The organism is Agreia sp. Leaf244 (assembly GCF_001422695.1).
Classification (GTDB): domain Bacteria; phylum Actinomycetota; class Actinomycetes; order Actinomycetales; family Microbacteriaceae; genus Agreia.
Genome location: NZ_LMLX01000005.1, coordinates 402,260 through 459,930 on the forward strand (window position 1 = coordinate 402,260; position 57,671 = coordinate 459,930).

The following is a 57,671-nucleotide window of genomic DNA, read 5'->3' on the forward strand; positions in this document are numbered from 1 at the left end:
TCTTCACCGTCGCGGGCATGGTGCCGTTCATCCCCTACCTCACGGGCCTCGTACCCGCGCCGTATCCTCGGGCCACCAGCGTGCAGAAGTGCATCCGCACGCTCGACATCGAGGAGGTGGGCAAGACGACCCGCCACGGCACGTTCTTCCAGATGAACGGCAACTTCTCGTTCGGCGACTACTTCAAGGAGCAGGCGATCCGCTACGCCTGGGAGCTCCTCGTGACCCCGGAGGCCGACGGCGGCCTCGGATTCGACGAGAAAGACCTGTGGGTCACCGTCTACGAAGACGACGACGAGGCCATCGAGTACTGGAAGAAGACCGCGGGCCTGCCCGACGAGCGCATCCAGCGCCTGGGCATGGACTCGAACTACTGGTCAACCGGCCAGCCCGGCCCCGCAGGCCCCTGCTCGGAGATCTTCTTCGACCGCGGCCCCGCCTACGGTCGCGAGGGCGGACCTGCGGCCGACGACGACCGCTACATCGAGATCTGGAACCTCGTCTTCATGCAGTACCTGCGTGGCGAGGGCACAGGCAAGAACGACTTCGAGATCCTCGGAGACCTGCCGAGTCGCAACATCGACACCGGCATGGGCCTCGAGCGCGTCGCCTTCCTCAAGCAGGGCGTCGAGAACCTCTACGAGATCGACCAGGTGCGACCCGTCCTCGACACGGCCTCGGTCATCTCCGGCCGCCGCTACGGCGCCGACCACGAAGACGATGTGCGCATGCGCGTGGTCGCCGACCACGTGCGCAGTGCCTTGATGCTCATGTCCGACGGGGTCATGCCGTCGAACGAGGGCCGCGGCTACATCCTGCGCCGGCTCCTCCGCCGCTCCGTTCGATCCATGCGCCTGCTGGGCGTCGACACCGCGGTCTTCCCCGAGCTCTTCACCGCCTCCCGCGACGCCATGAAGGCGGCATACCCCGAGGTCGAGGCCGACTTCGACCGCATCTCCCGTACGGCGTATGCGGAGGAGGAGTCGTTCCTGCGCACCCTCAGCGGCGGAATCAACATCCTCGACCTGGCCGTGACCTCGGCCAAGCAGAAGGGCGCCAAGAACCTCGCGGGCGACACGGCGTTCCAGCTGCACGACACCTACGGCTTCCCGATCGACCTCACCATGGAGATGGCCGAGGAGGCCGGACTCGCCGTCGACCGCGTGGCGTTCGAATCCCTGATGAGCGAGCAGAAGCAGCGCGCCAAGGCCGATTCGAAGGCCAAGAAGCTCGGCATCACCGACCTGGGCGTCTACAGCCAGTTCCGCGCTGCCGGCGAGACCACCTTCCTCGGTTACGACGAGCTGGTCACCGAGTCGACGATCCTGGGCCTCATCATCGACGGGCAGTCGGTGACGAGCGCCGTCGCGGGCGAGACCCTCGAGGTCATCCTCGCCGAGACCACCCTCTACGCCGAGTCCGGCGGACAGGAGGCCGATTCGGGAGTGATCCGCGGAGACGGCTTCGAGCTCGAGGTGCTCGACGTGCAGAAGCCGATCAAGGGGCTCATCAGCCACCGCGTGAACGTCACGAGCGGCCAGGTCGCCGTCGACGATGCCGCCACCACCGTGGTCGATCCAGACTGGCGCCGAGGTGCTACCCAGGCGCACTCGGGAACCCACCTGGTGCACGCCGCACTGCGACAGACGCTCGGCCCGCAGGCGCACCAGTCGGGTTCGTACAACAAGGCCGGCTACCTGCGGCTCGACTTCTCGTGGAACCAGCCCCTCTCGACCGAGACGCGATCGGAGATCGAGGAGGTCTCCAACCTCGCGATCCGCAGCGACCTCGAAGTCGTCACTCGCGAGCTTCCCCTCGACGAGGCCAAGGCCCTGGGCGCCATGGCCCTGTTCGGCGAGAAGTACGGCGACGTCGTGCGCGTGGTCGACATCGGGGGACCGTGGTCGCGCGAACTCTGCGCCGGCACGCACGTGCAGCACAGCTCGGAGATCGGCATGATCAACATCCTCGGCGAATCGTCGATCGGATCGACCAACCGTCGAGTCGAGTCCCTCGTGGGTATCGAGGCATTCCGTCAGTTCGCCGCCGAGCGCAGCGTCGTCACCCAGTTGGCCGCCACGCTGAAGGCTCCTCGAGAAGACGTGCCCGCGCGCATCCAGGACCTGGTCTCGAACCTCAAGGCCGCCGAGAAGAAGCTCGCGGCCTACGAGGCCAGCGCGCTCACCGCCCGGGTTCCCGGCTTCGTCGAGTCGGCACGCACCGCGGGAGAGTTGCGCCTCGTCGCAGCCGATGCGGGCGAACTCTCGTCGTCAGACGATCTGCGTGCGCTGGTGACCGGCGTCCGCGAGCGACTCGGCTCGGCTCCCGCCGTCGTCGCCCTCGCGGCAGTGGTGGGCGAGAAGCCCGTCGTGATCGTCGCGACCAACGACGCGGCACGCGCGCTCGGTCATCGGGCCGGGGCACTCGCCAAGCAGGCCGCATCCATTCTCGGCGGCGGCGGCGGCGGAAAAGACGATCTCGCCCAGGGTGGCGGCACTCTTGTGGCCGCGATCGACAGCGCTCTCGCGGCGGTGTCGCAGACGGTTCTGGGCTGATCGGGTGAGGTCGGGCGTGCGCCTCGGCGTCGACGTGGGCCGAGCCCGCATCGGCGTCGCCCGCAGCGACTTCCACGGCATGCTGGCAACGCCGGTCGAGACGGTGGCCCGAGCCTCCGACGGCTCGGCCGACGTCGACAGGATCGCCGCACTCTGCGCCGAACTCGACTGCACGGAGATCGTCGTCGGCCTCCCTCTGTCGCTCTCGGGAGCCAACACCCCGTCGACAGACGACGCGATCGCCTTCGCCTCGCGGATCGCGGCCGCCACGAAGACGCCGGTGCGCATGATCGACGAAAGACTCACGACCGTATCGGCCCAGGCCGCGCTCCATACCTCCGGCCGCGCTGTGAAAGGCTCGCGTCCAGTGATCGACCAGATCGCCGCGGTTATACTTTTGCAGCATGCCCTCGATTCGGAGGCGTCCACGGGAAACCCGCCCGGGATCGCCGCATCCGAGTTGGGACCCGATCCACAGGGGGATTACCGTGACTGATCGCCAGCCACCAGAAGACCACCCGTTCTCCGAGTTCCTGCGTGAACCCGCTTCGACGTCGAAGCCCGCGGTTCAGGCGCAGTCTCGCAGGGAACGACGCGAGACGCATTCCACCGCACGGCCGTCCGGCAAGCCGCCTCGACGTCGCCGCGCGCTCACCGCGGTCATCGTCACCGTCGTGATCCTCGGCCTCGTCGCCGGGGCGGGGGCGTTCGTCTACTCGACATTCGAACCGCAGATCACCGCGATGCTGACCCCGGAGTCGACGGACGACTACAGCGGAGACGGCTCGGGCGAGGTGATGGTCAAGATCGCCGACGGCGAGTTCGGCGATGCGATCGGAGTGAAGCTGCAAGAGGCCGGAGTCGTCAAGAGCTCCGACACCTTCTACTCCCTGCTGCTGAAAGAGAACCCGCAACCGGTGTTCCAGACGGGCACATTCAAGCTCGCCGAGAAGATGAGCTCGAAGGCCGCGCTGTCGGCCCTCCTCGACCCGGCCAACAAGGTCGACTTCACGGTCACGATCCCGGAGGGATCCAGCGCCAAGGGCATCTACCAGGAGCTGGCCGATGTCACCGGCATGCCCATCGAGGAGTTCCAGGCAGTGGGGGCGAACTACGCCGCGCTCGGCGTACCCGCCGAAGCCCCCTCCATCGAAGGATTCCTCTTCCCCGCGACCTACCAGTTCGAACCCGACCAGACTCCGACAGACATGCTGCAGACCATGGTGAACCGGTCGTTCGAGTCGCTCGATGCAGCCGGAGTCGCGCCGGCCGACCGCTTCCGGGTCGTCACCCTCGCCGCCCTCATCCAGAAGGAGGCCGGAAGCTCGGAAGACATGTTCAAGGTCTCGCGGGTCTTCACGAACAGGCTCAACATCGGCATGAACCTCGAATCGGATGCGACGGTCGCGTACGGCGCCGGCCACAGTCGCGTCGAGACGACACCCGAGGAGCGCGAGGACGCATCCAACCTCTACAACACCTACGCCAACCCGGGCCTCCCGGTGGGGCCCATCTCGAACCCGGGCGACGACGCGATCAACGCGGCGCTGCATCCGGTCGACGGACCCTGGCTCTTCTTTGTGACCGTCGACCTCGATACTGGCGAGACGGTGTTCTCCGAGACCGCCGACGAGCACGCCGCGGCGGTCGAGCGCCTTCAGGAGTGGTGGGCGGCGCATCCCGATGTCGAGTAGCCGTCTGGCCGTTCTCGGATCGCCGATAGCGCACTCGCTGTCACCGCGTCTGCACAGGGCCGCCTACTCCGTGCTCGGTCTCGACTGGCACTACGAGGCGATCGACGTCTCCGAGAACGAGCTGGCCGCATTCGTGGCCGAGCGCGGAGCCGAGTGGGTGGGTCTCTCGCTCACCATGCCGCTGAAGCACGGAATCCGGCCGCTGCTCGACCACCGCGACGAGTTGAGCATCCTGACCGGGTCGACCAATACCGTGCGCTTCTCCCACGAGGGCGGCTCGCGGCGTCTCGACGGTTTCAACACCGATGTCGGGGGCATCGTGCGCGCCCTCGCCGAGAAGTCCATCGAGTCCGCGCGCCACGTGGCGGTGCTGGGCGGCGGCGCGACCGCGGCCTCGGCCGTCGTCGCAGCGGCCCAGCTCGGCGCGGAGCATGTGAGCGTGCTCGCGAGAACACCGGAGAAGGCCGAGCCGCTGAGGCAGATCGCCGCCGCCTCCGGCACGGCGATCACCCTGCTTCCGCTGACGGCCGCATCGCTCGAGGTCATCGACGCGTCACTCGTGATCTCCACGCTGCCGGGAGACGCCGGCCCCGTCGAGCTCGTGCGGCAGAGCTCGCTGCCCTCCCGGTCGCACCTGCTCGATGTGGCCTACCATCCGTGGCCGAGTGCGCTCGGTGCGGTGTGGTCGCTCGCAGACCAGCAGGTCGTCTCGGGCCTTCGTATGCTGCTGCACCAGGCGCTGCTCCAGGTGCGCGTGTTCGTGCACGGCGATCCGGCCCTCCCGCTGACCGACGAGGCCGCCGTGCTATCGGCGATGGAATCGTCGCTCGATGCGCCGGGGGCCTTGCCCACCCCATAGCCTCGTCGCCCGAGGCCGCAGACGATCTATGGGAAGATCGGATGTCGGCTGTCTGCACGCCGACCCGTCCGCACGCCGGTCACCGGCCGCCGGTGACCGCTCTGCCGCCTGAAGGAACAGCTTTCTTATGCTTCGTTGGATCACCGCCGGTGAGTCGCACGGCCCCGAGCTCATCGCCACCCTCGAGGGGCTGCCCGCGGGCGTCCCCGTGCTCATGGACGACATCCGTGCCGACCTGGCCCGTCGCAAGCTCGGCTACGGCCGCGGGGCACGCATGAAGTTCGAACAAGACCAGCTGACGCTCTCCGCCGGTGTTCGGCACGGCTACTCGCTCGGCAGCCCCATCGCCATCCGCATCGGCAACACCGAGTGGCCGAAGTGGGTCGAGGTGATGAGCCCGGAGCCTGTCGACGCCGACCAGGCGAGCAGGGGCCGTGGCGCGCCTCTCACCCGGCCGCGCCCGGGCCACGCCGATCTCGTGGGTATGCAGAAGTACGGCTTCGACGAGGCCAGGCCCGTTCTCGAGCGCGCGAGCGCCAGGGAGACGGCAGCGCGGGTGGCCCTGGGTGCCGTAGCGAGAAGCTTCCTCTCGGAGCTCGGCATCACGCTCGTCAGCCACACGCTCTCGATCGGCCCCGTGCGGGTGCCCGAGGGCAGTCCACTTCCCCTGCCACGCGACGTCGACGCGCTCGACGCCGACCCGCTGCGGTGCTTCGACGAGGCGACGAGCGCCCTGATGGTGGCCGAGGTCGACGCCGCCCACAAAGACGGCGACACTCTCGGCGGCGTCGTCGAGGTGCTCGCCTACGGGGTTCCCCCGGGCCTCGGCTCCTACGTGCACTGGGACCGGCGACTCGATTCCGCTCTGGCCGCGGCCCTGATGGGCATCCAGGCCATCAAGGGCGTCGAGGTCGGCGACGGGTTCCTCACGACCACACGTCGCGGGTCGGATGCCCATGACGAGCTCGTGCAGGAAGACGGCCGTATCGCGCGTCTCAGCGACAAGGCAGGAGGCACCGAAGGCGGCATGAGCACCGGAACGGTGCTGCGCGTGCGAGCGGGCATGAAGCCGATCGCGACGATCCCGCACGCCCTTCGCACCGTCGACGTGGCCACGGGTGAGGCGGCAGCAGCCCATCACCAGCGCTCCGACGTCTGCGCGGTTCCCGCGGCCGGAGTCGTGGCGGAGGCCATGGTCGCGCTCGTCCTGGCGAACTCCGTGCTCGAGAAGTTCGGCGGCGACTCCGTTCCGGAGACCAGGCGCAATCTCGAGTCGTACCTCGCGCACATCCCCGAGCGACTCGCATCCGCCGGCACCGACGGCACCGACTAGCGGCCCGCCCCGATGCTCGTCGTGCTGATCGGTGCGCCCGCAGCCGGAAAGTCGCGGATCGGCAAGAAGCTCTCCCGCATCCTCGGTGTTCCCTTCACCGACACCGACACCGAGATCGTGCGGGAGCACGGCCCCATCTCGGAGCTATTCGCGACCCACGGAGAACCCCATTTCAGAACGCTGGAACGCATCGCGGTCGAGCATGCGCTCGTCGGCAGCGGCGTCGTCGCCTTCGGGGGAGGCGCGGTGCTCGATCCGCGAACCCGTGACGACATCGCCGACCTTCCCGTGGTGCTCCTGACGGTGGAGGCCTCGGCTGTGGCCGCACGCCTGTCGAACGGCAAGCGGCCGCTCGTGTCGTCGATCGAGTCGTGGCAGGCACTCGTCGATTCCCGACGCGAGCTCTACGAATCGCTCGCCGACTTCCGGGTCGACACCTCGCACAGACCGACCGAGCTCATCGCCACCGAGATCGCCCAGTGGGCGCGCAGCCGAAGCCACCAGAGAGACACACCATGACCGACACGACGCCCGCCACTCGAATCCCCGTCACCGGAGAAGACCCCTACGAGGTCGTGATCGGCCGCGGTCTGGTGGGCGACCTCTCGGAGTTCCTGGGCCAGGGCGTGCGCAAGGTGCTCATCGTGCACGCCCCGACGCTGGCGGCGAAGGCCGCTGCCATGCGCGAGAGTCTCCTCGACCGCTACGAGGTGCTCCTGGCCGAGGTGCCGGATGCCGAGCAGGCGAAACGCGTGGAGGTCGCGGCGTTCTGCTGGCAGGTCATGGGCCAGAGCGACTTCACCAGGACCGACGCGGTGATCGGCTTCGGCGGGGGAGCCATCACCGACCTCGCCGGCTTCGTCGCGGCGACCTGGCTGCGCGGTGTGCGGCTCGTGCAGGTGCCGACCTCGGTCCTCGGCCTCGTCGACGCAGCCGTGGGCGGCAAGAACGGCATCAACACGGCCGAGGGCAAGAACCTCGTGGGCACCTTCTACGCGCCTTCCGCCGTCGTCGGCGATCTCGACACCTTCGACACACTCCCGAGGAACGAGATCCTCGCTGGCTTCGCCGAGATCGTGAAGGCCGGATTCATCTCGGAGCCGGAGATCCTCGACATCGTCGAGGCCGACGTCGATCGCGCCACAGACCCGTCGACTCCCGAGTTCAGGCGGGTCGTCGAGCTCTCGATCGCGATGAAGGCCCGCGTCGTGGGCGAGGACTTCACCGAGCAGGGCCTCCGCGAGATCCTCAACTACGGCCACACGCTGGGGCATGCGATCGAACACGCCGAGCGCTACCAGTGGAGGCACGGCGCCGCGATCTCGGTCGGCATGGTGTTCGCGGCCGAACTGGGCCGACTGACCGGCGCCCTGTCGGACGAGGTCGTCGACCGGCACCGGCGCATCCTGACCTCTCTCACGCTCCCCGTCAGCTATCCGGTGGGGCGGTGGCAGACGCTGCTGGCCACGATGCAGCGCGACAAGAAGGCCCGTGCGGGAATGCTGCGTTTCATCGTGCTCGACGACCTGGCGAAGCCGTCGGTTCTCGCGGGCCCCGAGACGTCGCTGCTCTTCGCCGCCTATCAGGAGATCGGTTCCTGACCCGAGCTGTGCAGGAGGCGTTGCCCGAGCTGTGGATGACTGTCCCGGCGCTCGAGGGAACCCGCCAGAGTGGGCGCATGACGGCATTCACTCCCTCGACCCCCGGTCCAGACACCATCATCACGAACGACGCCGATGCCAGAGAGCTGCTGTCGAGGCTGCTCGGTCCGGCGCTGCGCCGCCAGCTGTGGGCGTTCTTCGTCGCCCCCGACGGCGAGCAGCTGCCCATCGTCATCCCGATCGATTCAATCCCTGCGAGCCCGTCAGGCGACGAGCTGCGGTCGATCGTGTCGAGCCTCGGGCAGGTCCTCGACGAATACTCTCCGGGCGGCAGCATCCTGTTCGCCCTCGAACGCCCGGGAGAGGAGACGCCGCACGGCTTCGACGAGCTGTGGGCAGACGGGCTGCACGAGGCCGCCCGCGACGAAGCCGTCGACGTCTTCGCGATCTATCTCGTGCACGACGACGGCCTCCGCATGATGAAGGCGAGGTCGTCGGCGCGTCGCTAGAGTTAGGCGTCATGACCACTGTGCTCGTGCTGAACGGACCAAACCTCTCGCGGCTCGGCAGCCGCGAGCCCGACGTCTACGGATCGCAGGACCTCGAGGCGCTCCGAGCGGTGCTGACCTCCGATGCGGGCGACGAGGCAACCATAGAGTTGCGTCAGACCGATGACGAGGGCGAGATGATCGGGTGGATGCACGAGGCCGTCGATTCACGCACACCGGTCATCCTGAATCCGGCCGCGTTCACCCACTACAGCTACGGTCTCCGCGACGCCGCCGCCCTGGTCACTAAGGCCGGCGTCCCGCTGGTCGAGGTGCACATCAGCAACCCGCACGCCCGGGAGACCTTCCGCCACACCAGCGTGATCTCCGGCATCGCCACCGGGGTCATCGCCGGCTTCGGCTTCGACTCCTACCGCCTGGCGTTGAGGGCGATCATCGGCCTCAACTAGGCCCCGATGCGGGGGACGGTACACTCACTGAGGGTCAATTTTCGCGCCCGCACAATTCTTCACTCGAACGGAACAGTTTTTCCATGGCTTCAACCAGCGACATCAGAAACGGCGCCGTCCTCAAGATCGACGGCCAGCTCTGGGCGGTCATCGACTTCCAGCACGTCAAGCCGGGCAAGGGCGGCGCATTCGTGCGCACGAAGATGAAGAACGTTCTCACCGGCAAGGTCGTCGACAAGACGTTCAACGCGGGCGCCAAGATCGAGACCGCGAACGTCGACCGTCGCGACTTCCAGTACCTCTACAAAGACGGCAACGACTTCGTCTTCATGGACACCGCGGACTACGACCAGCTCACCGTGACCGAGGCCGTCGTCGGCGACGCCGCCAACTTCATGCTCGAGAACCAGGCCGTCACCGTCGCGCTGAACGAGGGCCTGCCGCTCTACGTCGAGCTCCCCGCATCGGTGACGCTCGAGATCACCTACACCGAGCCGGGCCTCCAGGGCGACCGTTCGACCGGCGGCACCAAGCCCGCCACCGTCGAGACCGGCTACCAGATCCAGGTTCCCCTCTTCCTCGAGCAGGGCACCCGCGTCAAGGTCGACACGCGCACGGGGGACTACCTCGGCCGCGTGAACGACTGACCCCGGCCGGTACCGGTAATGAGCGCACGCACCAAAGCTCGAAAGCGCGCCCTCGACGTGCTGTACGCCGCCGATGTGCGGCAGATCTCGATCAACGAGGCCCTCGCCGCCGAGGCGACCAGGGCGCTGAGCGAACCCGCCCGTGAAGCCTCGTGGCTCTACGCGCGCGAGATCATCGACGGCATCGTCGACCATGGCGACGAGATCGACGAGCTCATCGAGACGTACGCCCAGGGCTGGACCCTGGCCCGCATGCCCATCATCGACCGCGCGCTTCTGCGCATCGGCATCTGGGAGGTCCTCTTCAACGACGACGTTCCCGACGGTGTCGCGATCAACGAGGCCGTCGACGCAGCCAAACTGCTCAGCACCGACGATTCCGGTAGCTTCCTCAACGGCATCCTCGGCCGCGTGCACCAGTCGAAGGGCTGAAGCGCGACGGCCTGATGCGGGCGGCAGCCAGCTGAGCAGCTGAGTGTCGGCGCCGCCTGCTAGGCTCGATGACGCAACAGACATCCTTTAACCATCCGTCCTGTGAGACGGGGAAGGAGGTCAGGATCGTGGCTCGAATCGTGCTGCAGAACTCTGACATAGCCCGGGCGTTGACTCGGATCTCGCACGAGATCCTCGAGTCCAACCGTGGACCGCACGACCTCGTCATTCTCGGCATCCCCACCCGCGGTGTGGTGCTCGCCGAGAGGATCGGCGCGCAGATCCGGCAGATCGAACCGGGAGCGCCCGCCGATCTCGTGGGCTCGCTCGACGTGACGATGTACCGCGACGACCTCGCCCATCATCCCACCAGAGCACCGCAGCGCACCCGTGTTCCCTCGGGGGGCGTCGACGGCAAGACGGTCGTGCTCATCGACGACGTGCTCTACTCGGGTCGCACCATCCGCGCCGCGCTCGACGCGATCGGAGACCTCGGACGACCGCGGGCCGTGCGGCTCGCCGTGCTGGTCGATCGCGGCCACCGCGAACTGCCGATCCGGGCCGACTTCGTGGGCAAGAACCTGCCCAGCTCCACCGACGAGCGCATCAACGTGCGTCTCGCGGAGATCGACGGCAGCGAAGAGGTCAGCATCGACCTCGCGACGGGGGCCGGCGCATGAGGCACCTGCTCTCGACCCGAGACCTGCTCCGTGATGACGCGATCGCTCTGCTCGACATCGCAGAAGACATGAGCGAGGTGCAGAACCGCGAGGTCAAGAAGCTTCCCACCCTGCGCGGCAAGACGGTCGTAAACCTCTTCTTCGAGGACTCGACCCGCACGCGCACGTCGTTCGAGGTGGCTGCGAAGCGCCTCTCGGCCGACGTCATCAACTTCTCGGCGAAGGGCTCCAGCGTGTCGAAGGGCGAAAGCCTCAAGGACACGGCGCAGACCCTGGCCGCCATGGGCGCCGACGGCGTCGTCATCCGGCACTCGGCATCGGGCGCGCCGCAGGTGCTGGCCCAGAGCGGCTGGATCGACGCCGGGGTGGTCAACGCCGGCGACGGCACCCACGAGCACCCGACGCAGGCCCTCCTCGACGCGTTCACGATGAGGCGACGCATCCACGGCGACGCGGCGCGCGGCCGCGACCTCGACGGAGTGAGCGTGATGATCGTCGGAGACGTCCTGCACTCCCGAGTGGCGCGGTCGAACCTGTGGCTGCTCGAGACGCTCGGCGCCCACGTCACCTTCGTCGCGCCGGCGACGCTCGTTCCCGTCGGGGCATCGACGTGGCCGGTGGACATCCGTTACGACCTCGACGCCGCACTCGCCGAGGTGCGGCCCGACGTCGTGATGATGCTGCGCATCCAACAGGAGCGCATGAACGCCGCCTTCTTTCCCACCACCCGCGAGTATGCGCGCCAGTGGGGGCTCGACGACGACCGACTCCTCGCGCTCCGCCCCGATAGCATTGTCATGCACCCCGGCCCCATGAACCGCGGCCTCGAGATCTCGTCTCGTGCCGCCGATTCGGCGCAGTCCACCGTGATCGAACAGGTGGCGAACGGGGTGTCGATCCGCATGGCCGTGTTGTACTCACTGCTGTCCGGCGACCGGGAGGCCAGATCATGACAACGACCCTCATCCGCGGGGCGACCCTGCCCGACGGCACGACCACCGATCTGCTCGTGGCAGACGGCCGCATCGCCGAGCGCGGCACCGCAATCGCGACGCCGTCCGGCGCGCGAGTTCTGGATGCCGCGGGCCTGGTCGCGCTGCCTGGTCTCGTCGACCTGCACACGCACCTCCGGGAGCCCGGCTTCGAGCAGAGCGAGACCGTCCTCTCCGGCACGCGCGCGGCCGCGGCGGGCGGATTCACCGCCGTCTTCGCCATGGCGAACACCATGCCGGTGTCCGACACGGCCGGCGTCGTCGAGCAGGTGCAGGCGCTGGGGGAGTCGGCGGGCTACGCCACCGTGCGCCCGATCGGCGCCGTGACCGTCGGCCTCGCCGGCGAGCGGCTCTCCGAGATCGGCGCCATGGCCAACTCCCGGGCCGCCGTGCGCGTCTTCTCCGACGACGGCAAGTGCGTTCACGACTCCCTGCTCATGCGGCGCGCCCTCGAATACGTCAAGACCTTCGACGGCGTCGTGGCCCAGCACGCGCAAGACCCGCGCCTCACCGAGAACGCCCAGATGAACGAGGGCGCCCTCTCGAGCGAGCTCGGTCTCAAGGGCTGGCCCGCCGTGGCCGAGGAGTCGATCATCGCGCGCGACGTGCTGCTCGCCGAGCACGTCGGCACCCGGCTGCACATCTGCCACGTGTCGACCGCCGGCTCTGTCGACGTCGTGCGCTGGGCGAAGGCCCGCGGCATCGAGGTCACGGCAGAGGTCACGCCCCATCACCTGCTGCTCACCGAAGACCTGATCCGCAGCTACGACGCGCGCTACAAGGTGAACCCGCCGCTGCGTCGCGACGAAGACGTGCGAGCCCTGCGCGAGGGCCTCGTCGACGGCACCATCGACATCGTCGCCACCGATCACGCGCCCCACCCCGAGGAGGCCAAGGACTGCGAGTGGGATCACGCCGCGTTCGGCATGGTAGGCCTGGAGTCCGCCCTCTCGGTCGTGCAGGCTGCGCTTGTCGACACCGGGCTGCTCGGCTGGGCCGACGTTGCCCGCGTGCTGTCGCAGACGCCCGCCGGGATCGGTCGCCTCGCGGGACACAGCCACTCGTTCGAGATCGGGTCGAGCGCCAACATCGTGCTCGTCGACCCGGCGTCGTCGAGCGCCTTCTCCAGAGACAGGCTCGCCGGCAAGAGCCACAACTCTCCGTACCTCGGCATGACCCTGCCCGGCTCCGTGCGGCACACCCTGCACCGCGGCTACCAGACCGTGAACGACGGCGTCGTCGTCGATGCGGGCGAGGTCGCCGCCGCGGCGATGGGGGTGGCCCGTGGATAGGATCCTGCCCGGCTCGATCATCATCGTCGGGGTCATCGGGCTCCTGATTCTCATGGTGCTCGGCTGGCGCGCGCGCGGCCGCCGCCAGTCGGCGCTGTCGACCGCCGCCGTGCCCGCCGACGAGCTGCTCGGTGAGCTGCGCGTCGCCGTCACCGGCCTCTACGTCTCGACGACGACCGCGGGTGCTCCACTCGACAGGGTGACCTTGCCCGGTCTCGGCTTCCGGGGGCGCGCCTCCGTCTCGGTCTTCGACGCCGGCGTTCTCGTCGCCGTGACCGGCGAGCCGCAGGTCTTCGTCGGGGCCGACCGCATCCGCTCGGTGGGCACATCGACGTGGACGATCGACCGGGTCGTCGAGGAGGGCGGTCTCGTGCGCCTCGACTGGACCCTCGAATCGGAGGCCCCGACCCCCGCGGCCGATGTCGAGAGCTTCTTCCGCATCGAGAATCCCGACCAGAGTTCCCGCCTCATCGAGGCGATCGAAGCCCTTGTGCCGCCAGACGGCCTCTCCACCCCAGACCAGGAAGGATCCCTCGCGTGATCTCTACAGAACCCGCCGTCCTCGTACTCGAAGACGGCAAGCGCTACGCCGGACGCGCCTATGGCGCCCGTGGGCGCACCCTGGGCGAGGCGGTCTTCGCCACCGGCATGACCGGATACCAGGAGACCCTCAGCGATCCCTCCTACGCGGGGCAGATCGTTCTGCAGACCGCCCCGCACATCGGCAACACCGGAACGAACGACGACGACCTCGAGTCGGCGAAGATCTGGGTCGCGGGCTACGTCGTGCGCGACCCCTCCCGCGTCGTCTCCAACCACCGCGCCACGCGCAGCCTCGACGACGATCTCGTCTCGGGCGGCATCGTCGGCATCTCCGGCGTCGACACGCGTGCCATCACCCGGCACCTCCGCTCGCTCGGCGCCATGCGCGCCGGCATCTTCTCGGGCGACGACTTCGACCTGAGCGACTCGGAACAGCTCGCCATCGTGCGGGCGGCGGAGGACATGGCCGGCCGCAACCTCTCGAGCGAGGTGTCGACCCCGACGCAGTACACGATCGAGGCCGTCGGCGAGCGAGTCGGCAGTGTCGCGGTCCTCGACCTCGGCGTGAAGACGTCGACGCTGCGCTACCTCGCGCAGCGCGGCTTCGACGTCGTCGTGCTTCCTGAATCCGTGACCACCCACGAGGTGGTCGCCCTCAAGCCGAGCGCTCTGTTCTACTCGAACGGCCCCGGCGACCCCGAGGCATCCGAGCGTCACGTGCAGCTGCTGCGCGATGTGCTGGCCGAGAAGATCCCGTACTTCGGAATCTGCTTCGGCAACCAGCTGCTCGGCCGCGCACTCGGCTTCGGAACCTACAAGCTGCCCTTCGGTCACCGGGGCATCAACCAGCCGGTGCTCGACAAGACCACGGGCAAGGTCGAGATCACCAGCCAGAACCATGGCTTCGCCGTGGATGCGCCGCGCGAGGGCGTCGTGGAGAGCCCGGCCGGCTTCGGCCGGGTCGAGGTCAGCCACCTCAGCCTGAACGACAACGTCGTGGAGGGCATCCGCTGCCTCGACATCGACGCCTTCTCGGTGCAGTACCACCCCGAGGCTGCTGCGGGCCCGCACGACTCGATGTACCTCTTCGATCGCTTCCGCGACATGGTGCTGGCGATCGACAAGGGCGAGCCGCAGACAGAGATCCACTCCATCATCGACGGAAAGAACCAGTAATGCCTCGCAGGGAAGACATCAAGAGTGTCCTGGTCATCGGCTCCGGCCCGATCGTCATCGGCCAGGCGTGCGAGTTCGACTACTCCGGCACCCAGGCGTGCCGCGTGCTCCGCGAGGAGGGCGTGCGCGTCATCCTCGTGAACTCCAACCCGGCCACGATCATGACCGACCCGGACTTCGCCGACGCGACCTACATCGAGCCCATCACCTGGCAGGTCATCGAGACCATCATCGCGAAGGAGAAGCCCGACGCGATCCTGCCGACCCTCGGCGGCCAGACCGCCCTCAACGCGGCCATCGACCTGCACAAGCACGGCATCCTCGAGAAGTACGACGTCGAGCTCATCGGGGCCTCGTTCGAGGCGATCAACAAGGGCGAAGACAGGCAGATCTTCAAGCAGCTCGTTCTGGATGCCGGTGCCGACGTCGCGCGCTCCCACATCGCGCACACGGTCGACGAGGCCGTGGAGTTCGCCCTCGACCTCGGCTACCCCCTGGTCGTGCGCCCCTCGTTCACGATGGGCGGACTGGGATCGGGCTTCGCCTACACGGAGGCCGAGCTGCGCAGGATCGTCGGCGACGGCCTGCACCAGAGCCCGACCACCGAGGTCCTGCTCGAGGAGTCGATCCTCGGCTGGAAGGAGTACGAGCTCGAGCTCATGCGCGACACGGCCGACAACACGGTCGTGGTCTGCTCCATCGAGAACGTCGACCCCGTGGGCGTGCACACCGGCGACTCGATCACCGTGGCCCCGGCGCTCACCCTGACCGACCGCGAATACCAGAACATGCGCAATATCGGCATCGACATCATCCGTGCCGTCGGCGTCGACACGGGCGGCTGCAACATCCAGTTCGCCATCGACCCGTCGAACGGCCGCGTCATCGTCATCGAGATGAACCCGCGCGTCTCGCGCTCCAGCGCGCTGGCCTCGAAGGCCACCGGGTTCCCGATCGCGAAGATCGCGGCGAAGCTGGCCATCGGCTACCACCTCGACGAGATCCCGAACGACATCACCAAGGTGACGCCCGCCTCGTTCGAGCCGACACTCGACTACGTGGTCGTGAAGGTTCCCCGCTTCGCCTTCGAGAAGTTCCCCGCCGCCGACACCACGCTCACGACCACCATGAAGTCGGTCGGCGAGGCCATGGCCATCGGCCGCAACTACACGCAGGCCCTGCAGAAGGCCCTGCGGTCGTTGGAGAAGCGCGGCTCGTCGTTCCACTGGGAGCCGCTCGACGCATCCAAAGACGAACTGCTGGCCCTGGCCAGCGTGCCGACCGACGGACGCATCGTCACCGTGCAGCAGGCGCTCCGCGCCGGTGCCACGGCCGAGGAGGTCTTCGACGCCACCAAGATCGACCCCTGGTTCATCGACCAGATCGTTCTGATCAACGAGGTCGCCGAGGCCATCGCCTCGAGCGAGAACGCCGACACGAACATGTTCCTGCTGGCCAAGGAGCACGGATTCTCCGACGCCCAGATCGCCGCCCTCCGCGGCTTCGGCGAGAAAGAGGTGCGCGAGGTCCGGCACATCCTGGGCGTGCGGCCCGTGTTCAAGACGGTCGACACGTGCGCGGGGGAGTTCCCCGCGCTCACGCCGTACCACTACTCGAGCTACGACTTGGAGACCGAGGTCGAACCCTCCGACCGGCGCAAGGTCGTCATCCTGGGCTCCGGCCCGAACCGCATCGGCCAGGGAGTCGAGTTCGACTACTCCTGCGTGCACGCCTCCTTCGCCCTGTCGGACGCGGGCTTCGAGACGATCATGATCAACTGCAACCCCGAGACGGTCTCGACCGACTACGACACCAGCGACCGGCTCTACTTCGAGCCGCTCACCCTGGAAGACGTGCTCGAGGTGATCCACGCCGAGAGCCAGTCCGGCGAGCTCGTCGGCGTGGTCGTGCAGCTCGGCGGCCAGACGGCCCTGGGCCTCGCCAAGGGCCTCAAGGCGGCGGGCGTTCCGATCCTCGGCACCACGCCGGAGGCCATCGACCTGGCCGAAGAGCGCGGACTCTTCTCGAAGATCCTCGACGATGCTCAGCTCCTCGCGCCGAAGAACGGCACGGCGAGCGACTTCGGCGGCGCCGTCACCATCGCCGAGGACATCGGCTACCCGGTGCTCGTGCGCCCCTCGTACGTGCTCGGCGGTCGCGGCATGGAGATCGTCTACGACTCGCCCTCGCTAGAGGACTACTTCTCGCGCATGGCCGGACAGGGCATCATCGATCCCTCCCACCCTCTGCTCGTCGACCGCTTCCTCGACGACGCGATCGAGATCGACGTCGACGCGCTCTACGACGGCCACGAGCTCTACGTCGGCGGCATCATGGAGCACATCGAGGAGGCCGGCATCCACTCCGGCGACTCGAGCTGCACGCTGCCTCCCGTCACCCTGGGCCGCGAGGTCATCGACAGGGTGCGCACGGCGACGCTCGCCATCGCCGAGGGCATCGGGGTGCAGGGCCTGCTGAACGTGCAGTTCGCCATCGGCCAGGGCATCCTTTACGTACTCGAGGCCAATCCCCGCGCCTCCCGCACTGTTCCCTTCGTGGCGAAGGCCCTGGGCATACCCCTGGCCAAGGCCGCGTCGCGCATCATGGTGGGCGCGACGATCGCCGAGCTGAAGGCCGAGGGCATGCTGCCGGTCGTCGACGGATCGATCGTTCCCATGGACTCGCCGATCGCCGTGAAGGAGGCCGTGCTTCCGTTCAAGCGCTTCCGCACGAAAGACGGCCTCATCGTCGACTCGCTGCTCGGCCCGGAGATGCGCTCCACCGGCGAGGTCATGGGAATCGACCGTGACTTCCCCCGCGCCTTCGCCAAGAGCCAGGAGGCCGCGTACGGCGGTCTGCCCACCTCCGGAACGGTCTTCGTGTCCGTCTCCGACCGCGACAAGCGCGCCATCGTTCTCCCGGTTCTCCGCCTGCTCGAACTGGGCTTCGACATCCTCGCGACGGCCGGAACCGCCGAAGTTCTGAACCGCAACGGCATCACGGCCCGCATCGTGCGCAAGTTCAGCGAGGGCGCATCGGCCGACGGCGACGAGCCGACCGTGGTCGACCTGATCAACCGCAACGAGGTCGACATCGTCGTGAACACGCCGAGCGGCTCGAGCGCACGCGCAGACGGCTACGAGATCCGGGCTGCGGCCGTCGCCGCCGACAAGCCGCTGTTCACGACCATCGCCCAACTGGGCGCGGCCGTGGCCTCGTTCGAGGCGACTCGCGAGGGCTTCGACGTGTCGAGCCTGCAGGAGTACGCGATCGCCCGGGCTGCGCGCCTGTGACCCGGTCGTTCGGCCAGCGGCTGCACACGACCATCGAGCAGCGAGGTCGGCTGTGCGTCGGCATCGATCCCCACGGCTTCCTTCTGGATGCCTGGGACCTGCCGCGTACGCCGGCCGGGCTGCGCGAATTCGGGCTGAGGGTCGTGGACGCCGCGAGTGGAACCATCGGAATCGTGAAGCCCCAGGTCGCCTTCTTCGAGGTGTTCGGCTCGGCCGGTTTCGCCGCCCTCGAAGACGTGCTCGCCGCAGCGAGGCAGGCTGGGCTCCTCGTGATCGCGGACGCGAAACGGGGAGACATCGGATCGAGCGTCGACGCCTACGGCGACGCCTGGCTGACGCCGGGCTCGCCACTCGAAGCAGATGCCGTGACCCTCGCTGCGTACGCGGGCACGGGATCGCTCGGGGGAGTCTTCGACCTCGCCCTGCAGCACGGCAAGGGCGCGTTCGTGCTCGCGGCCACCTCGAACCCGGAGTCCCGGCTGGTCCAGACGGCCCTGGTCTCAGCGGATGAGCGCGCAGACCTGACGGTCGCCGGGCTCGTCGCGACGGAAATCGACGAGTGGAACCGCCAGCACGCCATCGACCTCGACAGCGACGGCGACGGTTCCGGTGACGACGACACCCCGGCACTCGGTAGCATCGGAGTCGTGCTCGGTGCAACGAAGAACCTCCTCGACTACGGCGTCGACGTGAACTCCCTCGCCGACGGGGCGCCGCTGATGCCCGTGCTCGCGCCGGGCTTCGGCCACCAGGGTGCGTTGTTCGACGACATCGGTTCGATCTACGGCCCGCTCGCGGCGGGCACGATCGTGAGCACGTCGAGATCCGCCCTGTCCGCGGGGCCATCCGCCCTCGCCGACACGCTCGCCGACCAGGCGGGCCAACTATCCGGAGCCCTGTCATGACCGTTCCCGACGTCGACCGCGCCGCCGGCTCCCGGGCGGCCATCGCCGCCCGACGCGCCCGGGCCGCCATCAAGAAGGCCGTGACCGAGCAGCGTCGAAGCGCGACGGGCGTCCTCGATCGCGCATCGGCGCATCCAGAAAGCCTCGAGGCCGGCATGCGGGTGACCGAGCTGCTCCAGGGCATCCCGGGCCTCGGTCGGGTGCGCATCGAGCGCGTCATCGAGCGACTGTCGATCTCTCCCAGCAAACGCCTGGGCGGACTCGGCGCACTGCAGCGCGACCGCCTGCGGGAGTACCTGCTGAAGCGGGCTCCGTTCACGGGCGACGAGACGGCCTCGCGACTCGTCGTGCTGGCCGGCCCCACTGCGGTCGGCAAGGGAACGGTGTCGACGTGGATCCGCGAGAACGTGCCCGGCGTGCTCCTGTCGGTCTCGGCCACGACACGGGCCCCCCGCCCGGGCGAGGTCGACGGTGTGAGCTACTACTTCGTCGACGATGCCGAGTTCGACCGCATGATCGAGGCCGGCGAATTCCTCGAGTGGGCGGTCGTGCACAACTCGTCGCGCTACGGCACGCCTCGCGCCCCGATCGACACGGCGCTGGCCGAGGGCAAGAGTGTGCTCCTCGAGATCGACATCCAGGGCGCCCGGCAGGTTCGGGCCGCCATGCCGGAGGCACGCCTGGTCTTCCTTCTCCCGCCGAGCTGGGCGGAGCTCGTGCGCCGGCTCACCGGCCGGGGAACGGAATCGCCCGAGGAGCAGGAGCGGCGTCTCGCGACCGCCGAGGTCGAACTGGCCGCCCAGAACGAGTTCGACTACCTCATCGTGAACAACGATGTCGAGGCCGCCGCACGCGACGTCGTGGAGCTCATGCAGTGATAAGCGGCTGATCCGAGTGATCAGCGGCCAATACGAGGTAGACTTGTCTACTTGTGCACGGTGACCCCCTCACGATCACCGCACGATCTTTTCTCAATCCGGCCGGCGAGGCCAATCAAGGAGTATCACCATGGTCAACAGGGCACAGGGCATCATCGATCCCCCCATCGACGAACTGCTGTCGAAGGTTGAATCCAAGTACGCGCTCGTGATCTTCGCATCCAAGCGCGCACGCCAGATCAACGACTACTACGCAGACCTGCACGAGGGAAGCCTGTTCGACAACGTCGGACCGCTTGTCGACTCGACCATCGACGACAAGCCCCTCTCGGTCGCGATGCACGAGATCAACGAGGACAAGCTCACGGTCAAGCCCATCGCGGCCACCGAATAGCAGCAGCGAATGCAGGTCCGTTCCCCGGGCTGTCGTCGGGTTCGCCCCCGCACGGCCGGGGAGCGGATTCGTTCGTTAACGGCACCGGCTTTCTCGTCGAAGGGTCAGAACTGACGTGACAGAACCGCAGAAGCGCCTGCGCATCGTCGTGGGCATCACCGGCGGCATCGCGGCGTACAAGGCCGTGGGCGTCGTGCGGGCATTCGTGCTGGCGGGCCACGACGTTCAGGTCGTGGCCACCGAGCACGCCCTCCGATTCGTCGGCAAGCCCACCCTCGAGGCCATCTCCCGCAACATTGTGCACACCGACCTCTACGAGGCCGTGGCAGAGGTGCGGCACGTCTCGATCGGGCAGTCCGCCGACCTCATCGTGATCGCCCCGGCCACGGCCAACTCCCTGGCCAAGATGGCGGCGGGCCTCGCCGACGATCTGCTCGGCAACACCGTGCTCGCGTCGAAGGCGCCCATCGTCGTCGCCCCGGCCATGCACACCGAGATGTGGCAGAACGCCGCGACGGTGGCCAACGCCGCCAGGCTGGCATCGCGGGGCATCCACTTCGTCGGCCCGGCGAGCGGCCAACTCACCGGCACCGATTCGGGTGCCGGTCGGATGGCCGAGGTCGACGAGATCGTCGCCGCATCCCTGGCCGTCGCGGCCGCCGCGGGGCCGGCCGCGCCCGACGGCGACCTGACCGGCGTGAGGGTGCTCATCTCGGCCGGCGGCACCCGCGAGCCACTCGACCCCGTTCGCTTCATCGGCAATCGGTCGAGCGGTCGCCAGGGCACCGCCCTCGCCCGCGCGGCAGCCTCCCGAGGCGCCGAGGTCACCCTTGTGGCGGCGCACCTCGAGGTACCCGTTCCCGACGGCGTCGAGGTCGTCTCCGTCGAGACCACGGCCGAGCTGGCAACGGCCATGGAATCGGCCGCCTCCTCGCACGACGTCATCATCATGGCCGCCGCCGTCGCCGACTATCGCCCGGCCGCCGTCTCGAACGCCAAGCTCAAGAAAGAGTCGCTGGGCGACGCGATGACCCTCGAGCTCGTCAAAAACCCCGACGTGCTCGCGGCCCTCGCCTCGCACGCCCGCGCCGACCAGCTCGTCATGGGTTTCGCCGCCGAGACCGCCGACACCGACGCCGCACTTCTCGACCTGGGCCGCGCCAAGATCGCCCGCAAGGGCTGCGACTACCTCGTCGTCAACCGGGTCGGCTGGACGGAGGGCTTCGCAACGGAGGGAAACACCGTGACGGTCCTCGACCGGGCCGGGTCTATAGTGATCGAGGCCCGGGGCAGCAAGCTGTCGGTGGCCGATGAGATCCTGTCTGTGCTTGCCGGGCGACTGCTCGAAGACAGGCACCGCACACCCTCAGAAATCCCTGGAGCACCATGACGAGCCTTCGCCTCTTCACGTCCGAGTCCGTCACCGAAGGACACCCCGACAAGATCTGCGATCAGATCTCCGACAGCATCCTCGACGCGCTTCTCGAGGTTGACCCCGCGAGCCGCGTCGCCGTCGAGACGCTCGTCACGACCGGCCTCGTGCACGTCGCGGGAGAGGTCACGACGTCGGGCTACGTCGACATCCCCACGATCGTGCGCGAGAAGGTGTCGTCGATCGGCTACACCTCGAGCGACGTCGGCTTCGACGGTGCGAGCTGCGGGGTGTCGGTATCGATCGGCGCCCAGTCGCCCGAGATCGCGGCCGGTGTCGACAACGCCTGGGAGAACCGCCAGGGCGAGACGCGCAGCGATCCCTTCGACCTGCAGGGCGCCGGCGACCAGGGCATCATGTTCGGATTCGCCACCACCGAGACGCCGCAGCTCATGCCGCTGCCGATCTGGCTGGCACACCGCTTGGCCGAACGCCTCGCCGAGGTACGCAAGACAGGTGAGCTCGGCTACCTGCGCCCCGACGGCAAGACCCAGGTCACCATCGGCTACGACGGCATCGTGCCGAAGACCATCGAGACGGTGGTGCTCTCGACGCAGCACACCGAGTCGGTGACCAACGCCGATCTCTTCCACGACATCGAAGAGCTGGTCATCAAGCCCGTGCTCGCGGCGAGCGACCTCGACTCACGCTCGGCGAACTTCCTCATCAACCCCACCGGCCGGTTCGTGGTGGGAGGCCCGCAGGGCGATGCCGGGCTCACGGGCCGCAAGATCATCGTCGACACCTACGGGGGAGCGTCGCGCCACGGTGGCGGCGCCTTCAGCGGAAAAGACCCGTCGAAGGTCGACCGTTCGGCGGCGTACGCCATGCGCTGGGTGGCGAAGAACGCGGTCGCCGCAGGTTTCGCCGACAGGCTCGAAGTGCAGGTCGCGTACGCCATCGGAAAGGCCGCACCGGTCGGCCTCTACGTCGAGACCTTCGGAACGGGCAAGCTGCCCGACGACCGCATCATCGAGGCCATCACCGAGGTGTTCGACCTGCGCCCGGCAGCCATCATCCAGCACCTCGACCTGCTGCGTCCCATCTACGGCGCCACGGCGACATACGGCCACTTCGGTCGCGAACTCCCCGACTTCACGTGGGAGCGACTCGACCGGGTCGCCGAGCTGCAGGCCGCAGCGCGCATCTAGGTGATGACAGCGCAGGCCGGGCACGAGCAGCAGCTCATCGCCCGGGTGATGCTCGAATCGCCGCTTCCCCAGCTCGACAGGCTGTTCGACTACGCGGTGCCCGCCGCGCTCCGCGAGCAGGCGAAGCCCGGCGTTCGGGTGAAGGTGCCCCTGCGCTCGGCGGGTCGCATCGCCCGCGGCTACATCGTCGAGACCACAGAGGCGGTCGAGTTCTCCGGAACCCTCAGCGAGCTCGACGAGATCACGTCGACCGTTCCCGTGCTCACGCCGGAGGTCTGGAACCTCGCGCGGCGCGTGTCGGAGCGCGCCGCCGGCAGCGCGAGCGACGTCGTGCGCCTCGCCGTGCCTCCACGGCAGGTGCGCGTCGAGAAGGCCTGGCAGCTCGAGCAGCAGTCCGGCGCGCAGCCGAGCCTGTACAGCGCGAACCCCTCGGTGACCGGATACGGCGATCGCGTGATCGATTCGGCGATCGACGCCGGCCGGCGCCTGGCCGTGGCCGCGATCCCCGCCGTGCACGAGGTGTCGCCCGGCGTCTGGGTCGGGCGCTGGGCCGTGACGCTCGCCGAGGCGGCCGCGCGCACCCTCGCATCCGGCCGCACCGCCATCGTCGCCCTGCCCGACTATCGCGACCAGCAGCAGGTCGTTCAGGCGCTCTCCGCACTCGTGCCGCTCGACCTGATCTCCCAGCTCGACGCCCGCCAACCCAACGCCGACAGGTACCGGGCGTTCCTGCGCTGTCTCGAAGACGCTCCCCGGGTGATCGTGGGCAACCGCTCGGTCGTCTACGCGCCGGCGAGCCGGCTCGGCCTGATCGCGATCTGGGACGACGCCGACCCGCTGCACACAGAGCCTCTCAGCCCGTACGTGTCGACGCGCGACGTCGCGCTCATCCGGCAGGAGCAGTCCGGCTGCGCGCTCCTCTTCGCGTCGCACTCGCGCAGCACCTGGCTCGAGCGCCTGGTCGAGCTGGCATACGTGACGCCCGTCGCGCCCGACCCGTCCGTTCTTCCCCACGTGGTTCCCACGGCCGACCAGCCCGGAGCGGAGGCCGCGGCCCACGCGCGCATACCCTCGGCGGCATGGAACACGGCCCGGCGTGCGCTCGAAGACGGTCCCGTGCTCGTTCAGGTGGCCCGCCCCGGCTACGCGCCCGTGCTGGCCTGCCAGGACTGTCGCACGCCGGCCCGGTGCAGGGTCTGCGAGGGGGCTCTACGAATCGGCGGCGCCCGACAGACGCCCGCCTGCGACCTGTGCGGAGCGATCGCGGCCGACTGGCACTGCCGGCACTGCGAGTCCACACGAATCAGGCTTGTCACGGCAGGAACGGCCCGTACGGCCGAAGAGCTCGGCCGAGCCTTCCCCGGCACCCGGGTGATCGTCTCAGACGGCGAGAGACCGCACCTCACCGTCGATGCGAAGCCCGCGCTCGTCATCGCCACCCGGGGAGCAGAACCCGTGGCGGCCGGCGGATACCGTGCCATCCTGCTGCTCGACGGCGAGCGCATGCTGGCCCGCGAGTCCCTGACGGTCGCAGAAGACTGCCTGCGCTGGTGGTCGAACGCCATCGCCCTGGCCGCGCCGCGAGCACCGGCGATCATCGTCGGCGTCGGCGGAGCGCTCGCGCGCGCACTCGTCACCTGGAGCCAGCATCGGTTCAGCGCCGCGGAGCTGCCCGACAGACGGGCGCTCCGCTTCCCGCCCATGGTGCGGCTCGCCACCGTCACCGGCCGGGCGGAGACCGTCGAGCAGGCCATCTCGGTACTGCCCGATTCGGTCGACGGTCATGAATCGGCGACAATTGATGTGCTCGGCCCCGTCGATGCGGGCGACGGGCTCGTCCGGGCCACGATCAGGTTCGACTATGCGCTCGGCGCAGAGGTCGCGCGCAGCCTGCGCTCGTCGATCATCCGCAATTCGACGGGCCGCACCAAGCGCCAGACCAGCAAGGCCACGGGCACCAAGACCAGCTTCAGGCCCCCGCCTGTCTTGAGGGTTCGATTCGACGACACGGAGATCCTGGAATGAAACTCGTCTTCGCCGGCACCCCTGCCGTCGCCCTCCCCACTCTCGACCTGCTCGCCCGGCACCACGAGGTCGCCGCCGCCGTCACGCGCGAGGATTCCCCGCAGGGCCGCAAGCGCGTTCTGACCCCGTCGCCCGTCGCCGTGCGTGCTAAGGAGCTCGGCATCCGCACCATCCGGGCGAACAGGCTCGACGACGAGGTCACGTCGCAGCTCGCAGAGCTGCAGCCCGACCTCGGTGTGATCGTGGCCTACGGAGGACTCGTGCGCAGTCCGCTTCTCGAGACGCCGCGCCTCGGCTGGATCAACCTGCACTTCTCGCTCCTTCCGCGGTGGCGCGGCGCCGCGCCCGTGCAGTGGTCGATCATGGGCGGCGACGCCGACGGGGGCGCAACCGTCTTCCAGCTGGTGCCGGCGCTCGACGCCGGCCCGATCTTCGACAGCATCGCCCGACCCATCGGCGCTCATGAGACGTCGGGGCATCTCCTCGAGGCCCTGTCGCACGACGGCGCCGAGCTCACGCTGAAGGTCGTCGACGCCCTGGCGGCCGGCACGGCCCGGTCCGTCGAGCAGCAGGGCGAGGCGACTCTGGCGCCGAAGATCACCCTCGAGCACGCCCGCATCGACTTCACGGCCGATCTCGACACCGTGTTCCGTCGCATCCGGGCCACCACCCCCGAACCGGGCGCCTTCACGATCGTCGACGGTCTGCGGGTCAAGATCCTCGAGGCTGCGCCCACCTACGACTCGGCCCCGCTGCGCCCGGGCGAACTCTCCGGCGACGGCTCCCGCGTGCTGATCGGCACGGCGACATCGCCGCTCGAACTGCTGCAGGTGCAGCCCGCCGGCAAGAAGCCCATGCGGGCCGCCGACTGGTGGCGGGGTCTCGCCACAGACCGACCCCACAGCGCCGACCCACTCGCATCCGACAGATTCGACACCCCATGAACGCTCGCCCCGCCTCCTCGCAGATCGTGCAGCCCGCGCGCCGGATCGCCCTCGAGGTGATCACCGCCGTGCGCGAAGACGACGCGTACGCGAACCTCCTGCTCCCCACCAAGATCGCGCGCGCCCGGCTGCAGACCAACGACGCCGCCCTGGCCACCGAACTCACCTACGGCACCCTCCGGATGCGCGGGTACTACGACAGGGTCATCTCCCTGGCGGCCGCGCGCCCGGTCGAGAAGATCGATCCGGTCGTGCTCGACGTGCTCGAGTTGGCAGCGCACCAGCTGCTCGGCATGCGCGTGGCCACCCACGCGGCTGTCAACGAGTCGGTCGAGCTCGCTCGCCTCGTGAGTTCGCGCTCCGCGACCGGATTCGTCAACGGGGTGCTGCGCACCATCACGCGCAGCGAACCCGACGAATGGCGCGACCGAGTGATCGCCGAGGCGAAAGACGCCGATTCCCGCCTCGCCGCCGAGTACTCGCATCCGACGTGGATCATCCGCGCGTTCCGCCGCTCCCTGGCCGCAGCCGGCGTCTCGCCCGACGCACTCGACGACGAGCTGCGCGATCTGCTCGAGGCCGACAACGTTCCTCCGCGGCTGGGTCTGGTGGCGCTTCCCGGGCTCGCGGATCGCTCCCAGCTCACCATCGCGGGCCGCCCCACCCGTCGCTCGCCCGTGGGCTTCTCGGCCACCGGGGGAGATCCGAGCGACATCGACGAGGTCAAGGCCGGAACCGTTCGCGTGCAAGACGAGGGGTCGCAGATCGCCGCCCTCGCCCTCAGCCGCGCCGCGACCATCGCCCCGGGCGAGAAGTGGCTCGATCTCTGCGCCGGTCCGGGAGGAAAGTCGGCCCTGCTCGCCGCGGAGGCCCGTCTGGGAGGCGCCGTACTCACGGCGAACGAGCCCGTGCCCGCCCGCGCCCAGCTGGTGCGCAACGCGCTCGAGGCGGTTCCCGACCCGCCCGAGGTCTGGCAGCTCGACGGAACGACGATCGGCGACGCGCAGCCGGGGTCGTTCGATCGCATCCTGGTCGACGCGCCGTGCACCGGCCTCGGCGCGCTGCGGCGTCGACCCGAGGCCCGCTGGCGCAAGAGCCCGCGTGACGTGGCCGACCTCGTGCAGCTGCAGGAGCGACTCATCGACTCCGCCATCGAGGCGCTGCGCCCCGGCGGCATCCTGGCCTACGTCACGTGCTCACCCCACGTGGCCGAGACCCGCGGCCAGGTGGCCGGCGCCCTGTCGCGCTGGGGAGACCGCATCTCGGCGCTCGACACCCGGTCGGTGGTGGAGCGGATCTCGAGCGACGAGGGCGACGAGCACGACGAGCAGGGCCAGCACCACGCGATCGAGCCGTCCCAGGTGCAGCTCTGGCCCCATATCGATGCCACGGATGCGATGTTCATCGCTCTCTTCCGCAAGGCCGACGAGCACCGGTGAGCCGCAGCCTGGCGCCCGCATCCCACTGGATAGGCTGATCACCATGCCCGTGCGTATCAATCCCAGCATCCTCGCCGCCGACTTCGCCCACCTCGCGAGAGAGCTCGAGCGCATCTCCTCGGCCGATGCGGTGCACGTCGACGTGATGGACAACCACTTCGTGCCGAACCTCACGTTCGGCATCCCCGTCGTGGAGCGGCTGCTCCAGGTCACCGAGCTGCCGCTCGACATGCACCTCATGATCACCGACGTCGACCGCTGGGCGCCCACGTTCGCCGAGCTCGGCGTCTTCTCCGTCACGTTCCACGCCGAGGCCACCGACGAACCCGTCGCGCTGGCCCGCCGCCTGCGGCAGATCGGCGCCCGCGCGGGCCTCGCCATCAAGCCCGGAACCCCGGTCGAGCCCTACCTCGAGGTGCTCGACGAGTTCGACCAGCTACTGGTCATGACGGTCGAGCCCGGCTTCGGCGGTCAGTCGTTCATGCCCGAGACCATGGGCAAGCTGGTCGCCGCGCGCGAGGTCGCCTCGCGCTCGGGCCTCGACGTCTGGCTCCAGGTCGACGGGGGAATCAACCTGCAGACCATCGAGGTCGCCGCGCGCGCGGGTGCAGACACCTTCGTCGCCGGGTCGAGCGTGTTCGGCGCCGACGACGCGGGCAAGCAGGTGGGGCTGCTCCGCCAGAAGGCGCTCGAGCACACCCACGTCGCCTAAACTGCTCAGGTGAAGACTTTCGATGAGCTGTTCTCCGAGCTGAGCGCCAAGGCGCTCGAGCGCCCAGACGGCTCCGGCACCGTGCGCGAACTCGACGCCGGCGTGCATTTCATCGGCAAGAAGATCGTCGAAGAGGCCGCAGAGGTCTGGATGGCCGCGGAGTACGAATCCGACGACGAGATGGCCGCCGAGATCTCCCAGCTGCTGTACCACCTCCAGGTGCTCCTGATCGCCAAGGGACTCACCCCCGCCGACGTGTACCGACATCTCTGAGTCCGACTCCCACTCGTTTCGCACCCATAGCTGTCCAGACAGGCGAGCCCAGGCTCGCCCGTCGAAAACTCGAAAGACTCTTATGCTCAAGATCGCGGTGCCCAACAAGGGCTCCCTGTCCGAAACCGCCGTGCAGATGCTCGCCGAGTCGGGGTACCAGACCCGACGCGACAGCCGTGAGCTGCACCTCGTCGACGAACGCAACGGGGTGGAGTTCTTCTACCTCCGTCCGCGCGACATCGCCACCTACGTCGGCAGCGGCGCACTCGACATCGGCATCACCGGGCGCGACCTGCTCCTCGACTCCGAGTCTCCCGCCCGCGAGATCGCGTCGCTGCAGTTCGGCGAGTCGACGTTCCGCTTCGCTGGTCCGGATGGCGACTTCGCCGCGGTGTCAGACCTCGAGGGCCGGCGGGTCGCCACCAGCTATCCGGGTCTCGTGAAGGCGTTCCTCGCCGGCCACTCCGTCTCCGCCACTCTTGTGCGCCTCGACGGCGCCGTGGAATCGGCCGTGAGGCTCGGGGTCGCCGACGCCGTCGCCGATGTCGTCTCGACGGGTTCCACGCTCAAGAAGGCCGGGCTCACGATCTTCGGCCCGGTCATCCTCGAATCGTCGGCGGTCGTCATCTCGTCCGGCGTCGACAAGCCCGGGGCGGACACGCTGCTGCGTCGCCTGCAGGGCGTGCTCGTGGCCCGGCAGTACGTGCTGATGGACTACGACGTTCCGCTGGTGAAGCTCGACGCCGCGGCCGCCATCACGCCCGGCCTCGAGTCGCCCACCATCTCGCCGCTGCGCGACCCCGAGTGGGTCGCCGTGCGCTCGATGGTTCCGCTGGCAGACACGAACCAGGTGATGGACGCCCTGTACGACGTCGGTGCCCGCGCCATCCTGGTCAGCCCGATCCACGCAGCACGGATCTGACCATGCCCGTCGCCGTTCGTGTCATCCCCTGCCTCGACGTGGCCGCCGGCCGCGTCGTCAAGGGCGTGAAGTTCGAGAACCTGCGAGATGCGGGCGACCCCGTCGAGCTCGCTCGCATCTATGCCGAGCAGGGCGCCGACGAGCTCACCTTCCTCGACGTGACCGCCACGGTCGACGACAGGTCGACCACCTACGACGTCGTGCGCAAGACGGCGGAGCAGGTCTTCATCCCCCTCACCGTGGGCGGGGGAGTGCGCTCGAGCGAGGACGTCGCGCGCCTCCTCGCCTCCGGTGCAGACAAGATCGGCGTGAACAGCGCGGCGATCGCGAGGCCCGAGCTGATCGACGAGATCGCCGACAGGTTCGGGGCCCAGGTCATCGTGCTCTCGCTCGACATCAAGCGCAGCGATTCGGTGCCCTCGGGCTTCGTCGTGACCACGCACGGCGGCCGTCGCGAATCCGGCCTCGATGCCCTCGACTGGGCCGCGGAGGCGATCAGGCGTGGTGCCGGCGAGCTGCTCGTGAACTCGATCGACGCCGACGGCACGAAAGACGGATTCGACCTCGAGCTCATCGGGCTGATGCGCTCGATCAGCCGAGTCCCCGTGATCGCGTCCGGCGGCGCCGGCCGGCTGGAGCACTTTCCCGAGGCGGTCCGCGCCGGCGCCGACGCTGTGCTCGCCGCATCCGTGTTCCACAATCGTGAACTGACCATCGGCCAGGTCAAAGAAACGCTGAGACAGGACGGGGCGCTGATCCGATGAGCCAGACACCAGACGACGTCGAGGCCGTGCTCGCGCGGGCACACTTCGCGGCCGACGGCCTCCTTCCCGCGATCATCCAGCAGTGGGACACCAAGGATGTTCTTATGCTGGGCTACATGAACGCCGAAGCACTGCGTCGCACCCTCACCGAGGGCCGTGTCACCTTCTGGTCGCGCTCGCGCCAGGAGTTCTGGCGCAAGGGAGACACCTCGGGTCACGCGCAGTACGTGCGCGGGGCCGCTCTCGACTGCGACGACGACACGCTGCTCGTGCAGGTCGAGCAGATCGGTGCCGCCTGCCACACCGGCGCCCACGCATGCTTCGACGTCGATCCGCTCGACCCGGTGCTCGGCTTCTCAGAGGCCCCGGCATGATCGGGGGACGCGTCGCGTCGACGACGAGGGCCGAATTCGATTCGCGCCTCCACACGCATCGCGTGCTGCCCGTTCTCCGGACGCTCTTCGCCGACGGCGAGACACCGGTCGGCGTCTACCGCAAGGTGGCCAGAGGCCGCGCAGGGTCGTTCCTGCTCGAGTCCGCCGGACAGGGCGGCGTGTGGTCGCGATTCTCGTTCATCGGCGTCTCGAGCTACGGCGTGCTCACGAGCGAGGCCGAGAAGGCTGCCTGGGTCGATCTCGGGCTGCCGGAGGCCCAGGCGTTCCCCGACGGCCTGCCGCAGCAGCCGCTGGCTGCGTTGTCCGAGCTGTTCCACACGTGGCAGACGCCGGTCATCCCCGGCCATCCGCCGCTCACGGGCGGGCTCGTCGGTTTCATCGGCTGGGAGACCATCCGCCAGATCGAGCACCTGCCCGACGCTCCGCCCGCCGACTACGCGGTTCCGAGCCAGGCCATGGGTTTCGTGCGCGACCTGATCGTGATCGACCACCTCACGGGCACCGTGCAGCTCATCGCCACGGTGCTCTCCGACGCCCAGGGCGATGCGGATGCCCAGTGGCGCGACTCGCAGGAGCGTCTCGACGCGATGCAGGCCGAGTTGGCGGAACCCAGCGAGGCCCGCCTCGACGAGGCCGACTTCGACACGGCCGGCCTGCCCCTGGCCCGCACAGAACGACACGACTTCCTCGACGCGATCGAGCGCGCCAAGGTGCACATTCGCGACGGCGACGTCTTCCAGGTCGTCATCTCGCAGCGCTTCGACCTCGAGTGCACGGCGGAGCCCATCGACGTCTACCGTGTGCTCCGCACACTGAACCCGAGTCCGTACCTCTATCTGCTCGCACTCGAACGACCCGACGGCACGCCGTACACGATCGTCGGGTCGAGCCCTGAGGCACTCGTCAAGGTCGAGAACGGCCGGGCGTTCACCCACCCGATCGCGGGATCGCGTCCGCGCGGCACAACCGTCGAGAGCGACGTCGAGCTGGAGCACGAGCTCCTCGGCGACGAGAAGGAGAAGTCCGAGCACCTGATGCTCGTCGACCTGGCCCGCAACGACCTGCTCAAGGTCTGCGTGCCCGGCACGGTCGAGGTCACCGAGTTCATGCGCATCGAACGGTTCAGCCACATCATGCACATCGTCTCGTCGGTCGAAGGGGCCATCAGGCCGGGCGTCACGGCCATCGACGTGTTCAGCGCCACGTTCCCCGCAGGCACCCTCTCGGGCGCTCCCAAGCCCCGGGCCCTGCAGATCATCGACGAGCTCGAACCCGCCCAGCGCGGCGTCTACGGGGGAGTGGTGGGCTACTTCGGCTTCGCCGGCGACGCAGACCTGGCCATCGCGATCCGCACCGCCACGATCGAGTCGGGCGTCGCACACGTGCAGGCCGGCGGCGGACTCGTCGCCGACTCCGATCCCGACTCGGAGTTCCTCGAGTCGCAGAACAAGGCGGCAGCTCCGCTCCGGGCGGTCGCGATCGCGAACGCCATGAGGCGCATCGTATGACGAGAGACACGGATGCTGCGGGTCCGGCCTCGAGACCGGGCTCGGCCCGCCTGAAGGGTCTGATGATCCTCGGGGTCCTCGTCGTGAGCGCCCTCGTGTTCCTGGCGTGGTCGCAGTCGTGGGGCACCCTGACGGTGACGGGAGACGGGGCATCCGGCCGCACGCTCGACGTGCCCGGTGCCACCGCGGCGCCGGCCCTGGCCGCGCTCGGCCTGGCCGGCCTCGCCAGCGCCGCCGCGCTGGCGATCGCGGGTCCGGTGATCCGCATCGTGCTCGGGGTGCTGCAGGTTCTGCTCGGGGCGAGCATCGTGCTCTCGGGAACCGGTCCGCTCGTCGACCCGGTGTCGGCGGGGGCTCCGGTCGTCACGGCGGCCACCGGTGTCGCAGGAACCGAGTCGATCAAGGCGATCGCGCGCAGCGAGGCCGTCACCGCCTGGCCTGTGGTCGCCATCCTGCTCGGCGCACTGCTGGCCGTTCTCGGCATCGCCGTGGCCACCACGACGACCCGCTGGCCCGCATCCGGCCGCCGTTACCAGGCCGTGCGCTTCGCGTCGGAGGACGGCCGAGTGCTCGGCGCCGACGAACTGCTCGAGCTCGGCGGAGACGACGAGTCCGCCGATTCCGACCGGTCGTCCGCGCCCGACGCGACGGAGAGCCCCGACGACGCGGCCGTTCGCCGCAAGGCGACTTCGGTCGACAACTGGGACAGCCTGAGCCGGGGCACCGACCCCACCGCATAGGTCCGGCGCTGAAGAGCGCTCATCCGTTTTCGACTACTATTGACCTTCGAACAAGAGGAGTTCCATGAGCAACGTTTCTGAAGAACCGGGTCACGGCCACTCGCCTGCAGCCTGGACGGCCGTGATCGTGATGCTGATCGCTTTCAGCATCGGCACCGTAGCGTTCTTCTTCGACGTGCAGTGGCTCGTCTGGGCCTCGGCAGGGCTCCTCGTCGTGGGCGCGATCCTCGGCAAGGTCCTCTCCGTCGCCGGCTACGGCGCGTACAGCCCGCGGTACGCAGGCAAAGGACACTAGAGGGTGCTCGACCAGCTCCTCGCCGGGGCAGTCGAGGACGCCGCGACCAGACAGCAGACACTGAGTCTGGCGTCGGTCGAGGCCGCCGCTCTGGCCGCCCCCGCGCCCCTCGATGCGCTCTCGTTCCTCGCTCCCGCCGATCGCGTCAAGGTGATCGCCGAGATCAAGCGATCGAGCCCGTCGAAGGGCGCCCTCGCAGACATCGTCGACCCGCAGGCGCTCGCCCGCGAGTACGAGGCCGGCGGGGCCAGTGCCGTCAGCGTGCTCACCGAGGGCCGTCGCTTCGGCGGGTCGCTCGACGACCTGCGTGCCGTGCGCGCGGCCATCTCGATCCCCGTGCTGCGCAAAGACTTCATCGGCCTCGAGTACCAGGTGTTCGAGGCCCGTGCCGCGGGCGCCGACCTGGTGCTGCTCATCGTCGCCGCGCTCGACCAGGCGACCCTCGTCCGACTGCACGCGCTCATCACCGAGCTCGGTATGACCGCGCTCGTCGAGACGCACTCCGCCGACGAGGTCAGCAAGGCGATCGATCTTGGTTCCCGCGTGATCGGCGTCAACGCACGCAACCTCAGCACCTTCGAGCTCGACCCGGATCTCTTCGGGCGACTCGCGGGCAGCATTCCCGACGGCACGGTTCGCATCGCGGAATCCGCCGTCAAGACCGCCTCCGATGTGACCCACTACCGCCGAGCCGGAGCAGACGTCGTGCTCGTCGGCGAAGCCCTCGTCACCCACGGAAGCCCGCGCGAGACCCTCACAGAATTCCTGAGCGTGACACCATGACGATCGAAGCGACCCCCACCCACCTGCGCGACGAGCAGGGTCCGTTCTTCGGCGAGTTCGGGGGCCGGTTCATGCCGGAGTCCCTGATCGCCGCCCTCGACGAACTCTCCGCAGCCTACGACGTCGCGAAGGCAGACCCCGAGTTCCACCGCGAGCTGGCAGAACTGCACCGCACCTACACGGGGCGGCCCTCGATCATCACCGAGGTGCCCCGCTTCGCCGAGCACGCGGGCGGCGCACGCATCCTGCTGAAGCGCGAAGACCTGAACCACACCGGATCGCACAAGATCTGCAACGTGCTCGGCCAGGCCCTCATCGCCAAGCGCATCGGGAAGACCCGCCTCATCGCCGAGACCGGAGCGGGCCAGCACGGCGTCGCCACCGCGACCGCCGCCGCCCTCTTCGGCATGGAGTGCGTCGTCTACATGGGCGAGGTCGACACGGAGCGCCAAGCCCTCAACGTCGCCCGCATGCGTCTCCTCGGCGCCACGGTCATTCCCGTGACCACGGGCACGCGCACCTTGAAAGACGCGCTCAACGAGGCGTTCAGGGACTGGGTCGCGAACGTCGAGAACACGCACTACCTGCTGGGCACGGTCGCCGGCCCCCACCCGTTCCCCGTGATGGTGCGCGACTTCGTCAAGGTCATCGGAGAAGAGGCGCGCCAGCAGGTCATCGACCTGACCGGGGCGCTGCCTGATGCCGTGGTCGCCTGCGTGGGCGGCGGATCCAACGCGATCGGCATCTTCCACGCCTTCCTCGACGACCCCGATGTGGCCCTGCACGGATTCGAGGCCGGCGGCGACGGCGTCGACACGCTGCGCCACGCGGCCAGCATCACCATGGGCCGTCCCGGCGTGCTGCACGGATCGCGCAGCATCATGCTCCAAGACGAAGACGGCCAGACCGTCGACTCCCACTCTATCTCGGCCGGCCTCGACTACCCGGGCGTCGGGCCCGAGCACGCGTGGCTCGCGTCGATCGGCCGCGCCACCTACACGCCGGTCACCGATGCGGCCGCCATGCAGGCGTTCAGGCTGCTCTGCCAGACCGAGGGCATCATTCCGGCCATCGAGTCGGCGCACGCCCTCGCCGGGGCCATCGAGCTCGGCCGCACGCTCGGCGAGAAGGCGACCATCCTCGTGAACCTGTCGGGTCGAGGAGACAAAGACGTCGAGACCGCGGGCGCCTATTTCGGCGTTCTGGATGCGGGGGCCGGCGCATGACCGGCGCGCGCGTCGTCGAGTCTCCCGTCGCATCCGCCATCGAGGCCACCAGGCAGAACCGCGCCGGCGCCCTCATCGGCTACCTGCCGGTCGGATTCCCGACGCTCGACGAGAGCGTCGACGCGGCGGTCGCCCTGGTCGAGAACGGCGTCGACGTTCTCGAGCTCGGCATCCCTTACTCCGACCCGGTGATGGACGGTCCGGTCATCCAGAAGGCGACCCAGGCCTCCCTCGACGGCGGCTTCCGGCTGCGTGACGCGTTCACGGCCGTCGAGAGAATCAGGGCACGGGTCGACGCGCCCGTGCTCCTCATGACCTACTGGAACCCCGTCGTGCAGTACGGAGTCGGCCGATTCGCCGACGACCTCGTCTCAGCCGGGGGAGCGGGCCTGATCACGCCCGACCTCACGGTCGACTCCGGAGCGGACTGGCTCGCCGAGAGCGATCGAACCGGACTCGACAGGGTCTTCCTCGCCGCGCCCACCTCGACCGATGAGCGGCTCCGGCTCGCCGTCGAGAACAGCAGAGGATTCGTCTACACCGTCTCGACGATGGGCACGACCGGCGCGCGCGCCGAACTCGGTGCGGCCGCGGAGACGCTCGTCGGTCGCCTGCGCTCCGTCGGATCCATCAGCGCCTGCGTGGGAATCGGCGTGTCGACCCCGGAGCAGATCGCCGAGATCCTCGGCTACGCCGACGGAGCCATCGTCGGATCGGCCCTCGTGCGCGCCCTCGCAGACGACGGGGTCGCTGGAGTCGCACGCCTGGCCGCCCGGCTCGCATCCGGCACCGCGCGCTGAGCGTCTGCCCGGCAGTCCTACAATAAGCATCAGTCCCTCCTCGTCTGTCCGTTCCGCTTCGGCGAGCGAACAGGCGCCCGCATGAGCACAACACGATGAAAGGTCGAAACCGTTGGTCTTCGCCCCCACCAGCATCCCGAGCCCGTCGTGGCAGGGATTCAGTATCGACATCAGCGGCTTCACCGGTTGGCTGCACAGCCTCGGTCTTCCGCAGTACGCCGACACTCTCGAGATCCGCGCGTACGCGCTCTGCATTCTCGCCGGCATAGTGCTCGCCACCATCCTCACGTCGCGTCGGCTCACCGCCCGAGGCGCCGAACCGGGCGTCGTGCTCGACATCATCCTGTGGGCGATCCCGTTCGGCATCATCGGGGCCCGTATCTACCACGTGCTCACACACCCCGGCGACTACTTCGGCGAGGGAATCGAGTGGTGGAAGGTCTTCGCGGTCTGGGAGGGCGGCATCGCCATCTTCGGCTCGCTCATCGGCGGCGCGGTCGGCGCGTACATCGGCTGCCGCCTGAGCGGCATCCGCTTCTGGACCTTCGCCGACGCCCTCGCGCCGGGAATGCTGCTCGCCCAGGCGGCTGGCCGCTTCGGCAACTACTTCAACCATGAGCTCTTCGGCACGCCCACCGACCTGCCCTGGGGTCTCGAGATCGAGTCCTCGAACCAGGCCTTCCCCGTGGGCCTCGCCGACGGAACTCTCTTCCACCCCACCTTCCTCTACGAGATCATCTGGAACCTGGCCGGTGTGGCCGTGATCCTGCTGCTCGAGCGCAAGCTCCACCTGCAGTGGGGCAAGGTCTTCGGGGTCTACCTCATCTGGTACGGCGTCGGCCGCTCCGTCTTCGAGACGATGCGCGTCGACCCGAGCGAGATCTTCTTCGGCGTGCGCACCAACGTCTGGGGCGCGTGGGCCGCCATCCTCGTCGGCCTCATCATCATCCTCATTCAGAATCGCGAGCATCCCGGTGCGGAGCCCGGCCCTTACCGGCCCGGCGCAGAGTGGGTGCCAGCGGGGGCTGGGGTAGAATCGAGCGATACTTACTCGGACGACGAGCTCAGGGGCGATGGGGCCACCGGAACTCCCGAGAACGAATCCCTCGAACCAGGCGCCACAAGCGCTCTCGGTGCGAAGTCCTAGAACTGACAACCACAGTCGCGTAACTCGCCTACTCAGCTTCTCGACCATCACGATCGCCGTCACGACCCGACAGGGCATCCCGGCATCCTCCCTCCATGGGCCAGCGGCGTCCCAGATCCTTCAGTAATCACGTAGAGGACGGCACTTCCTTGTCCCAGCAGCCACGGTCCGAGCATCCATCGCACACCCGCTTCAGCACCCTCCCCGCCGCCCAGGGGTTGTACGACCCCGCGGCGGAAAAGGACGCGTGCGGCCTCGCCATGGTCGCCACCCTGCGTGGAACCGCAGGGCACGACATCATCGACACGGCACTGGGCGCGCTTCGCAACCTCGAGCACCGTGGCGCGATCGGCTCCGACGCCGGAACGGGTGACGGCGCCGGCATCCTCACGCAGATCCCCGACGAGTTCCTCCGCGCGGTCGGCCCTGCCGATCTGCCCCCTGTCGGGCACTACGCCGTCGGCAATGCCTTCCTGCCCACCGACCCGTCGAACCGCGAGACGATCGTGGCCCGCATCGCCGAGATCGCCGAGGTCGAGGGGCTGCGCATCCTGGGCTGGCGCGAGGTCCCCATCCGTCCCGACGAGCTCGGACGACTCGCCCGGGCGGCCATGCCCGCGATCTGGCAGCTCTTCGTCACCAGCACGTCCCACGACGCCGATGGCGCCCCGCTGGCCGGCCTGGCGCTCGACAGGCTGACCTACCGCCTGCGCAAGCGCGCCGAGCGCGAGCTCGAGGTGTACTTCATGTCGCTCTCGTCGCGCACTCTCACCTACAAGGGCATGGTCACGACGCTCCAGCTCGAGCCGTTCTACCCCGACCTCTCCGACGAGCGGTTCGCCTCGAAGCTCGCCCTCGTGCACTCGCGCTACTCCACCAACACGTTCCCGTCGTGGCCGCTGGCCCAGCCGCTGCGCATGATGGCGCACAACGGCGAGATCAACACCGTGCAGGGCAACCGCAACTGGATGCGTGCGCGCCAATCGCAGCTCGAATCCGAGGTCATGGGAGACCTGACCCCGCTGCTGCCGATCGTCACGCCCGGCGCCAGCGACTCCGCCTCATTCGACGAGGTCGTGGAGCTGCTGACCCTGGCCGGACGTTCGCTGCCGCACGCGATCATGATGATGGTGCCGGAGGCCTGGGAGAACCAAGCGGACTTCGATGAGAAGCACCGCGCGTTCTACGAGTACCACTCCATGCTGATGGAGCCGTGGGACGGACCTGCCGCGCTCGTCTTCACCGACGGCGACCTGGTCGGGGCCACCCTCGACCGCAACGGCCTCCGCCCCGGACGCTACCTCGTGACCGACGACGACCTCGTGGTGCTCGCCAGCGAGATCGGCGTGATCGACGTCGACCCCGCCAGGGTCGTGCGCAAGGGACGCCTTCGTCCCGGCAACATGTTCCTGGTCGACACCGCTGCGGGTCGCATCGTCGAAGACGAGGAGATCAAGGACTCGCTCGCCGAAACCGGCCCCTACGCCGAGTGGCTCGACGCCGGCCGCATCAACCTGCGCGACCTCCCCGAGCGTGAGCACATCGTGCACACGCCCGCCTCGGTCACGCGGCGCCAGCGCACCTTCGGCTACACGGAGGAGGAGATCCGCATCCTCCTCATGCCGATGGCCAAGAACGGCGCCGAGCCCCTCGGAGCCATGGGCTCCGACACGCCGATCGCGGTGCTCTCCGAGCGGCCGCGGCTGCTCTTCGACTACTTCACCCAGCAGTTCGCCCAGGTGACCAACCCGCCGCTCGACTCGATCCGCGAAGAGGTCGTCACCTCCATGCGCCTCGGCCTCGGGCCGGAGCGCAACCTGCTCGCGGCCACGGCAGAGCACACGCGCCAGGTCATCCTCGACTTCCCGGTCATCGACAACGACGAACTCGCGAAGATCCAGCACATCGATCCGCACTCCGGCAGCCGCATCACGACCACGATCCGCGGCCTGTACCGCGTGGAAGACGGTCCACTCGCCATGCAGGAGCGGATCGCCGAGATGTGCCGCGAGGCCGACGAGGCCATCGACAACGGCGCCGCCTTCCTCGTGCTGTCAGACAGGGACTCCAATAAAGATCTGGCTCCCGTTCCGTCGCTGCTCATGCTCTCGGCCGTGCACCACCACCTCATCCGCCAGGAGACCCGCATGAAGGTCGGCCTGATCGTCGAGGCCGGCGACGTGCGCGAGGTGCACCACGTCGCCCTCCTGATCGGCTACGGCGCGTCTGCGGTCAACCCGTATCTCGCCATGGAGACCTGCGAGAACCTCGTGCGCAGCGGCAGACTCACCGGGCTGACCCCCGAGAAGGCCGTCAAGAACGTCATTAAGGCGCTCGGCAAGGGCGTTCTCAAGATCATGTCGAAGATGGGCATCTCGACCGTGTCCAGCTACGCGGGCGCCCAGGCGTTCGAAGCGGTCGGTCTCGGAACGGACTTCGTCAAGGAGTACTTCACCGGCACCACCACCAAGCTGGGCGGAATCGGTATCGACGTCGTCGCATCCGAGAGCGCCAGCCGGCACCGCGCCGCCTACCCCGAAGACGAGGCCGCTTCTGCGCACGAGCCCCTCGCCACCGGAGGCGAGTACCAATGGCGCCGCGAGGGCCCGCCTCATCTCTTCAACCCCGAGACGGTCTTCCGGCTGCAGCACTCGACGCGCAACCGCCGTTACGACATCTTCCGCGACTACACGCGGCTGATCGACGAGCAGGCCGAGAACCTCATGACCCTGCGGGGCCTGTTCAAGCTGCGCAACGGCGCCCGTCCGCCGGTGCCGCTCGACGAGGTCGAGCCGATCGAGTCGATCGTCAAGCGGTTCTCGACCGGCGCGATGAGCTACGGCTCCATCTCGCAGGAGGCACACGAGACGCTGGCCATCGCCATGAACTCGATCGGTGCGAAGTCGAACACCGGAGAGGGCGGAGAGGACACCGACCGTCTGCTCGACCCGCGCCGTCGCAGCGCGATCAAGCAGGTCGCATCCGGTCGTTTTGGCGTCACCAGCATGTACCTGACCCACGCCACCGACATCCAGCTCAAGATGGCGCAGGGCGCCAAGCCCGGCGAGGGCGGCCAGCTGCCGCCCACCAAGGTCTACCCCTGGGTCGCGCGCACCCGCCACGCCACCGCGGGTGTCGGGCTTATCTCTCCGCCGCCGCACCACGACATCTACTCGATCGAAGACCTCAAGCAGCTCATCTTCGACGTCAAGCGCGCCAACCCTCTCGCCCGTGTGCACGTCAAGCTGGTGAGCCAGTCGGGCATCGGCGCGGTCGCGGCCGGCGTGACGAAGGCCCTCGCCGACGTCGTCCTCGTCTCCGGACACGACGGCGGAACCGGCGCGAGCCCGCTGAACTCCCTCAAGCACGCCGGAACCCCCTGGGAGATCGGACTCGCAGAGACGCAGCAGACGCTCATGCTCAACGGCATGCGCGACCGCGTCGTGGTTCAGGTCGACGGCCAGATGAAGACCGGACGTGACGTCATCATCGGCGCCCTGCTCGGGGCAGAGGAGTACGGCTTCGCCACGGCGCCCCTCGTCGTGGAGGGCTGCATCCTCATGCGCGTCTGCCACCTCGACACCTGCCCCGTCGGCGTCGCGACGCAGAACCCCGAGCTGCGAGCACGGTTCACCGGCAAGCCGGAATTCGTCGTGAACTTCTTCGAGTTCTTGGCGCAGGAGGTGCGCGAGTACCTCGCCGAGCTCGGATTCCGCTCCCTCGAAGAGGCGATCGGACACCACGAGCTCATCGACATGAACGGCGCGATCGAGCACTGGAAGGCCGACGGCCTCGACCTGAGCCCGATCCTCGTCGGGCCGGAGTTCACCGACGACGAGCCGCGCTCGAACCGCCGCAAGCAGGACCACGAGCTCGAGAAGCACTTCGACAACCGGCTCATCCGGGAGGCGCAGGCCGCGCTCGAGTTCGGCGAGCCCGTTGCCATCACGCTGCCGATCCGCAACACGGAGCGCGCAGTCGGAACGATGCTGGGCAACCAGGTCACGCTGCAGCACGGCGAGGCAGGGCTTCCCGAGGGAACGATCCAAGTCACGCTGCTCGGCTCCGCCGGACAGTCGTTCGGCGCGTTCCTGCCCTCGGGCATCACGCTCCGGCTGGAGGGCGACTCCAACGACTACGTCGGCAAGGGCCTCTCGGGCGGCCAGATCATCGTGCGCCCCGACCGCAAGAGCCAGTTTGCGGCGGAGGACAACGTGATCGCCGGAAACGTCATCGGCTACGGCGCGACCCGCGGCAGCATGTTCATCCGCGGAATCGTGGGGGAGCGCTTCCTCGTGCGCAACTCGGGTGCGACTGCGGTCGTCGAGGGCGTGGGCGACCACGCGCTCGAGTACATGACCGGAGGCCTCGCGCTCATCTTGGGCTCGACCGGGCGCAACCTGGGCGCAGGAATGTCGGGCGGAACCGCCTATGTTCATCGCCTGCGCACCGAGAGCGTGAACCGCGATTCGCTGGCGAGCGGCGAGCTCAGCCTGCTTCCCCTGGGAAGCGCGGATGCGGAGATCGTGCGCGATCTGCTCACGCGCCACGAACTCGAGACGGGATCGACGCTCGCCGCGGCGATGCTCGCCGATTTCGACACGACCGTGACGGAGTTCGTCAAGGTTCTGCCCCGCGACTACGCCGCGGTTCTGCAGACCAGGCAGACGGCCGTCGATGAAGGACTCGATCCCGATGGCGACATCGTCTGGGGACGCATTTTGGAGGTAACCGGTGGCTGATCCCAAGGGGTTCCTGAAGGTACAGGAGCGCGAGCTGCCCAAGAGACGACCGGTCTCGGTGCGGCTCATGGACTGGAAAGAGGTCTACGAGCAGGGAGACCCGTCGGAGCTCCGTCGCCAGGCCGGCCGGTGCATGGACTGCGGCATCCCGTTCTGTCACCAGGGCTGCCCGCTCGGAAATCTCATTCCCGAGTGGAACGACCTGATGTTCCGGGGCGAGGGTCGCCAGGCCATCGAGCGCCTGCACGCGACGAACAACTTCCCCGAGTTCACGGGCCGGCTCTGCCCGGCGCCCTGCGAGAGCTCCTGCGTGCTGGGAATCAACCAGCCCGCGGTCACGATCAAGCAGGTCGAGGTGTCGATCATCGACCAGGCGTTCGCGAACGGCTGGGTGCAGCCGCACCCGCCCGAGCGTCTCAGCGGCAAGACGGTCGCCGTGGTCGGCTCCGGCCCCGCCGGCCTGGCCGCGGCCCAGCAGCTGACCCGCGCCGGCCACACCGTCGCCGTCTACGAACGCGACGACCGCATCGGAGGCCTGCTCCGCTACGGCATCCCCGACTTCAAGATGGAGAAGAAGCAGCTCGAGCTGCGTCTGAACCAGATGATGGCCGAGGGAACGCGATTCCGTGCCGGCATCACCATCGGCGTCGACATCTCGTGGGACGATCTGCGGGCTCGCTACGACGCCGTTATCGTCTGCACCGGTGCGACGGTTCCCCGCGACCTGCCCATCCCGGGCCGCGACCTCTCCGGCGTGCACTTCGCGATGGACTACCTGGTTCAGCAGAACAGGATCGGCGCCGGCGACACGATCGCCGACCAGATCACGGCCGAGGACAAGCACGTCGTCGTCCTCGGCGGTGGAGACACGGGCGCCGACTGCATCGGAACGGCGCACCGCCAGGGAGCACGCTCGGTCACGAACCTCGCCATCGGCGCCCAGCCGCCGAGCGAGCGACGCGACGACCAGCCGTGGCCGACATTCCCGACGCTCTTCGAGGTATCGAGCGCCCACGAGGAGGGCGGCGAGCGGCAGTACCTCGCCTCCACGGTCGAGTTCCTCTCGAACGAGTCCGGCGAGGTCCGGGCCATCCGTGTGGCCGAGACCGAGTTCATCGACGGCCGTCGCGTGCCCAAGGCCGGCACGGAGCGCGAGATCCCCGCCGATCTCGTGTTGCTCGCCCTGGGATTCACGGGCGCCGAGCACGCCGATCTCACGAACCAGCTGGGCGCTCGTTTCGACGATCGCGGCACCGTCGGACGGGCCGGCGACTACCAGACGAGCGTTCCCGGCGTCTTCGCAGCCGGCGACGCGGGCCGCGGCCAGTCGCTGATCGTCTGGGCCATCGCCGAAGGACGTGCTGCGGCATCGGCCGTAGACGAGTACCTTGAAGGTGCCACGGAACTTCCGTTCCCCGTCAAGCCCACCGACCGCTCGATCTCGATCTAGCACGTCATTTCCCGTTCCATCCTTCATCCGATTCAGCCACTGATCCCTATTGCGCCCTCCTCGGGCGCAGAGAACACGGAGTACCACAACACGATGAGACGCGCAAAAATCGTCGCCACACTCGGTCCGGCAACGTCCACCTACGACGACATCCGGGCGATCATCGACGCCGGTGTCGACGTCTGCCGCATGAACCTGAGCCACGGAACGTACGACGTGCACGAGGGCATCTACGCCACCGTGCGCAAGGCCGCCGCAGATTCGGGTCGCGCCGTCGCGGTGCTGGTCGACCTGCAGGGCCCGAAGATCCGCCTCGGCAAGTTCGAGGGCGGCCCGTACTACCTCAGCGAGGGTGACATCTTCACGATCACCATCGACGATGTGCTCGGAACGAAGGAGCTGTCGGGAACGACGTTCAAGGGCCTGCCCCAGGACGTGAAGCCCGGCGACTTCCTTCTGATCGACGACGGCAAGGTCAAGGTCGAGGTCATCGAGTCCGACGACCGCACCGTGACCACGAAGGTGATCGTCGCCGGCAACGTCTCGAACAACAAGGGCATCAATCTCCCCGGTGTCGCGGTCAACGTGCCGGCGCTCTCCGAGAAGGACGAGGCCGACCTGCGTTGGGGCCTGAAGCTGGGTGCCGACCTCATCGCCCTGTCGTTCGTTCGCGACGCCAAAGACGTCGAGCGGGTCCACGAGATCATGGCGGAGGAGAACCGTCGTGTTCCCGTCGTCGCGAAGATCGAGAAGCCCCAGGCCGTCGACAACCTCGAAGAGATCATCGACGCGTTCGACAGCATCATGGTGGCCCGCGGCGACCTGGGTGTCGAGCTTCCCCTCGAGGCCGTACCGATCGTGCAGAAGCGCGCGATCGAGCTCTCCCGCCGCATGGCCAAGCCGGTCATCGTCGCGACGCAGATGCTCGAGTCCATGATCTCCAGCCCGATCCCGACCCGCGCCGAGACCTCCGACGTCGCCAACGCCGTGCTCGACGGTGCCGACGCCGTGATGCTGAGCGGTGAGACGAGTGTCGGCGAGTACCCGGTGATCACGGTGCAGACCATGGCTCGCATCGTCGAGTCCACCGAGGTGCACGGGCTCGACCGCATTCCCGCGCTCGGCACGAAGCCGCGCACGCAGGGCGGCGCCGTGACCCTCGCGGCCGAGGAGGTGGCGAACTTCGTCGAGGCGAAGTTCGTGGTCGTCTTCACCGAATCGGGCGACTCGGTTCGTCGCATGTCGCGACTCCGTTCGAAGATCCCCATGATCGGACTGACGCCCGAAGAGGGTATCCGCAACCGCATGGCCCTCACCTGGGGTGTCGAGTCGTACCTCACCGAGCGCGTCAAGCACACCGACCAGCTCATGGTGCAGGTCGACGAGGTGCTCCTCAGCAATGAGTTGGCGGAAGCAGGCGACAAGGTCGTGGTGATCTGCGGATCCCCTCCCGGAAAGTCGGGCACGACGAACGACATGCGCATCCATGTCGTCGGCTCGGCCCACAACCCGTCGAAGCCCGAGGTCATCGAGAACTAGCACCATTCTCGAGAACTCGAAGCGCCCCCTCGCAACACTCGCGAGGGGGCGTTTTCGCGTCGTCAGGAACCGCTTGTACACCTCGGCGGCAGCGTTGACAATGGGCGGCGTCCGCTCTGTCGCCCGCTCATTCCGCGGAATAGTGTCAGCACATGACAGACACGACGAACGGCGAGATTAACGGAACGACAACGCAGTCACCGGCCTCGACCGGCCCGGATGCGCGAACCATCGGCGACTGGACAGATCTCGGACGGGAGATGTGGTCGTACCTGACCGGCCGCGGCGCGGCAGTCAACTACAGCTTCGTCGACATGGTCGTCGAGGTTCCCCGAGACATCGGCCCGGATGCGCCGCGCGCGACCTGGAAGCTCAACGGCACGCTCCGCGTCACCACCAGCGACGACACGGCCGCCGGCTCAGACACCCTGCGGTCCTGACGGCCATGACGGCCGCCATCCGTTTCGACATCGACATGACCTTCGTTCTCGAAGGCGTCGACGAGGACATCGACGGGTCGATTCGTGCGTCCGGCTCCACGATCGAGGTCGTCCTCTCCCATCCCGAGGCCTTCATCGACCGCACACGGGCTTCACTGGGTCGAGTCCGCGAGCTCGCTCGCGGCCTGGCGAGCCGCGGCATCACGGTGCGCCTCTCCGGACCGTCCGGCATGGTGGGGGAGCTGGGCGCCGTGAAGACGTCCGTCGCGCAGCGGGTCGCCTCGGGCTCGCCGCACATCCGCCTGGGCAGGGTGGGCGCCATCTCCTCGATGCTGAAGAAGAGGGCGTCGTCCGATTCCCCGGCCCGGGTCGGCTTCCCGCCGTCCACACTGCTGCCGCTGCTGCCCACGTTCGACCGCCACGCCAGGTTCCGACCGACCACGACGCACGCTGCACCGGGATCGGGTCGCCCCCGGCTGATCTTCGTGATCGGCTCCGAGAACTGGGACGGCTCGCCCCCGCGCGAATTCGATCTCCTCGACGGCGTGACGGTCATCGGGTCGGGTCCAGACGCCGATCTGCAGCTCGACGGGCTCGATCCCGTGCACGCGACCATCACACACACGGATGCCGACGAGTACGCGTTCCGCCTCGTTGCGCAGACGGACGACGGCGGGGCGGTGCCCCTCCTCGACCGCGACTCGCCGAGGCGACCGGCCGAACGGGTGCTCCGCACGGGTGCACGACTGGAACTCGGGGACTGGCGGCTCGGCTACTTCCGGGCCGAGTTCGCCGATCACGGTCGCCCCTTCGGTGGCAGGATGGGCGGGGAGCTCTCGCGGCAGAAGCCGCAGCCGCCCCGGCCGGGCGCACCGCGTCGTGGGGGAATGGAGCAGTAGCAGACGGGCGGTGCGCGTGGACGACGAGTCGATCCCCGTCTACGGCACGCCCGATGGCCTGCCTGCCGCAGACATCCCTCCCGTCTACGGCACGCGCGAGCCCGCCCCCTCCGCCGACGCGCCGGATCGGCCCCCGGTCATTCGGCGTCGATCGATTCAAAGGCGTCTGACCGAGGCGGTGCGACGACTCGTCGGCGCCACCCGCGACCCGGGCCGCGGAGACGAACTCGACTGGAGCGACTACCCCGGCATCCGCGCGGGGGATGATCAGTCGGTCCTCGACGGCCTCCGTCTCGACGACCTTCTCGATCGCAACGACCGGGTGCTGGCCCGGGTGCGACGGGCGCTCGAGGCCGAGTTCCGTGTGCACTGGTGGGCGAATATCGACACGGAGTCGCTGGAGGTGCAGGACAACGCGTGGGGCGGGGCGAGCATGCTGCAGACCGCGCGCTCTGCCACCTGGCGCACGACGTCGGGCCTCACGAGTGTCGAAGACAGGGACATGGCGGCGAGAATCGTGGGCGTCGCCCTCACTCATGAGGGCTTTGAGGACCAGAGCCTTCAGCGACTCGATGACGAATGGGTCCTGTCCGCGCGCCATGCCGATATGCCCGATTCGGTGCTCACGCTCCGGCTCGGCTACAGCGAGTTCGAAGTGACGTTGGACTCGTCCGGCGTCCTTGCCACCGAGCTCGAGACCGAATTCCGTGACCGAGCGAGACGGTTCTCGCGACGCGACGCTTAACGAGGAATGACCCAGGCGAATCGCCTGGGTCATTCTCTGATGGGCTGGAAATGCTCAGCTCATGTGCGCGGGCTTGTTAGCCCTGCCGCGATTTGAACCTGGGGTTGAGCTTGTTGATCACGAGCGTGCGCCCGTTGCGTCGAACAATCTGCGAACCCTGCATCTTCTTCATCGAACCCAGTGAATTGCGTACCTTCATACTGAACTCCTTCCCTTTGAGGAGTACAACGAGATCGCCGCGAATATATTCCTGGTACCGGTGGTGGGACTCGAACCCACAAGCCCTCACGGACAGCGCATTTTGAGTGCGCCGCGTCTGCCATTCCGCCACACCGGCTCGTTCACGTGCTGGCATCAGAATACCGTAGGCTTGCAGGGTGTCAGACCAAGAAACCACCCCCGTCGCGCCCCGTCGCGTTGTCGTTGCAGAAGACGAATCGCTGATCCGTCTCGATATCGTCGAGATCCTCCGTGACAACGGTTTCGAGGTCGTCGGCGAGGCCGGAGACGGCGAGACCGCCGTCGCCCTGGCCACGGAGCTCCGTCCCGACCTGGTGATCATGGACGTCAAGATGCCCCAGCTCGACGGCATCTCCGCGGCAGAGCGCCTGAGCAAGGGCCACATCGCCCCCGTCGTGCTGCTGACCGCGTTCAGCCAGAAAGAGCTGGTCGAGCGCGCGACGGAAGCTGGCGCACTGGCGTACGTCGTCAAGCCGTTCACCCCGAACGACCTGCTTCCCGCGATCGAGATCGCCCTCTCGCGCTACGCCCAGATCATCACCCTCGAGGCCGAGGTCGCCGACCTGGTCGAGCGCTTCGAGACGCGCAAGCTCGTCGACCGGGCCAAGGGCCTTCTCAACGAGAAGATGGGCCTCACCGAGCCCGAGGCCTTCCGTTGGATCCAGAAGGCATCGATGGACCGCCGACTGACCATGCACGATGTCGCCCTGGCGATCATCGAGCAGCTCAGCGCCAAGAAGTAGAGCCAGCCCTGTCGTCCACTGGTTCCGCGTTCCGCCGGGGCCCCGCGGAGCCCGCCCCGTCCGAGCGACCGGTCAGGCGTGCCACGCTCAAGCTCAAGCATGAGGCGCTCCCCGAGAACGCGGCCCTGTTCAGCGATGACATCGTCGATGTCGCGCGCAGGGTCAGCGGCGTCGAACTCGACTACTCGGTCGCGAGCCTCGAGCAGGTCGACGCGCTGATCGCCGGCTTCCGCGCGCAGGGAGTGACAGAGGATCGATTCGCTGAGACCCTCTTCGGGTTCGGCTGCTACGTCGGTGAGGTCATGGTGCGCCAGGCGCACGGATCGTGGACGGGCAGCGCGGGAACCGCACTGGAGGCCTACGCCAGCTTCCCGCTGCTGGTCTCCCTGCCGCCCGACAACCTCAGCAACCCCATCGGCAAGGTGTTCAAGGCGTTCCGCAATGGCGACGCCGACAGCATCGTGCAGTTCTACCGGGTGATGACCTCGGCCTGATCAGGCCTCAGCGCTTGTCGATTCAGTGCTTGTCGATTCAGAGCTTGTCGATTCAGCGCTTGTCGATGATCATGTTCGTGATGCGGATCGTCGAGCAGCGGCGGCCCTGATCGTCGTCGATCGCGATCTGGTGCGTCGTGAGCGTGCGCCCCAGGTGGATGGGCGTGCAGACCGCGGTCACGATGCCCGATCGGGCCGATCGCGTATGAGACGCATTGATTTCGATGCCGACCGCGAGACGGTCGGGGCCGGCGTGCAGGTTCGCCGACATCGATCCGAGCGATTCGCCGAGCACCACATAGGCGCCGCCGTGCAGCAGCTGGGCCGGCTGCCTGTTGCCGTCGACGGGCATCGTCGCGACCGCCCGCTCGAGCGAGAACTCGACGAACTCGATGCCCATCTTGTCGGCGAGCTCGCCCGCCCCACGTTCGCGGATCCAGCCGAGCGCATCCACCGGGTTGTCAGTCATGGTCGCCTTCGAATGTGTGAGCCGACCGCCGTCGGAGGCGGCTTGTAGGCTGGGGACGTGTCGGATTCAGAAAAGCCTACCCTCCTCGTCATCGACGGCCATTCGCTCGCGTTCCGGGCGTTCTACGCCCTGCCCGTCGACAGTTTTCAGACTCGCGAAGGGCAGCACACGAACGCGATCCATGGTTTCATCGCCATGCTCATCAACCTGCTGAAGGCCGAGAAGCCCACCCACATCGCGGTGGCGTTCGACATCTCCCGGCACTCGTTCCGCACCCGCGAATACCCTGAGTACAAGGGCACCCGGGGCGAGACGCCCCCCGAATTCAAAGGCCAGATCCCTCTCCTCGAAGAGGCGCTGCACGCCATGAACATCACCACGGTGTCGAAAGAAGACTACGAAGCCGACGACATCCTCGCCACGCTCGCCCGCCAGGGCGAAGAGCAGGGTTTCCGCGTCTTCGTCGTGTCGGGAGACCGCGACAGCATCCAGCTGATCCGACCCGACGTCACCCTGCTCTACCCGTCGGCCATGGGCGTCTCCCAGCTCACCCGCTACGACGCCGAGAAGGTCTTCGAGAAGTACGGCGTGCAGCCGCACCAGTACCCCGAGATCGCCGCGCTCGTCGGCGAGACCAGCGACAACCTGATCGGCGTCGACAAGGTCGGCCCCAAGACGGCGGCCAAGTGGATCAACCTCTACGGCAGCCTCGACGCGGTCATCGAGCGACGCGACGAGATCAAGGGCGTCGTGGGCGACAAGCTCCGTGAGCAGTACGAGAACGCGGTGCGCAACCGAAAGCTCAACCACCTGCTGACCGACGTCGACCTGCCCGTCGGCCCTGCCGATCTCGAGCGCAAGCCGATCGACGAGCAGGCGCTCCGAGACATCTTCGGCCGACTCGAGTTCCGCACGCTCCTCGATCGGGTTCTCAAGCTCGACGGCCAGGGCGCGACACCGGATGCCTCGGCCGGCCCGGGCGGGGAGGGTCCCGCTTCCGTTCCCGCGACGATCACGGCGCCGACGCCCGTGGCGCTCCTCGACGAGGAGCTGGAACTCTGGTTGTCGAGGGCGGCGAAGAGCAGTCCAGACGGGCTGGCCCTGTCGATCGAGACGCAGGGCGGAGTGCCCGTCGGCATCGGGGTCGCGAGCCAGACCGAGAGCCTGTTCGCGCCGTGGAGGGCGGGCAGCCCCGACTACACGGCCCTCGAGGCGTGGCTCGCGAGCGATTCGCCGAAGATCATGCATGGCGCGAAGGAGCAGATCAAAGCCCTTCGCCGCGCCGACCTCACCGTCTCCGGGTTGCGATTCGACACCACGATCGCCGCCTGGCTCGTGCGCCCCGACTCGTCGGCCGATCGCTCGCTCGCCGAACTCGTCGACCGCACCCTGGCCGAGGTGCTGCCCACGCCCGATCCCAACCAGCTCGTCCCCGCCGACGACTCCGACGTCGGCCCCGCGACCGAGGCGTGGTACATCGCTCGCGTCGCCGCCGCCCAGCAGGCGTCGCTCGACGAGCGCACCATGAGGGTGCTCGGCGACATCGAGATCCCCACGCTCATGGCCCTCGTCGACATGGAGCTCTTCGGAATCACCGTGAGTCACGACGAGCTGACCGAGCTGTCGAGCGAGCTGGCCGCCACGGCCACGAACCTCGCCACCGACGCCTACGAGATCATCGGCGGCGAGATCAACCTCGGATCGCCGAAGCAGATCCAGGAGGTGCTCTTCGACCGCCTGTCGATGCCGAAGACGCGCGCCACCAAGACCGGGTACTCCACCGACGCGGGGGCACTCGCCGACCTGCAGGCATCGAGTCCGCACCCGTTCCTCGGCCTCCTGCTGCAGCACCGCGACGCCACGAAGCTCCGCCAGATCATCGAGACCGTCGACAAGGCCATCGCCCCCGACGGGCGCGTGCACACCCGTTACGTGCAGACGGGGTCGAGCACGGGTCGCATCTCGTCGACAGACCCCAACCTGCAGAACATTCCCGTGCGCGCCGAAGAGGGCCGACGCATCCGGCACGCTTTTCAGGTGGGCGAGGGGTTCGAGACCCTGCTCACCGCCGACTACTCGCAGATCGAGATGCGCATCATGGCCCACCTGTCGGGCGACGAGGGGCTGATCACGGCCTTCACGGAGGGTGAAGACCTGCACCGCTTCGTCGGTGCCCACGTGTTCGGCGTCGAGCCGGCAGACGTCACGCCCGCGATGCGTACGAAGGTCAAGGCCATGTCATACGGACTCGCCTACGGCCTGAGCGCATTCGGCCTGTCCAAGCAGCTGCGCATCGAGTCCAGCGAGGCGAAGAAGCTCATGTCCGACTACTTCGAACGCTTCGGCGCCGTGCGCGACTTCCTGCGCAACGTCGTGCTGCAGGCGAAAGAAGACGGCTACACCGAGACGATCTTCGGGCGTCGACGCCCCTTCGCGAACCTCAACAGCGCCAACAGGGTCCTGCGAGACAACGACGAGCGCGCCGCCCTCAACGCCCCCATCCAGGGAACGGCGGCCGACATCATCAAGATCGCCATGATCGGCATCGCCCGCGACCTGAAAGAGCAGCAGCTCGGCTCGCGCATGCTGCTGCAGGTGCACGACGAGCTCGTGTTCGACGTCGCCCCCGGCGAGTGGGACACGCTGTCGGGCATCGTCACCACGCGCATGAGCACGGCGGCCGAACTCCGCGTGCCGCTCGAGGTGCAGATCGGCCGGGGAGCGAACTGGAACGACGCCGCGCACTGATCGACAGGGCACCGGTCGACCGCGCACCGGTCGACCGGGCCCCAGCGGCCTCGCGCCCGACACCCTCCGGACACCTCTAGGACGCTCGCACGACACCTCCGTGCCCGAGACTCGACGGGTGACAGCGGGGGCGAGCATCGTATTCTCGTCGTTCACGTCGGCCGCCGACCCGATGCCCCGTGCCTGGTCCCGCTTCCGCGACCAGTTGGTCTCGGCCGAGCCGCGACCCGATGGCCGCACGCACAGCGACCTGGACGAGCCCCGATCGGGACCCGTCTGCGTCTGGCGCCTCCTGGCCAGCAACAACCGGGAGCTCGGCCGCAGCGCCGTGCTCTACCGCACGTTCCTCGACGCCCGCGCCGCGGTCTTCGACGCGCGTCTCGTCGCCTCGGAGTTCGAGATCAGGTCGGTGCACGGTCCGAACGCCGGCACGCACGGCTGGTTCGCGCTCGACGACGACGGGTCGCCCCTCATCACCTGCGGGCGCTGGTACGGCGCCCACGCCGCCAGCATCGAGGCGGCACAGCACTCGATCGAGGCGTTCCAGGGTGCCACAGTGCTCGCCGAGGGTCACCGTCGGCTGTCGCCGGACAGGCGACGCTCGATCCGCGAGACCGCCCCGACACCTGCCCCTGCGACGCCGTGACAGGGGAGATCGTTAGGCTGAATTCATGACCGGTTCAGCCACGCCCCCCGTACGAACTCCCACCGCCATCGACGCGATCGCCGAGCAGTGGGTCGACACGCTCGTGCGCCTCGAGCCCACCGTGGGCACCTACATCGGTCGCGTGGAGGCGAACTCCCGGTTCGGCGATCTCTCTCCGGCGGGCCACGACCTCTACCTCAGCGAGGTGCGAAGCACCCTGGCCCGGCTCGACGAGGCGGAGCCCGTCGACGACGTCGACCGGGTGACACAGCTCGATCTCGCAAGCTCGTTGCGTCTGGCCATCGAGAGCGCAGAGGCGGGTCTGCACCTGCGAGACCTCAATGTCATCGCCTCGCCGTCGCAGGACATCCGGGAGGTCTTCGACCTGATGCCGACCGACACGGCCGAAGACTGGCAGATCATAGAGACGCGGCTCCGCGCGGTTCCGGATGCTCTCGCCGGTTACGTCGACACCCTGCGGCTGGGCATCGAGCGCAGCATCGTGCCCGCCCGCCGGCAGGTGACCGAGGTGCTGGCGCAGGCGCGCAAGCACGCCTCGCCCGAGGGTTTCTTCATCGCACTGGCCGCCGGCGCGCCGGCGGGCTCCGCCACGGAATCGCTGACGGAGGCGGCCTCCGTCGCCGCGGCGGGCTACGCCCGATTCGCGGACTTCCTCGAGAACGAACTGCTACCGTCCGCCACGCCGGTGGATGCCGTGGGGCGCGAGATCTACGCGCTGCGGTCGCGACAATTCCTCGGCGCGGCGATCGACCTCGACGAGACCTACGAGTGGGGCCTGGCCGAGCTCGAGCGCATGACCCGCGAACAAGAGTCGATCGCCGACGAGATCCTGCCCGGCGCCACCGTGCACGAGGCCATCGCCCACCTCGACGCCGACGACGCGCGAAAGCTTCACGGAACCGACGCGCTCCAGCGCTGGATGCAGGAGACGAGCGATCGGGCCGTCGACGAACTGTCGCGAAGCCACTTCGACATCCCCGACGAGATCCGCACGCTCGAATGCATGATCGCGCCGACCGACGAGGGCGGCATCTACTACACCGGTCCGACCGACGACTTCTCGCGGCCCGGCCGCATGTGGTGGTCCGTTCCCACGGGCGTCACCACCTTCGACACCTGGCGCGAGCTCACGACGGTCTACCACGAGGGCGTTCCCGGCCACCACCTGCAGATCGGCCAGGCCGTCTACAACCGGGCCGTGCTCAACACGTGGCGACGTCAGCTGGCGGGGTCGTCCGGGCACGCGGAGGGCTGGGCCCTCTACGCGGAGCGCCTGATGCAGGAGCTGGGCTACCTCGACGACCCGGCAGACAGGCTGGGCATGCTCGACGGCCAGCGCATGCGCGCCGCACGAGTGGTGCTCGACATCGGCGTGCACCTGGGCAAGCAGCGCCCCGACGGCGGGGGAGTGTGGGATGCGGACTACGCGCTCGACTTCATGCGGGCCAACGTGAACATGGACGACGCGTTCATCCGATTCGAGGTGAACCGGTATCTCGGCTGGCCCGGACAGGCGCCGTCGTACAAGGTCGGGCAGCGCATCTGGGAGCGCCTGCGCGACGACTACCGGCTTCAGCAGGGCGACGCCTACGATGCCAAGGAGTTCCACCGGCGTGCCCTCGACCTGGGCGGCGTCGGGCTCGACACGCTCCAGCGATTCCTTCTCACAGACGAGGCGACGCGATGACCATGACGCCGCCGCCCGGCTGGTCGCCCTCTCCCCGACGGCCGATCTGGCCGTGGGTGCTGGGCGGTTCCGTGCTCGTCGTAATTGCCGTCACCGTCGCAGCCGTCCTGATCCTCACGAGCGTGTTCTCGTCACTGCAACGGTCGTCGAGCGGGTCTCCCGGCTTCTCCGACCGGCAGACCGGAAGCTCGGAGGCCCCCGCGGGGGTGTCCGACGACGGCATCGTGATCGGCGACGGAGGCGGCGACGCGATCCGCGTCGTCACCTACATCGATTACTTCTGCCCCTTCTGCGGGCAGTTCGAGTCGACGAACGCGAAGCAGCTGTCGGAGTGGGTCGAGTCCGGCGAGGTCGTGCTCGAGGTGCACCCCGTCTCGATCCTCGACCGCGCGTCGAACGGAACGCAGTACTCGACCCGCGCGGCGAATGCCGCCGCCTGCGTGGCCGACACGGCACCCGATCGGTTCGAGGCGTTCAGTGCGCTGCTCTTCGAGAACCAGCCCGCAGAGAACACCGAGGGGCTGAGCGATGCAGAGCTGGTCGACCTCGCCGACCAGGCGGGTGCTCTCGAGGGCACCGGCGTCGCCGACTGCGTCGACACAGGGCAGTTCACCGACTGGGTGACGCAGGCCACCGACCGCGCGTTGTCCGGGCCCCTTCCGAACTCCGATGTCGAGAAGCTGGCGGGCACGCCCACAGTCATCGTCGACGGCTCGCAGTACACGGGCAGCCTCACGGACGCGCAGGAGTTCGCCGACTTCGTCATGGCGGGTTCCATCTGACGGTCGCCGCCGGCGGCCGCCGCACCTGAGTAGTGCGGGAGCGGCGAGTGAGTAGTGGATCACCTGTCGAGCGCGGGCCACGCTTCGTAGCGTGGCCCCATGAGTACATCTGATCCGCGCGTCGATCGCGCCGAACGCCAGGCCAGGGCAGCTGCACGCCCCGGCACCACCCTCCTCCTCGTCCTCCTCGGGGCAGTCCACGCCGCAGTCTGGGTCGCCGCCGGATTCGGCATCGGCATCCTTCTCGACACATTCCGCCTGATGACCGTCAACCAGGTCGGCGGCTGGACCAGCGGCTTCGACGGAGCGGACTCCCAGCTGCTGGGAGTCGCGGCGATCTGCGTCGGCTCCGTCCTGGGAGTATTCCTGACGGGGAGGCTGGGCCGGGTCGGCCTCGGCGCCGCCATGATCATCCCGTTCTGCACCGCCTTCCTGGGCATCGCCCTCGGGCTGGTGCTCTTCATCCCGAGCTGGACCAGCCCGGACGCGATCGGCGAGAAGGTCGCCTTCATCGACGGAGGCGCCAGCGAACCCTGGACGTCCGACGCGTGGATCGCCTACTACCTGCCCTACTGGCTTCCCGTCGTCTTCGCCGTGCTCCTGCTCCTCGCCGTCGTGGCGGCGCTGGCGGCGACTCGAGCGACCCGGCGCAGGCTCGGACGGATGCAGGACATCGAAGCGCGCGGTACACGGGTGCCCGGAGTCGTCACGGAGGCGATCGCGACGGGAACGGAGATCCAGGGGATGCCCCGGATCGAGTTCACGGTTCGATTCAGCGACACGGCGGGAACTGACCGCTGGGTGACGAAGAAGGCCGTGTTCCCGCGCGCATCCACGCCGCGCGCCGGCGATCCCGCGGTCGTCTGGTTCGACGCCCGCGCGCCGCACGACGAGTCGAAGATCATGGTCGGGCTCGGACCCGAGGCGGCGCAGCCGACGGGGTCCTCCACGGTGTTGCCGCGGGCAGACCAACGGGGCTAGAATGACTTGGCACGTTTTGTGCCATCCCATCCGCTCGCCGTCGGGGGAGCTGTCGTGCTCGAAACCTCGAACTCGTCTTCCGTCGGCCTGATATATGTCCATCCTGGAGCATTTACTTTTATGACAATCGCAACGACCGACAGAGTAGCCAAGCAGGTCGCCATCAACGACATTGGCTCGGCAGAAGACTTTCTCGCCGCGGTCGAAAAGACACTGAAGTTCTTCAACGACGGAGACCTCATCGAGGGCACCGTCGTGAAGATCGACCGCGACGAGGTTCTCCTCGACGTCGGGTACAAGACCGAGGGTGTCATCCCCTCGCGCGAACTTTCCATCAAGCACGACGTCGACCCCACAGAGGTCGTCAAGGTCGGTGACCTGGTCGAGGCCCTCGTTCTTCAGAAAGAAGACAAGGAAGGCCGCCTGATCCTCTCCAAGAAGCGTGCTCAGTACGAGCGTGCGTGGGGAGACGTCGAGAAGATCAAGGACGCCGACGGTGTTGTCACCGGTAGCGTCATCGAGGTCGTCAAGGGCGGACTCATCGTCGACATCGGACTCCGAGGCTTCCTGCCCGCGTCGCTCATCGAGCTTCGCCGCGTGCGCGACCTCACGCCCTACCTGGGCCAGGAGATCGAGGCGAAGATCCTCGAGCTCGACAAGAACCGCAACAACGTCGTTCTGTCGCGCCGCGCCCTGCTCGAGCAGACGCAGTCCGAGAGCCGCACCACGTTCCTCAACAACCTCCAGAAGGGCCAGGTCCGCAAGGGCGTCGTCTCGTCGATCGTCAACTTCGGTGCGTTCGTCGACCTGGGTGGAGTCGACGGACTGGTTCACGTCTCCGAACTCAGCTGGAAGCACATCGAGCACGCCTCCGAGGTCGTCGAGGTTGGCCAGGAGGTCACCGTCGAGATCCTCGAGGTCGACCTCGACCGCGAGCGTGTCTCCCTGTCGCTCAAGGCGACGCAGGAAGACCCGTGGCAGGTCTTCGCCCGCACCCACGCAATCGGACAGGTTGCACCGGGCAAGGTCACGAAGCTCGTTCCCTTCGGCGCGTTCGTTCGCGTCGCAGAGGGCATCGAGGGCCTGGTTCACATCTCCGAGCTCTCCGGCAAGCACGTCGAGCTCGCCGAGCAGGTCGTGTCGGTCGGCGACGAGGTCTTCGTCAAGGTCATCGACATCGACCTCGAGCGTCGCCGCATCTCGCTGAGCCTCAAGCAGGCCAACGAGGGTGTCGACCCCGAGGGCACCGAGTTCGACCCGGCACTCTACGGAATGCTCACCGAGTACGACGACCAGGGCAACTACAAGTTCCCCGAGGGCTTCGACCCGGAGACCAACGAGTGGCGCGAGGGCTTCGAGACCCAGCGCGAGAAGTGGGAGCAGGACTACGCTGCAGCCCAGGCTCGCTGGGAGGCCCACAAGAAGCAGGTTGCCACGAGCAACGCCGAGGTCGCCTCGGGCGACGGCGCCAGCGCTGGTTCCTCCTTCTCGAGCGAGTCGACCGGAGCCGGCACCCTCGCCGACGACGAGACCCTCGCCGCGCTTCGCGAGAAGCTGTCGAGCAGCAACTCCTAAGTTGCACCATGGAACGGCCGTCCTTCGGGGCGGCCGTTCCGTCGTTAACGCGTCGATCGGGCCACCGGGCGCCGCCGATACCATGGAGCCATGTTCATCGTGGGCCTCACCGGCGGAATCGCATCAGGAAAATCCACTGTGGCCCGTCGGCTCGTCGACCACGGCGCGGTACACGTAGACGCGGATGCCCTCTCCCGCGAGGTCGTCGAGCCCTCCACTGCGGGGCTCGAGGCCGTCGCGGCCGAGTTCGGCGCCGGGGTGCTCGCGGGCGACGGTTCGCTCGACCGTGCCGCGCTGGGGGCGATCGTCTTCGCCGATCCGGATGCCCGTGGCCGGCTCGAGGCCATCATCCACCCGCGGGTGCACGCACGCACGGCAGAACTGATCGCCGCGGCCGAGGCAGCGGATCCGGCTGCCGTCGTCGTCTACGACGTTCCCCTTCTCATCGAGGCCCGCAGGGAACTGCAGTTCGACCTGATCGTCGTGTGCGAGGCGCCGGCCGAGGTGAGGATCGAGCGTCTTCTCACGCACCGCGGCATGCCTCGCGCCGAAGCCGAACGACGCATCTCCGCGCAAGCCAGTGACGAGGAGCGGCGCGCGGTCGCCGACGTGGTCATCGACACGTCGGGGTCGCTCGAGCACACCCTCGCTCAGGTCGACGAGCTGTGGACCGACCTCGAGG

General features: G+C 68.3%; 54 protein-coding genes and 1 tRNA gene (2 of these 55 running past the window's edge). 52 read left to right on the top strand and 3 right to left on the bottom strand.

Translation table 11 applies throughout. The features are described from left to right. The 43 genes from alaS to ASF06_RS16365 form a co-directional block, all read left to right on the top strand. Window positions 1–2,555 carry the 3' portion of an alanine--tRNA ligase gene (gene alaS, locus ASF06_RS16155; protein WP_055949357.1) on the top strand. The gene continues 103 nt to the left of window position 1, outside the view, so the window shows 2,555 of its 2,658 coding nt (coding positions 104–2,658); its start codon lies off the left edge, out of view; the stop codon is at window positions 2,553–2,555. 4 nt (window positions 2,556–2,559) lie between these two features. Then, on the top strand, window positions 2,560–3,051 hold the full coding sequence (gene ruvX, locus ASF06_RS16160) for a Holliday junction resolvase RuvX (RefSeq protein ID WP_082501015.1): 492 nt from the start codon (window positions 2,560–2,562) through the stop codon (window positions 3,049–3,051). After that, entirely contained in the window at window positions 3,044–4,249 is a 1,206-nt protein-coding gene (mltG, locus tag ASF06_RS16165; RefSeq protein WP_235501042.1) for an endolytic transglycosylase MltG, read from the top strand. The genes ruvX and mltG overlap by 8 nt, the downstream gene beginning before the upstream one ends. Further along, complete coding sequence (locus tag ASF06_RS16170) at window positions 4,239–5,108, top strand: shikimate dehydrogenase (RefSeq protein ID WP_055949360.1); 870 nt, start codon at window positions 4,239–4,241, stop codon at window positions 5,106–5,108. The genes mltG and ASF06_RS16170 overlap by 11 nt, the downstream gene beginning before the upstream one ends. 127 nt (window positions 5,109–5,235) lie before the next feature. Then, complete coding sequence (aroC, locus tag ASF06_RS16175; RefSeq protein WP_055949364.1) at window positions 5,236–6,441, top strand: chorismate synthase; 1,206 nt, start codon at window positions 5,236–5,238, stop codon at window positions 6,439–6,441. A gap of 12 nt (window positions 6,442–6,453) precedes the next feature. Next, complete coding sequence (locus ASF06_RS16180) at window positions 6,454–6,960, top strand: shikimate kinase (RefSeq protein ID WP_055928846.1); 507 nt, start codon at window positions 6,454–6,456, stop codon at window positions 6,958–6,960. Next, window positions 6,957–8,042, top strand: a complete 1,086-nt coding sequence (gene aroB, locus ASF06_RS16185) for a 3-dehydroquinate synthase (RefSeq protein ID WP_055928842.1) — start codon at window positions 6,957–6,959, stop codon at window positions 8,040–8,042. Before ASF06_RS16180 ends, aroB begins: the two co-directional genes overlap by 4 nt. Window positions 8,043–8,119: 77 nt before the next feature. Beyond that, the gene (locus tag ASF06_RS16190; protein WP_055949367.1) at window positions 8,120–8,551 is read left to right on the top strand and encodes a hypothetical protein; all 432 of its coding nucleotides are present in this window, start codon (window positions 8,120–8,122) and stop codon (window positions 8,549–8,551) included. An 11-nt stretch (window positions 8,552–8,562) separates the two neighbouring features. After that, on the top strand, window positions 8,563–9,000 hold the full coding sequence (locus ASF06_RS16195; RefSeq protein WP_055949370.1) for a type II 3-dehydroquinate dehydratase: 438 nt from the start codon (window positions 8,563–8,565) through the stop codon (window positions 8,998–9,000). 83 nt (window positions 9,001–9,083) lie between these two features. Then, window positions 9,084–9,647 carry an elongation factor P gene (gene efp, locus ASF06_RS16200; RefSeq protein ID WP_044438393.1) on the top strand — a complete coding sequence of 188 codons (564 nt, stop codon included), beginning with the start codon at window positions 9,084–9,086 and terminating at the stop codon, window positions 9,645–9,647. Window positions 9,648–9,665: 18 nt separating this feature from the next. Then, a complete protein-coding gene (gene nusB, locus ASF06_RS16205) occupies window positions 9,666–10,079 on the top strand; it encodes a transcription antitermination factor NusB (protein ID WP_055928832.1) in 414 nt (137 codons plus the stop codon). 125 nt (window positions 10,080–10,204) lie between these two features. Beyond that, on the top strand, window positions 10,205–10,759 hold the full coding sequence (gene pyrR, locus ASF06_RS16210; RefSeq protein ID WP_055949768.1) for a bifunctional pyr operon transcriptional regulator/uracil phosphoribosyltransferase PyrR: 555 nt from the start codon (window positions 10,205–10,207) through the stop codon (window positions 10,757–10,759). Next, window positions 10,756–11,712 (top strand): aspartate carbamoyltransferase catalytic subunit, encoded by a 957-nt coding sequence (locus tag ASF06_RS16215; RefSeq protein WP_055949373.1) that lies wholly within the window; start codon window positions 10,756–10,758, stop codon window positions 11,710–11,712. The genes pyrR and ASF06_RS16215 overlap by 4 nt, the downstream gene beginning before the upstream one ends. Continuing rightward, on the top strand, window positions 11,709–13,043 hold the full coding sequence (locus ASF06_RS16220) for a dihydroorotase (RefSeq protein WP_055949376.1): 1,335 nt from the start codon (window positions 11,709–11,711) through the stop codon (window positions 13,041–13,043). Before ASF06_RS16215 ends, ASF06_RS16220 begins: the two co-directional genes overlap by 4 nt. Further along, window positions 13,036–13,584 (top strand): PH-like domain-containing protein, encoded by a 549-nt coding sequence (locus ASF06_RS16225; protein ID WP_055949381.1) that lies wholly within the window; start codon window positions 13,036–13,038, stop codon window positions 13,582–13,584. Before ASF06_RS16220 ends, ASF06_RS16225 begins: the two co-directional genes overlap by 8 nt. Continuing rightward, complete coding sequence (gene carA / locus ASF06_RS16230) at window positions 13,581–14,762, top strand: glutamine-hydrolyzing carbamoyl-phosphate synthase small subunit (protein WP_157439239.1); 1,182 nt, start codon at window positions 13,581–13,583, stop codon at window positions 14,760–14,762. Before ASF06_RS16225 ends, carA begins: the two co-directional genes overlap by 4 nt. Further along, window positions 14,762–18,055 carry a carbamoyl-phosphate synthase large subunit gene (gene carB / locus ASF06_RS16235; protein ID WP_055949384.1) on the top strand — a complete coding sequence of 1,098 codons (3,294 nt, stop codon included), beginning with the start codon at window positions 14,762–14,764 and terminating at the stop codon, window positions 18,053–18,055. The genes carA and carB overlap by 1 nt, the downstream gene beginning before the upstream one ends. Continuing rightward, window positions 18,052–18,960, top strand: a complete 909-nt coding sequence (pyrF, locus tag ASF06_RS16240; protein WP_055949388.1) for an orotidine-5'-phosphate decarboxylase — start codon at window positions 18,052–18,054, stop codon at window positions 18,958–18,960. The genes carB and pyrF overlap by 4 nt, the downstream gene beginning before the upstream one ends. After that, entirely contained in the window at window positions 18,957–19,838 is an 882-nt protein-coding gene (gmk, locus tag ASF06_RS16245) for a guanylate kinase (RefSeq protein ID WP_055949391.1), read from the top strand. The genes pyrF and gmk overlap by 4 nt, the downstream gene beginning before the upstream one ends. A gap of 130 nt (window positions 19,839–19,968) precedes the next feature. Then, complete coding sequence (gene rpoZ / locus ASF06_RS16250) at window positions 19,969–20,232, top strand: DNA-directed RNA polymerase subunit omega (RefSeq protein WP_044438377.1); 264 nt, start codon at window positions 19,969–19,971, stop codon at window positions 20,230–20,232. 136 nt (window positions 20,233–20,368) lie between these two features. After that, the gene (coaBC, locus tag ASF06_RS16255) at window positions 20,369–21,622 is read left to right on the top strand and encodes a bifunctional phosphopantothenoylcysteine decarboxylase/phosphopantothenate--cysteine ligase CoaBC (protein ID WP_055949773.1); all 1,254 of its coding nucleotides are present in this window, start codon (window positions 20,369–20,371) and stop codon (window positions 21,620–21,622) included. Beyond that, the gene (metK, locus tag ASF06_RS16260) at window positions 21,619–22,815 is read left to right on the top strand and encodes a methionine adenosyltransferase (RefSeq protein ID WP_055949393.1); all 1,197 of its coding nucleotides are present in this window, start codon (window positions 21,619–21,621) and stop codon (window positions 22,813–22,815) included. The genes coaBC and metK overlap by 4 nt, the downstream gene beginning before the upstream one ends. Window positions 22,816–22,818: 3 nt before the next feature. Then, the gene (locus tag ASF06_RS16265) at window positions 22,819–24,840 is read left to right on the top strand and encodes a hypothetical protein (RefSeq protein WP_055949395.1); all 2,022 of its coding nucleotides are present in this window, start codon (window positions 22,819–22,821) and stop codon (window positions 24,838–24,840) included. Then, window positions 24,837–25,784 (top strand): methionyl-tRNA formyltransferase, encoded by a 948-nt coding sequence (fmt, locus tag ASF06_RS16270; protein ID WP_055949398.1) that lies wholly within the window; start codon window positions 24,837–24,839, stop codon window positions 25,782–25,784. The genes ASF06_RS16265 and fmt overlap by 4 nt, the downstream gene beginning before the upstream one ends. Beyond that, the gene (locus ASF06_RS16275; RefSeq protein WP_055949401.1) at window positions 25,781–27,223 is read left to right on the top strand and encodes an RsmB/NOP family class I SAM-dependent RNA methyltransferase; all 1,443 of its coding nucleotides are present in this window, start codon (window positions 25,781–25,783) and stop codon (window positions 27,221–27,223) included. The genes fmt and ASF06_RS16275 overlap by 4 nt, the downstream gene beginning before the upstream one ends. Before the next feature lie 43 nt (window positions 27,224–27,266). Then, complete coding sequence (gene rpe / locus ASF06_RS16280; RefSeq protein WP_055949405.1) at window positions 27,267–27,935, top strand: ribulose-phosphate 3-epimerase; 669 nt, start codon at window positions 27,267–27,269, stop codon at window positions 27,933–27,935. A gap of 9 nt (window positions 27,936–27,944) precedes the next feature. Continuing rightward, complete coding sequence (locus ASF06_RS16285; protein WP_044438370.1) at window positions 27,945–28,208, top strand: phosphoribosyl-ATP diphosphatase; 264 nt, start codon at window positions 27,945–27,947, stop codon at window positions 28,206–28,208. Between the two features lie 82 nt (window positions 28,209–28,290). Beyond that, the gene (gene hisG, locus ASF06_RS16290) at window positions 28,291–29,130 is read left to right on the top strand and encodes an ATP phosphoribosyltransferase (protein ID WP_055928789.1); all 840 of its coding nucleotides are present in this window, start codon (window positions 28,291–28,293) and stop codon (window positions 29,128–29,130) included. 2 nt (window positions 29,131–29,132) lie between these two features. Beyond that, window positions 29,133–29,894 carry an imidazole glycerol phosphate synthase subunit HisF gene (gene hisF, locus ASF06_RS16295; RefSeq protein ID WP_055949408.1) on the top strand — a complete coding sequence of 254 codons (762 nt, stop codon included), beginning with the start codon at window positions 29,133–29,135 and terminating at the stop codon, window positions 29,892–29,894. Beyond that, window positions 29,891–30,268: a phosphoribosyl-AMP cyclohydrolase gene (gene hisI, locus ASF06_RS16300; protein WP_055928782.1), complete on the top strand. Its 378-nt coding sequence runs from the start codon at window positions 29,891–29,893 to the stop codon at window positions 30,266–30,268. The genes hisF and hisI overlap by 4 nt, the downstream gene beginning before the upstream one ends. Beyond that, window positions 30,265–31,797 (top strand): anthranilate synthase component I, encoded by a 1,533-nt coding sequence (locus ASF06_RS16305; protein WP_055949410.1) that lies wholly within the window; start codon window positions 30,265–30,267, stop codon window positions 31,795–31,797. The genes hisI and ASF06_RS16305 overlap by 4 nt, the downstream gene beginning before the upstream one ends. Beyond that, complete coding sequence (locus ASF06_RS16310) at window positions 31,794–32,537, top strand: Trp biosynthesis-associated membrane protein (protein WP_055949413.1); 744 nt, start codon at window positions 31,794–31,796, stop codon at window positions 32,535–32,537. The genes ASF06_RS16305 and ASF06_RS16310 overlap by 4 nt, the downstream gene beginning before the upstream one ends. Before the next feature lie 64 nt (window positions 32,538–32,601). Continuing rightward, on the top strand, window positions 32,602–32,832 hold the full coding sequence (locus ASF06_RS16315; RefSeq protein ID WP_055928774.1) for a DUF6704 family protein: 231 nt from the start codon (window positions 32,602–32,604) through the stop codon (window positions 32,830–32,832). A 3-nt stretch (window positions 32,833–32,835) separates the two neighbouring features. Then, complete coding sequence (gene trpC, locus ASF06_RS16320; RefSeq protein ID WP_055949416.1) at window positions 32,836–33,615, top strand: indole-3-glycerol phosphate synthase TrpC; 780 nt, start codon at window positions 32,836–32,838, stop codon at window positions 33,613–33,615. After that, the gene (gene trpB, locus ASF06_RS16325) at window positions 33,612–34,841 is read left to right on the top strand and encodes a tryptophan synthase subunit beta (RefSeq protein ID WP_055928768.1); all 1,230 of its coding nucleotides are present in this window, start codon (window positions 33,612–33,614) and stop codon (window positions 34,839–34,841) included. The genes trpC and trpB overlap by 4 nt, the downstream gene beginning before the upstream one ends. Next, window positions 34,838–35,641, top strand: a complete 804-nt coding sequence (trpA, locus tag ASF06_RS16330; protein ID WP_055949420.1) for a tryptophan synthase subunit alpha — start codon at window positions 34,838–34,840, stop codon at window positions 35,639–35,641. Before trpB ends, trpA begins: the two co-directional genes overlap by 4 nt. A 112-nt stretch (window positions 35,642–35,753) precedes the next feature. Next, entirely contained in the window at window positions 35,754–36,788 is a 1,035-nt protein-coding gene (gene lgt, locus ASF06_RS16335; RefSeq protein WP_442853935.1) for a prolipoprotein diacylglyceryl transferase, read from the top strand. 95 nt (window positions 36,789–36,883) lie between these two features. Beyond that, window positions 36,884–41,530, top strand: coding sequence for a glutamate synthase large subunit (gene gltB, locus ASF06_RS16340; RefSeq protein ID WP_082501016.1), 4,647 nt, complete (start codon window positions 36,884–36,886; stop codon window positions 41,528–41,530). Then, window positions 41,523–42,980: a glutamate synthase subunit beta gene (locus ASF06_RS16345; protein WP_055928757.1), complete on the top strand. Its 1,458-nt coding sequence runs from the start codon at window positions 41,523–41,525 to the stop codon at window positions 42,978–42,980. The genes gltB and ASF06_RS16345 overlap by 8 nt, the downstream gene beginning before the upstream one ends. 93 nt (window positions 42,981–43,073) lie before the next feature. Next, entirely contained in the window at window positions 43,074–44,519 is a 1,446-nt protein-coding gene (gene pyk / locus ASF06_RS16350) for a pyruvate kinase (RefSeq protein WP_055928753.1), read from the top strand. Between the two features lie 152 nt (window positions 44,520–44,671). Next, on the top strand, window positions 44,672–44,959 hold the full coding sequence (locus ASF06_RS16355; protein WP_235501043.1) for a hypothetical protein: 288 nt from the start codon (window positions 44,672–44,674) through the stop codon (window positions 44,957–44,959). Between the two features lie 5 nt (window positions 44,960–44,964). Next, complete coding sequence (locus ASF06_RS16360) at window positions 44,965–45,858, top strand: hypothetical protein (protein ID WP_055949427.1); 894 nt, start codon at window positions 44,965–44,967, stop codon at window positions 45,856–45,858. A 16-nt stretch (window positions 45,859–45,874) separates the two neighbouring features. Further along, entirely contained in the window at window positions 45,875–46,603 is a 729-nt protein-coding gene (locus ASF06_RS16365) for a hypothetical protein (RefSeq protein WP_055949430.1), read from the top strand. 76 nt (window positions 46,604–46,679) lie between these two features. Here the strand turns inward: ASF06_RS16365 and ASF06_RS16370 are convergent, their stop codons facing one another. Both ASF06_RS16370 and ASF06_RS16375 read right to left on the bottom strand, forming a co-directional pair. After that, entirely contained in the window at window positions 46,680–46,802 is a 123-nt protein-coding gene (locus ASF06_RS16370) for a ribosomal protein bL36 (protein WP_055928744.1), read from the bottom strand. Between the two features lie 52 nt (window positions 46,803–46,854). Beyond that, a tRNA-Leu gene (locus ASF06_RS16375) sits at window positions 46,855–46,940 on the bottom strand. Window positions 46,941–46,980: 40 nt separating this feature from the next. Here ASF06_RS16375 and ASF06_RS16380 point away from each other — a divergent pair. Beyond that, the gene (locus tag ASF06_RS16380) at window positions 46,981–47,586 is read left to right on the top strand and encodes an ANTAR domain-containing response regulator (protein ID WP_055928741.1); all 606 of its coding nucleotides are present in this window, start codon (window positions 46,981–46,983) and stop codon (window positions 47,584–47,586) included. Window positions 47,587–47,828: 242 nt separating this feature from the next. Then, complete coding sequence (locus ASF06_RS16385; protein WP_200920397.1) at window positions 47,829–48,080, top strand: hypothetical protein; 252 nt, start codon at window positions 47,829–47,831, stop codon at window positions 48,078–48,080. Window positions 48,081–48,132: 52 nt separating this feature from the next. Here ASF06_RS16385 and ASF06_RS16390 read toward each other — a convergent pair whose 3' ends face one another. Then, window positions 48,133–48,549, bottom strand: coding sequence for a PaaI family thioesterase (locus ASF06_RS16390; protein WP_055949433.1), 417 nt, complete (start codon window positions 48,547–48,549; stop codon window positions 48,133–48,135). Between the two features lie 57 nt (window positions 48,550–48,606). Between ASF06_RS16390 and polA the strand changes: the two genes are divergently transcribed. From polA to coaE, 7 genes are all read left to right on the top strand, one after another. Continuing rightward, complete coding sequence (gene polA, locus ASF06_RS16395; protein WP_055949435.1) at window positions 48,607–51,297, top strand: DNA polymerase I; 2,691 nt, start codon at window positions 48,607–48,609, stop codon at window positions 51,295–51,297. 118 nt (window positions 51,298–51,415) lie between these two features. Continuing rightward, window positions 51,416–51,943: a hypothetical protein gene (locus tag ASF06_RS16400; RefSeq protein ID WP_055949437.1), complete on the top strand. Its 528-nt coding sequence runs from the start codon at window positions 51,416–51,418 to the stop codon at window positions 51,941–51,943. A gap of 25 nt (window positions 51,944–51,968) precedes the next feature. Continuing rightward, window positions 51,969–53,651, top strand: a complete 1,683-nt coding sequence (locus ASF06_RS16405) for a DUF885 domain-containing protein (RefSeq protein WP_055949440.1) — start codon at window positions 51,969–51,971, stop codon at window positions 53,649–53,651. After that, a complete protein-coding gene (locus tag ASF06_RS16410; protein ID WP_082501017.1) occupies window positions 53,648–54,433 on the top strand; it encodes a DsbA family protein in 786 nt (261 codons plus the stop codon). The genes ASF06_RS16405 and ASF06_RS16410 overlap by 4 nt, the downstream gene beginning before the upstream one ends. Window positions 54,434–54,532: 99 nt before the next feature. Beyond that, entirely contained in the window at window positions 54,533–55,414 is an 882-nt protein-coding gene (locus ASF06_RS16415) for a hypothetical protein (RefSeq protein ID WP_055949445.1), read from the top strand. A 120-nt stretch (window positions 55,415–55,534) separates the two neighbouring features. Continuing rightward, on the top strand, window positions 55,535–56,989 hold the full coding sequence (gene rpsA, locus ASF06_RS16420; RefSeq protein ID WP_055928721.1) for a 30S ribosomal protein S1: 1,455 nt from the start codon (window positions 55,535–55,537) through the stop codon (window positions 56,987–56,989). A 90-nt stretch (window positions 56,990–57,079) separates the two neighbouring features. Continuing rightward, window positions 57,080–57,671, top strand: the 5' portion of a protein-coding gene (coaE, locus tag ASF06_RS16425) for a dephospho-CoA kinase (RefSeq protein WP_055949447.1). It continues 32 nt past the right edge of the window; only the first 592 of its 624 coding nucleotides appear in the window; it begins with the start codon at window positions 57,080–57,082; its stop codon lies off the right edge, out of view.

What these genes read in the sequence shown, in the direction of transcription:
- hisG (WP_055928789.1), top strand. Translation starts at nt 28,291, where the DNA reads ATGCTCAAGATCGCGGTGCCCAACAAGGGCTCCCTGTCCGAAACCGCC.
- ASF06_RS16360 (WP_055949427.1), top strand. Translation starts at nt 44,965, where the DNA reads ATGACGGCCGCCATCCGTTTCGACATCGACATGACCTTCGTTCTCGAA.
- aroB (WP_055928842.1), top strand. Translation starts at nt 6,957, where the DNA reads ATGACCGACACGACGCCCGCCACTCGAATCCCCGTCACCGGAGAAGAC.
- ASF06_RS16310 (WP_055949413.1), top strand. Translation starts at nt 31,794, where the DNA reads ATGACGAGAGACACGGATGCTGCGGGTCCGGCCTCGAGACCGGGCTCG.
- rpsA (WP_055928721.1), top strand. Translation starts at nt 55,535, where the DNA reads ATGACAATCGCAACGACCGACAGAGTAGCCAAGCAGGTCGCCATCAAC.
- ASF06_RS16275 (WP_055949401.1), top strand. Translation starts at nt 25,781, where the DNA reads ATGAACGCTCGCCCCGCCTCCTCGCAGATCGTGCAGCCCGCGCGCCGG.
- ASF06_RS16190 (WP_055949367.1), top strand. Translation starts at nt 8,120, where the DNA reads ATGACGGCATTCACTCCCTCGACCCCCGGTCCAGACACCATCATCACG.
- rpoZ (WP_044438377.1), top strand. Translation starts at nt 19,969, where the DNA reads ATGGTCAACAGGGCACAGGGCATCATCGATCCCCCCATCGACGAACTG.
- gmk (WP_055949391.1), top strand. Translation starts at nt 18,957, where the DNA reads ATGACCGTTCCCGACGTCGACCGCGCCGCCGGCTCCCGGGCGGCCATC.
- ASF06_RS16215 (WP_055949373.1), top strand. Translation starts at nt 10,756, where the DNA reads ATGAGGCACCTGCTCTCGACCCGAGACCTGCTCCGTGATGACGCGATC.
- hisI (WP_055928782.1), top strand. Translation starts at nt 29,891, where the DNA reads ATGAGCCAGACACCAGACGACGTCGAGGCCGTGCTCGCGCGGGCACAC.
- ASF06_RS16370 (WP_055928744.1), bottom strand. Translation starts at nt 46,802, where the DNA reads ATGAAGGTACGCAATTCACTGGGTTCGATGAAGAAGATGCAGGGTTCG.
- pyk (WP_055928753.1), top strand. Translation starts at nt 43,074, where the DNA reads ATGAGACGCGCAAAAATCGTCGCCACACTCGGTCCGGCAACGTCCACC.
- ASF06_RS16220 (WP_055949376.1), top strand. Translation starts at nt 11,709, where the DNA reads ATGACAACGACCCTCATCCGCGGGGCGACCCTGCCCGACGGCACGACC.
- ASF06_RS16315 (WP_055928774.1), top strand. Translation starts at nt 32,602, where the DNA reads ATGAGCAACGTTTCTGAAGAACCGGGTCACGGCCACTCGCCTGCAGCC.
- fmt (WP_055949398.1), top strand. Translation starts at nt 24,837, where the DNA reads ATGAAACTCGTCTTCGCCGGCACCCCTGCCGTCGCCCTCCCCACTCTC.
- ASF06_RS16265 (WP_055949395.1), top strand. Translation starts at nt 22,819, where the DNA reads ATGACAGCGCAGGCCGGGCACGAGCAGCAGCTCATCGCCCGGGTGATG.
- ASF06_RS16355 (WP_235501043.1), top strand. Translation starts at nt 44,672, where the DNA reads ATGACAGACACGACGAACGGCGAGATTAACGGAACGACAACGCAGTCA.
- ASF06_RS16410 (WP_082501017.1), top strand. Translation starts at nt 53,648, where the DNA reads ATGACCATGACGCCGCCGCCCGGCTGGTCGCCCTCTCCCCGACGGCCG.
- ASF06_RS16180 (WP_055928846.1), top strand. Translation starts at nt 6,454, where the DNA reads ATGCTCGTCGTGCTGATCGGTGCGCCCGCAGCCGGAAAGTCGCGGATC.
- ASF06_RS16415 (WP_055949445.1), top strand. Translation starts at nt 54,533, where the DNA reads ATGAGTACATCTGATCCGCGCGTCGATCGCGCCGAACGCCAGGCCAGG.
- aroC (WP_055949364.1), top strand. Translation starts at nt 5,236, where the DNA reads ATGCTTCGTTGGATCACCGCCGGTGAGTCGCACGGCCCCGAGCTCATC.
- trpB (WP_055928768.1), top strand. Translation starts at nt 33,612, where the DNA reads ATGACGATCGAAGCGACCCCCACCCACCTGCGCGACGAGCAGGGTCCG.
- ASF06_RS16305 (WP_055949410.1), top strand. Translation starts at nt 30,265, where the DNA reads ATGATCGGGGGACGCGTCGCGTCGACGACGAGGGCCGAATTCGATTCG.
- ASF06_RS16170 (WP_055949360.1), top strand. Translation starts at nt 4,239, where the DNA reads ATGTCGAGTAGCCGTCTGGCCGTTCTCGGATCGCCGATAGCGCACTCG.
- trpA (WP_055949420.1), top strand. Translation starts at nt 34,838, where the DNA reads ATGACCGGCGCGCGCGTCGTCGAGTCTCCCGTCGCATCCGCCATCGAG.
- rpe (WP_055949405.1), top strand. Translation starts at nt 27,267, where the DNA reads ATGCCCGTGCGTATCAATCCCAGCATCCTCGCCGCCGACTTCGCCCAC.
- ASF06_RS16390 (WP_055949433.1), bottom strand. Translation starts at nt 48,549, where the DNA reads ATGACTGACAACCCGGTGGATGCGCTCGGCTGGATCCGCGAACGTGGG.
- metK (WP_055949393.1), top strand. Translation starts at nt 21,619, where the DNA reads ATGACGAGCCTTCGCCTCTTCACGTCCGAGTCCGTCACCGAAGGACAC.
- ASF06_RS16405 (WP_055949440.1), top strand. Translation starts at nt 51,969, where the DNA reads ATGACCGGTTCAGCCACGCCCCCCGTACGAACTCCCACCGCCATCGAC.
- gltB (WP_082501016.1), top strand. Translation starts at nt 36,884, where the DNA reads ATGGGCCAGCGGCGTCCCAGATCCTTCAGTAATCACGTAGAGGACGGC.
- nusB (WP_055928832.1), top strand. Translation starts at nt 9,666, where the DNA reads ATGAGCGCACGCACCAAAGCTCGAAAGCGCGCCCTCGACGTGCTGTAC.
- ASF06_RS16195 (WP_055949370.1), top strand. Translation starts at nt 8,563, where the DNA reads ATGACCACTGTGCTCGTGCTGAACGGACCAAACCTCTCGCGGCTCGGC.
- hisF (WP_055949408.1), top strand. Translation starts at nt 29,133, where the DNA reads ATGCCCGTCGCCGTTCGTGTCATCCCCTGCCTCGACGTGGCCGCCGGC.
- efp (WP_044438393.1), top strand. Translation starts at nt 9,084, where the DNA reads ATGGCTTCAACCAGCGACATCAGAAACGGCGCCGTCCTCAAGATCGAC.
- carB (WP_055949384.1), top strand. Translation starts at nt 14,762, where the DNA reads ATGCCTCGCAGGGAAGACATCAAGAGTGTCCTGGTCATCGGCTCCGGC.